40 protein-coding genes and 1 tRNA gene (2 of these 41 cut by a window edge) are annotated in these 57671 nt (G+C 68.5%); 10 read left to right on the plus strand and 31 right to left on the minus strand.

Annotated elements, in window-relative coordinates; genetic code table 11:
• The 12 genes from KA383_14890 to KA383_14945 form a co-directional block, all read right to left on the minus strand.
• Positions 1-991, minus strand: partial view of a glycosyltransferase family 4 protein gene (locus KA383_14890; GenBank protein ID MBP7747402.1) — the 5' portion only. The gene continues 239 nt to the left of window position 1, outside the view; only the first 991 of its 1230 coding nucleotides appear in the window; it begins with the start codon at positions 989-991; the stop codon falls past the left edge of the window.
• Positions 988-2172: a glycosyltransferase family 4 protein gene (locus KA383_14895; GenBank protein ID MBP7747403.1), complete on the minus strand. Its 1185-nt coding sequence runs from the start codon at positions 2170-2172 to the stop codon at positions 988-990. The genes KA383_14890 and KA383_14895 overlap by 4 nt, the downstream gene beginning before the upstream one ends.
• Positions 2173-2194: 22 nt before the next feature.
• On the minus strand, positions 2195-3109 hold the full coding sequence (locus KA383_14900; GenBank protein ID MBP7747404.1) for an NAD-dependent epimerase/dehydratase family protein: 915 nt from the start codon (positions 3107-3109) through the stop codon (positions 2195-2197).
• Positions 3109-3846 carry an NTP transferase domain-containing protein gene (locus tag KA383_14905; protein ID MBP7747405.1) on the minus strand — a complete coding sequence of 246 codons (738 nt, stop codon included), beginning with the start codon at positions 3844-3846 and terminating at the stop codon, positions 3109-3111. Before KA383_14905 ends, KA383_14900 begins: the two co-directional genes overlap by 1 nt.
• Before the next feature lie 18 nt (positions 3847-3864).
• Entirely contained in the window at positions 3865-4854 is a 990-nt protein-coding gene (locus tag KA383_14910; GenBank protein ID MBP7747406.1) for an SDR family NAD(P)-dependent oxidoreductase, read from the minus strand.
• Between the two features lie 31 nt (positions 4855-4885).
• Positions 4886-5827 (minus strand): glycosyltransferase, encoded by a 942-nt coding sequence (locus tag KA383_14915; protein MBP7747407.1) that lies wholly within the window; start codon positions 5825-5827, stop codon positions 4886-4888.
• A 3-nt stretch (positions 5828-5830) separates the two neighbouring features.
• Positions 5831-7009: a glycosyltransferase family 4 protein gene (locus KA383_14920; GenBank protein ID MBP7747408.1), complete on the minus strand. Its 1179-nt coding sequence runs from the start codon at positions 7007-7009 to the stop codon at positions 5831-5833.
• A 60-nt stretch (positions 7010-7069) separates the two neighbouring features.
• Complete coding sequence (locus KA383_14925; GenBank protein ID MBP7747409.1) at positions 7070-8626, minus strand: hypothetical protein; 1557 nt, start codon at positions 8624-8626, stop codon at positions 7070-7072.
• Between the two features lie 20 nt (positions 8627-8646).
• The gene (locus KA383_14930; protein MBP7747410.1) at positions 8647-10164 is read right to left on the minus strand and encodes a hypothetical protein; all 1518 of its coding nucleotides are present in this window, start codon (positions 10162-10164) and stop codon (positions 8647-8649) included.
• Positions 10155-11888 carry a hypothetical protein gene (locus tag KA383_14935; protein MBP7747411.1) on the minus strand — a complete coding sequence of 578 codons (1734 nt, stop codon included), beginning with the start codon at positions 11886-11888 and terminating at the stop codon, positions 10155-10157. The genes KA383_14930 and KA383_14935 overlap by 10 nt, the downstream gene beginning before the upstream one ends.
• Before the next feature lie 64 nt (positions 11889-11952).
• A complete protein-coding gene (locus KA383_14940) occupies positions 11953-12603 on the minus strand; it encodes a hypothetical protein (protein MBP7747412.1) in 651 nt (216 codons plus the stop codon).
• Entirely contained in the window at positions 12596-14005 is a 1410-nt protein-coding gene (locus KA383_14945) for a hypothetical protein (protein ID MBP7747413.1), read from the minus strand. Before KA383_14945 ends, KA383_14940 begins: the two co-directional genes overlap by 8 nt.
• Before the next feature lie 470 nt (positions 14006-14475).
• Here KA383_14945 and KA383_14950 point away from each other — a divergent pair, with 470 nt between their 5' ends.
• The 5 genes from KA383_14950 to KA383_14970 all read left to right on the plus strand — a co-directional run bounded on the left by KA383_14950 (position 14476) and on the right by KA383_14970 (position 21213).
• Positions 14476-16758, plus strand: a complete 2283-nt coding sequence (locus tag KA383_14950; protein MBP7747414.1) for a heparinase II/III family protein — start codon at positions 14476-14478, stop codon at positions 16756-16758.
• A 70-nt stretch (positions 16759-16828) separates the two neighbouring features.
• On the plus strand, positions 16829-17755 hold the full coding sequence (locus KA383_14955) for a decaprenyl-phosphate phosphoribosyltransferase (GenBank protein MBP7747415.1): 927 nt from the start codon (positions 16829-16831) through the stop codon (positions 17753-17755).
• 165 nt (positions 17756-17920) lie between these two features.
• Entirely contained in the window at positions 17921-18463 is a 543-nt protein-coding gene (locus KA383_14960) for a hypothetical protein (GenBank protein MBP7747416.1), read from the plus strand.
• Between the two features lie 954 nt (positions 18464-19417).
• Positions 19418-20695, plus strand: a complete 1278-nt coding sequence (locus tag KA383_14965) for a DUF362 domain-containing protein (GenBank protein MBP7747417.1) — start codon at positions 19418-19420, stop codon at positions 20693-20695.
• Positions 20692-21213, plus strand: a complete 522-nt coding sequence (locus KA383_14970) for a gamma carbonic anhydrase family protein (GenBank protein ID MBP7747418.1) — start codon at positions 20692-20694, stop codon at positions 21211-21213. Before KA383_14965 ends, KA383_14970 begins: the two co-directional genes overlap by 4 nt.
• On the opposite strand, the gene KA383_14975 is transcribed toward KA383_14970, so the two are convergent.
• From KA383_14975 to KA383_15000, 6 genes are all read right to left on the minus strand, one after another.
• Positions 21201-22730 (minus strand): HAMP domain-containing histidine kinase, encoded by a 1530-nt coding sequence (locus KA383_14975; GenBank protein ID MBP7747419.1) that lies wholly within the window; start codon positions 22728-22730, stop codon positions 21201-21203. The genes KA383_14970 and KA383_14975 overlap by 13 nt on opposite strands.
• Positions 22731-22742: 12 nt before the next feature.
• Positions 22743-25103 (minus strand): carbamoyltransferase HypF, encoded by a 2361-nt coding sequence (gene hypF / locus KA383_14980; protein MBP7747420.1) that lies wholly within the window; start codon positions 25101-25103, stop codon positions 22743-22745.
• Positions 25104-25169: 66 nt separating this feature from the next.
• On the minus strand, positions 25170-26030 hold the full coding sequence (locus tag KA383_14985) for an Mrp/NBP35 family ATP-binding protein (GenBank protein MBP7747421.1): 861 nt from the start codon (positions 26028-26030) through the stop codon (positions 25170-25172).
• Positions 26031-26135: 105 nt separating this feature from the next.
• Positions 26136-27356, minus strand: coding sequence for an alpha/beta fold hydrolase (locus KA383_14990; protein ID MBP7747422.1), 1221 nt, complete (start codon positions 27354-27356; stop codon positions 26136-26138).
• 76 nt (positions 27357-27432) lie between these two features.
• Positions 27433-27798, minus strand: coding sequence for a 50S ribosomal protein L20 (gene rplT / locus KA383_14995; GenBank protein MBP7747423.1), 366 nt, complete (start codon positions 27796-27798; stop codon positions 27433-27435).
• A gap of 28 nt (positions 27799-27826) precedes the next feature.
• Complete coding sequence (locus tag KA383_15000) at positions 27827-28030, minus strand: 50S ribosomal protein L35 (GenBank protein MBP7747424.1); 204 nt, start codon at positions 28028-28030, stop codon at positions 27827-27829.
• Positions 28031-28304: 274 nt separating this feature from the next.
• On the opposite strand from KA383_15000, the gene KA383_15005 reads away from it, so the two are divergent.
• The gene (locus KA383_15005) at positions 28305-29651 is read left to right on the plus strand and encodes a 6-phosphofructokinase (protein MBP7747425.1); all 1347 of its coding nucleotides are present in this window, start codon (positions 28305-28307) and stop codon (positions 29649-29651) included.
• A 122-nt stretch (positions 29652-29773) separates the two neighbouring features.
• Here KA383_15005 and KA383_15010 read toward each other — a convergent pair whose 3' ends face one another.
• From KA383_15010 to KA383_15040, 7 genes are all read right to left on the minus strand, one after another.
• Positions 29774-31378 (minus strand): hypothetical protein, encoded by a 1605-nt coding sequence (locus KA383_15010; protein ID MBP7747426.1) that lies wholly within the window; start codon positions 31376-31378, stop codon positions 29774-29776.
• Positions 31379-31806: 428 nt separating this feature from the next.
• Positions 31807-33774 (minus strand): hypothetical protein, encoded by a 1968-nt coding sequence (locus KA383_15015; protein MBP7747427.1) that lies wholly within the window; start codon positions 33772-33774, stop codon positions 31807-31809.
• A 384-nt stretch (positions 33775-34158) separates the two neighbouring features.
• Positions 34159-34815: a response regulator transcription factor gene (locus KA383_15020; protein MBP7747428.1), complete on the minus strand. Its 657-nt coding sequence runs from the start codon at positions 34813-34815 to the stop codon at positions 34159-34161.
• Positions 34812-37457, minus strand: coding sequence for a cache domain-containing protein (locus KA383_15025; protein MBP7747429.1), 2646 nt, complete (start codon positions 37455-37457; stop codon positions 34812-34814). Before KA383_15025 ends, KA383_15020 begins: the two co-directional genes overlap by 4 nt.
• Positions 37458-37826: 369 nt before the next feature.
• Positions 37827-37899, minus strand: a tRNA-Lys gene (locus KA383_15030).
• Between the two features lie 204 nt (positions 37900-38103).
• Positions 38104-38856 carry a hypothetical protein gene (locus tag KA383_15035; protein ID MBP7747430.1) on the minus strand — a complete coding sequence of 251 codons (753 nt, stop codon included), beginning with the start codon at positions 38854-38856 and terminating at the stop codon, positions 38104-38106.
• A 194-nt stretch (positions 38857-39050) separates the two neighbouring features.
• Positions 39051-40529, minus strand: a complete 1479-nt coding sequence (locus tag KA383_15040) for a hypothetical protein (protein ID MBP7747431.1) — start codon at positions 40527-40529, stop codon at positions 39051-39053.
• Positions 40530-41217: 688 nt separating this feature from the next.
• Here KA383_15040 and KA383_15045 point away from each other — a divergent pair.
• On the plus strand, positions 41218-41958 hold the full coding sequence (locus KA383_15045; protein MBP7747432.1) for a hypothetical protein: 741 nt from the start codon (positions 41218-41220) through the stop codon (positions 41956-41958).
• Between the two features lie 24 nt (positions 41959-41982).
• On the opposite strand, the gene KA383_15050 is transcribed toward KA383_15045, so the two are convergent.
• The 5 genes from KA383_15050 to KA383_15070 form a co-directional block, all read right to left on the minus strand.
• Complete coding sequence (locus KA383_15050) at positions 41983-43866, minus strand: hypothetical protein (protein MBP7747433.1); 1884 nt, start codon at positions 43864-43866, stop codon at positions 41983-41985.
• Between the two features lie 162 nt (positions 43867-44028).
• On the minus strand, positions 44029-45741 hold the full coding sequence (locus tag KA383_15055) for a hypothetical protein (GenBank protein ID MBP7747434.1): 1713 nt from the start codon (positions 45739-45741) through the stop codon (positions 44029-44031).
• Between the two features lie 373 nt (positions 45742-46114).
• Entirely contained in the window at positions 46115-46540 is a 426-nt protein-coding gene (locus tag KA383_15060; protein ID MBP7747435.1) for a hypothetical protein, read from the minus strand.
• 58 nt (positions 46541-46598) lie between these two features.
• Complete coding sequence (locus KA383_15065; protein ID MBP7747436.1) at positions 46599-47846, minus strand: TIGR03435 family protein; 1248 nt, start codon at positions 47844-47846, stop codon at positions 46599-46601.
• 2 nt (positions 47847-47848) lie between these two features.
• Complete coding sequence (locus KA383_15070; protein MBP7747437.1) at positions 47849-49378, minus strand: TolC family protein; 1530 nt, start codon at positions 49376-49378, stop codon at positions 47849-47851.
• A 198-nt stretch (positions 49379-49576) separates the two neighbouring features.
• On the opposite strand from KA383_15070, the gene KA383_15075 reads away from it, so the two are divergent.
• From KA383_15075 to KA383_15085, 3 genes are all read left to right on the plus strand, one after another.
• Positions 49577-51556 (plus strand): efflux RND transporter periplasmic adaptor subunit, encoded by a 1980-nt coding sequence (locus KA383_15075; GenBank protein ID MBP7747438.1) that lies wholly within the window; start codon positions 49577-49579, stop codon positions 51554-51556.
• Between the two features lie 42 nt (positions 51557-51598).
• Entirely contained in the window at positions 51599-55732 is a 4134-nt protein-coding gene (locus KA383_15080; protein ID MBP7747439.1) for an efflux RND transporter permease subunit, read from the plus strand.
• 94 nt (positions 55733-55826) lie between these two features.
• The gene (locus KA383_15085; GenBank protein MBP7747440.1) at positions 55827-56975 is read left to right on the plus strand and encodes an aminopeptidase P family protein; all 1149 of its coding nucleotides are present in this window, start codon (positions 55827-55829) and stop codon (positions 56973-56975) included.
• 45 nt (positions 56976-57020) lie between these two features.
• Here the strand turns inward: KA383_15085 and KA383_15090 are convergent, their stop codons facing one another.
• Positions 57021-57671, minus strand: the 3' portion of a protein-coding gene (locus KA383_15090) for an endonuclease/exonuclease/phosphatase family protein (protein ID MBP7747441.1). It continues 147 nt past the right edge of the window; 651 of the gene's 798 nt are visible here — the last part of the coding sequence; the start codon falls outside the window, past its right edge; the stop codon is at positions 57021-57023.

Here is a 57671-nt window from a genome sequence, read left to right on the forward strand (position 1 = left end):
CCACCAGCGCGTCGCGGCAACCGGTCGCATCCGTCGAGATCGCCGGCAGCCCCAGCGCCGCGGCCTCCAGCAGCACGCCCGGCAACCCCTCGCGATGACTCGGCAGCACTACCATGTCGAACGCGCCGTAGTACGGCACCGGGTCCGCCTGCCACGGGACGTGCCGCACCGCCGGACAGGTCGCCAGGAACTCGACGACTTCGGCCGGCGGCCGATCACGCTCCTCGTAGCCGCCCACCAGCAACAACATGAGCCCGGGGATGCGCGCCTGTAGCACGCGAAACGACGTTGCCAGTTCCACGATACCCTTGTCGCGGGTCATCCGCCCCAGGTAGCCCACCACGACCGCGTCCGCCGGGATGTCATGGCGTGCCCGAATCTCGCGGCCATGCCGCCGGTGCTCCGGCGTGAACCGCCGGCAGTTCACGCCGTTGCAGCTTCCGCGCCCGATGATGTGCATCCGCCCGCGTGCGCACACGCCGTCCCGCTCGGCCGCCGCGCACACCGATGGCGAAACCCCGATGGTGTGATGCGCCAGCCGGCACGGCAGCGCTGTCGAGAACCGCACGATGCGGGCTTCAAGCCCGCTGCGCCCCTCGTACGCCAGCCCGTGCACCAGATTGATCACGCACGGGACGCGCGCCAGCCGCCCGGCCAGCGTGCCGATGAGTGCGGCTTTCGGCGTGCCGACTTCAACCAGGTCAAACCGCGCGCGCCGCAAGAACCGGCACAAGCCCCACAGCGCTCGCAAATCCGCCCCCACCGTGATGGCACGGGTCAGGGGCAACGTGTGCAACTGCACGCCGCGCGCGCGGATCGCCGCATCCAGCTCGGACGGTGCGCACACAACCGTGATGTCAAACCCGTGCGACTGGAAATACTCGAGGCGTCCCGCATACAAAACCTGGATCGAGCTGCCGACCGTCGTCATCACGCACAGGCGCAGCGGCCTGTCCGTCAGGACCGGCGGGTTGGGTGCCTTCGCGGTCATCGCCGGTGTTTCCGCGCCTCCGCCAACAGGCCCAGCCGGTGGGCCACCATCTCGCGGACCACGTCGCGCGCGTCAAACAGCGCTTCGATCCGCCGTCGCCCGTTGCGGCCCATCGTCGCCCGCAGATCCGGATCGGTGATCAGCCGCTCCAGCGGTTCCAGCAGCGCCGTCGTGCTACGCGGCGCAACCAGAAACGCCGTTTCGCCATGCACGGCGGCGTCGCGACAGCCCATGATGTCGGTGCACACAACGGGGAGGCACATCGCCTGCGCTTCGAGCACCGCCTGGGGCAGGCCCTCGCGATAGCTGGGCAGGCAGAAGATGTCGATCGTCGCGAAGCACGGAAGCAGCACGTCCTGCCAACCGAGATTGCGGATCTGCGGGTGGCTGCTCAGCGTCGCCAGCGTTTCCGGCTGCGGCCGGTCTTTCTCTTCGTCGCGCGGCCCGACGACCAGCAGGATGAGGCCCGGGTGGCGCCGGGCCAGCAACACGAAGGCGCCCACCAGCTCATTCACACCCTTGTCGCCAGTCAGCCGCCCGAACAGGCCGATCACGACGGACTCGGCGGGGATGTTCAGTTGCTGCCGCAATGCGGGGCGACAATGTGCCCAGCGGGCCGCGTCAAACTCGCTCAGGTCCACGCCGCACGGGCTGCCATGGCGGATCACCGCCGACTTGGCGCGCGGCACGATCCCGCTTCGCACCACGACTTCCAGGTTTTCCAACGAGTTCATGACTACGTGCGTGTTGAGGAAACAGAGCAATTTCTCGAACCAGATCCAGATCTTGCGCCGCCAGCCCTGCTGCCCCTCGTAATACAGGCCCCACATGAGGTAGATGCGCACCGGCACGCGTGCCGCGCGCGCCGCCAGCGTCCCCAGTAGCGCCGCCTTGGGCGTGCTGTACTGTACCAGGTCAAACCGCTCGCGCCGCAACACACAGAACAGCCGCCACACGGCCCGCAAATCCCGCAGCGGATTGGTCGTGCGCGTGAAGTCCATCGGATGAAACCGAACCCCGGGCGGCAGCGGGGCAACGTCCCCGGCCCGCCCGGCGCACATCACGGTCACGTCGATCCCCGCCTCCGCCAGTGCCGCGAGCGGCTGGCGATAGAACGCGCGAATCGTCAGCGGCACCGTGGCCAGAATCGCCATGCGCGGTCGGTCAGACGTGTCACCCATATTCGCTTCCGTGCCTCAGGTCTCAGGCCAGCATCGCCCGCACGCTCTCTTCCAGACCGCAACGCGGCTCCCAGCCGCAGTGACGGCGCAACTTCTCGAAGCTGCCATACACCGCCGCCACGTCTGCGGCCCCACGCAGCCGACCGGGATCTATCTCGACCTGCACGTCGGCACCGGAGACGCGGATCATCGTTTGCAGCAGTTCCGCCATCCGGGTCGGTCGGCCGGAGCACAAATTGAACACCTCCCCCGGCGCCGGCCGCCGGCACAAGGCCCACACCCCCGCCGCCGCGTCGTGGACATCGAGGAAATCCCGCTGGCTTTCCAGGTTACCCACCTGGATCACACGTCGTCCCTCCGCCAGCGCCTGGCGCAGCTGCTCTGCAAACGCCCCCGGCGCCAAGCGTGTCGTGACGCCCGGGCCCAGCAACTGAAACGGCCGGACGACCACCACCGCCAGGCTGTGCATCCGGTGGTACAGGAGCGCGATCTGGGTGGCGGCCAGCTTGCTCTGCCCGTACGGCGTGACCGGCACGCACGCACACGTCTCCGTGACCGGCAGGCACTCGGGCGGCACGCGACCGTATTCGGCGGCCGAGCCCGTCGCGACGACCGTGGCTCGCGGAACGTGCCGGCGGACTGCCTCCAGCAACGCCACGATCGACAGCACGTTCACACGATAAATGTCCAGCGGCTGGCCCGTGCCAAACGTGCCCGCCAGATGGATCACGCAGTCCGGCGAGACTTCGTGCACCAGACGCGCCACGGCCTCCGCATCCGTCAGATCGACGACGTGAAACTCGCGGCAAGGCGCTGCCGCCCCCGCCATGGCGTCCGTGCCGGCGAGGTGCAGCCCGGGGTTCGTGGTTTGGAGATAGCTGCACAGGTGCCGCCCCAGGAAGCCCGCCGCCCCGGTCACCAGCACGCGCCCAGGCATCAGGCCGGCTCCCGCAGGTACTTCGCCTTCGACCGCTCGAATTCCTCGATCGCCTGCTCGTAGTCATCGGGCCGCCCGATGTCGAGCCATTCGCACTCGCTGCGGAACGTGCTGACCCGCTTACCGGCCGCCTTGATGTTCATCATGAGCGTCGGAATATCGAGGTACCCGCCGCGCGGGATGAACGCCAGCGCTCCCCGGCTGAGCACATTCACACCCATGCTCACCGCGTAGTGCAGCCGCGGTTTCTCCGTGTATGTGATCAGGTCACCCCGTGCATCCATGTTGAGCACGCCGAAGTCGATCCGCACCTCGCGGTCGAACACGCCGATCGTGGCGCATGCCCCGGACCGCACGTGACTTTGCACCATCTCGGCGTAGTCGATGGTGGTCAGCAGGTCACCGTTCATCAGCAGCAGCGGGTCGGTCGGGTCCGCGACCAGGCTGATCGAGCCGGCGGTGCCGAGCGGCTTGTCTTCCATGCAGTACGTGATGTCGAGCCCCCACTTCGCGCCGTCGCCGCAGAATGTCTGGATCAGCTCGGCCAGGTGATTCACCGAGATCGTGATCTTGCGAAACCCGCACGAGCGGAGCTGCCGCAATACCACCTCGATGATCGGCATCTCGCCAATCGGCATCAGCGGCTTGGGAAAACAGGTCGTGTACGGCTTCAGCCGCGTGCCCTTACCGCCCGCCAGGATCACCGCGCGGACGTCCTTAATCTCCACACCAGCCATCGTGCTTGCACCTCGCAGCTATACGGCGTACACACCGGGGCGATACCGGTCCAGGTTCTGCCGCACCCACGCCACCGTCTCCGCCAGGCCCTGTTCGAGCGTGTAGCGCGGCGTCCAGCCGCACCATTCGCGGGCCCGCTGGTTGTTGCTGATCAGCCGCAGTACCTCGCTCTTCGCTGGCCGCACGCGGGCCGGGTCCTGCTCGATGGGCATCTCCGGCTTGCCGATCATCCGCAGGATCGTCCGCGCGATCGTCCCGATCGTCTCGCCGCTGCCGACACCCAGGTTCACGACCTCGCCGACCGCCTTGTCCGACAGGCCGACCGTGATGAAGCCCTCCGCCGTGTCCTTCACGAAGGTCATATCCCGGACGGGGTCGAGCGCACCCATGCGCAGGTGGTCACCGCTCAACGCCTGGCTGATCACGGTCGGGATGAACGCCCGCGCCGACTGCCGCGGCCCGAACGTGTTGAACGGCCGCACGGTCACCACCGGCAGATCGAAGCTGCGGAAGTACGACTCCGCCAGCTTGTCCGCCGCAATCTTGCTCGCCGAGTACGGCGATTGGCCCTGCAGCGGGTGGGCCTCGTCGATCGGCACGTACTGCGCGGTGCCGTAGGCCTCGCTCGTGGACGTGTGCACAACGCGCGGCGTGCGCTCGTCCCGGCACGCCTGCAGCACGTTCAGCGTGCCCTGCACGTTCACCGCGACGTAGTCCGCCGGCGCGACGTAGCTGTAGGGGATGCCGATCAACGCGGCCAGGTGAAATACCGCGTCGCAACCGCGCACCGCCGCGCGCACGGAGAACGGGTCGGAGATGTTGCCGAACACGATCTCCAGACTCTCCTGCGCCGCCCGCGGCAGGTCCGCCAGCATGCCAATGTCGCTGCGCCCGTTGTACTTCACGAACGCCCGGACGGCGGCCCCGCGGGCCAACAGCGCCTCGACCAGGTGCGAGCCGATGAAGCCACCGGCGCCGGTGACGAGGACCCGTTTTCCTTTCAGCATGACTGCTCCCTTCATGCGTATGGCCGCGCCGCTAGCCGGCCGGCGCGCCCGCCGGACGGACACCCAGCGCGACCGGCTGATTGCGGATTTGCTCCAGCGCGCGAACGTGGGCCGCGCGTTCCGCGGCGGTCAGCGGGTCAAAGCGATGCGCCAACAGGCGGCGCTGCAGGCCGGTGTAGAACATACCTACGGTGATTGCCGCCTTGGCATATTGCACGCCCGCGTACCAGAACGCCCGATCCAGCCGCCCGGCCCTGCGGCAGTGGTCAAAGAAATAACGCGCGCAGATGCGCCGCGTGGCCAGTTGCTTGCTGAGCCGAAACGAGGGCTCGAACCGGTAGTAGTACAGCGGCTCCGGCACGTTGGCGAATGTCGTCTCCAGGTGCGCACGCAGAAACAGGTTCGAGTCCACCGCCAGGTTGATCGACTCGTCATACCGGAAACGCTCCAGCCACGCCCGCCGCGCCAGGATGGAGCCATGCGAGATGCCGAACGTGCGAAACGGCGTGCGGCAGATTTCGGCGTGGGTCGGCGGGACGTGGCGCTGCCCCATCGGCGCGCCGTCGCGGCTGATATAGACCATGCCGGCGCCAACCACATCCACTTCCGGGTGCTGCGCCAGGAACGCCAGTTGCCGCTCGATCCGGGTCGGAGCGGACAGGTCGTCCGAGTCCATCCGCGCGATGAACCGGCCGCGGGCGAGGGCGGTCAGACGGTTCAGGCTGTACGACCGCCCGCGATTCGTGCCGTTCGAGTAGACGCGGATGCGCGGATCGACGACCGACCGGGCCAGCTCCAGGCTGCCATCCGTCGACCCGTCGTCCACCAAGACCAGCTCCCAATCGGTGAACGTCTGCGCCAGGATGGACTTGATCATGTCCAGCAGCGGCGGCCCCGTGTTGTAGAACGCGCTGGTGATGCTTACGCACGGCGCGCCGGCGGTCGCATCGAGCTCCGTGCGCGACTCGCTCACCACTCATGGCCTCCGGCGCGCGACGGCGCCAAACACGCGCGCCACGCGGCGCACGTATCGCTCGGGATCGAAGTTCTCACGCACATGCGCGTACGCACTCGCCACCATCTCCGCGGTCTGCGCGCGGTTCTCCCATATGCGGCGGAGGCGGTCCGCCAGCGCGACATCGTCGTCCACCGGAAAGAGTAGCCCGGTGCGACCATCCACGATACAGTCGCCGACGCCCCCGACAGGGGTCGCAATGACCGGTTTGCGCACGACCATCGCCTCCAGAATCGAACGCGGCAGCCCCTCCGTGTGCGACGGGAGTATCGCGACATCGCACGCCTGGAGCAGGGCTGGCATGTTCTCCACCCACCCGAGGAAGTACACGTTGTCCGCGACGCCCAGCTCCGCAGCCAGCTGCTGCAGCTCCCGGACAAAGCGGTCGTCGGCGCCGACCGCCGGTTTGCCGGGAATCCACAGCGCCGGATCGTAGCCCCCCGCCTTAAGGCGCGCCAGCGCCCGCACGGCCGTCAGGTGTCCTTTGGCCCGCTCCGGCCGGGCGGCGACCAGCAGGATCTTCGGTTGCCGGTCGCCGGCCGGCAACTCCAGCGATAGAGGTTCGTGGGCTCGGCGGCTGACCTTGTCGACGTCGATCGACGAGGAGCCGAGATGCAGCTTGTGGTCCGGCACGCCGACGCTGGCGAGCTGGGCGCGCGTGGCCGTCGACACCGCCACCACCGCCGCGGTCCGGCGCCGCATGAGCCACCGCAGCCAGCGACTGACCTGGTTGGGCGTACCCCAGCCGCGCACGAACAGCACGATCGGGTACCGGCGAAGGCCGGGGCTCGTGCCGACAACGGTCAGCGACTTCTCATTCATCACCCACAGCACGTCGGGGTCGATCCCCCGAATCGCCCGCACGGCGCGGGCCCGCAGGCGCAGCAGTTCGGGCAACTGCCGGGCGAAGGCCCACAACCGCCGCAACCCCGCCTGACCGATGTAGGTCCAGCGGGCGTCCGGCAGCAGTACGTGGTACGGCAGCCCGGCGGCGCGCACCGCGTCCTGGTAGGCGCTGCAACGCCCGTACACGTCGACCACGTGCACCGCGTGCTCGCGCGCCAGCTGCCCGGCCAGGTAGAGCATGCTCTGCGGCGCCCCGCCGAAGTTGTTCGTGAAGTCGAAGTAGACGATCCGCATCCGAGAGCTCACGTGCGGTGATCGACCCGCCACCGGCGGCGCAACGCCGGCTGCACGGGCCTAGGCCGAGCTCGGCACAACCCCCGGGACCGCCGGCCAGGGGGCCGCAGCGCGCTGCGGAATCTTCGTTGACACGAAGAACAGAATCGTCGCGGGCACGACCCAGTTAAACAGGGCCTGCTGGGCCAGGTTGTCCAGATCGTGCGTCAGCAACAGCAGCAGGGCCATGCTCACGAAGGGCGCCGTGAGCAGGCGCGCGTCGCCGACCGAGTAGCTCAGGATCCGCCGCCGCGCGCGTCCGGTGATGAATCCGAAGATCGCGAACGCCGGCACCACGCCCAGCGCGCCGAAGTTCAGCATCGCCTCGCCGGCCAGCCCGTAGACGCTGGTCATGCGCCGGCCGCCACCGAAGTATAGGATGCGGCCCAGCTCGGCGTAGCTGCCCGGCCCGGTGAACATCTCCGTGCCGGCGATGACCTTGCCCGACTCGGACTTCTCGGGCATCAGCGCGCGCGGAATCAGCGGCACGATCGCGGTCGGGTACGTCGCGCCATAGCGCAGCCTGTAGCTCCACGGCCCATCGTAGAGCACCTTGAGGGCGCCCGCCTGAATGTCCGCCCGGCTCAGGTCTCCCACCAGCATGCCGGTGAACGTCCGCCGGGTCTCCGATTCCAGGCTGACGCGCGCCGTCCTGCCCTCGGCCAGCTCTAGCACGCGACTGCCCACGTTCTTGTAGAACGAGTACACGTACATGAACGCCAGCAGCGGCACCATGCCGATCACCACCCAGGCGACCGGAATCCGGCGCCAGAAGAAATGCGCAATTCCCACGGTCCAGAACAGCAGCCACACCGTCGCCCCCCGACTCCCGGTCAAACCGGCCACGAATACTTGCGCGGCGATCGCCAGGATCATCAGCGTGTTGACCATGATCAGATTGCTCGACCGCTGCAGGCGCCGGTAACGCCAAGTCGTCAGCAGAATGACCACCAGGATGGGGATCGACCGCCCCAGCGCCATCAGCGGGCCCAGCCCGCGCGTGTCCGCTCCGACCCGTACGTCGCTGTACGTCCGCCGTGTCACGTAGCCTGCCAATCCCCCCATGCGGGACAGGACAATCGCGTGCGCCGCGATGGCCAGCACCAGGACCACCAGGATCACTACGCTGGCGGTGTCCGGGTTCAACGCCCAGCGGCGCTTCCCGCTCCGCGCCGGCCCGCGCGCCGCCCAGCGCTGTACCAGCTGGTAACCGATAAGCCCCGCCGCGTTGAGCCCGCCCATGGCCCCCAGCCAGAATTTCCAGTCCGACACGTAGACGTCGTTGACGCGCTCGGGATCGTAGTGCGCCACCAGCAGCGGCGCCACCAGGAAGAAATGCACGCCGATCAGCCCGATCAGCCCTTTCGGATCATACGTGTCCATCCGCGCGCGCAGCCAGCGCACCGCATCCACGGACACCAGCACCCCGCAGGCAAAGAGCGGCGCCAGGAACCAGTGCACGAGTTGCGTGTTCACCGTGCAGAAGCCCGCGATGATCAGCAGCGGGATGCAAAACGCCGCGCCATAGTCGAGTGCATCCGGTGGCTGGCATCGTCTCAACGCGGCGTTGCTTTCCATCGTGTCACCTACGCGGTCCATCACTCCCGGCGACCCGCTTCCGGGTCCGACCGGCGCTCGCCGCCCGGCAGCCGTGCCAGATACGCCGCCCGGACCGGTGCGAGCTTGCCTAGATAGTAACGATACCGTCCTGTGTTGCCGTCCCCCCAGACGTACTTGTTGTTGCGCGGCGGCTCGTGCACCGCCACCGAACTGTAGCTCAGGCCCCGCCCGTTCATCGCCACCAGCGCATCAACGCACTGCTCCCACGTGATGCCCTCGGGGGGCTTCCCGTTCCGGCCGTATAGCCAGTACGCCACCGTGTTGGAAATGTCGTATTTCCGCACCTGGTAGCGCACGTAGGGATCCTCGACCGACTTGAACGTCACGCCCTCGCCGAAGATCGTCGCGTCGCAGTACGTGTCCACGTTCGGCATCGTCGCGGTCGGCGTGCCGAGGTGCGTACCGTGAAACACGATCACGCGGTCGCGCCCCAGCAACTGCCGCAGCCGCCGGATCATCTCCCAGTTGGCGATCTTGTCGTCCAGTTTGCTGAGGTGGTAGTCGAAGCACATCCCGTCGATGTAGATCCCCGCGACTCCGTAACGCTCTACCAGCATCCGCACGAAGTCATAGTACCCCTCCACCTCGCCGAACTTGCGCACGTGCGCAAAGAGCGAAGTGTAGGGCGCGACCTTCATGCCCTGACTCTGTGCGGTCTGCACCAGCCGCCGAAACTCGGCCTCGTTGACGATCACGTGCGGCGGCTCGGGCCGACCACCCTCATACAGCCCCCAGTGCCAGACCAGCATGATGTTAAAGTGGCGGGCCAGGGCGCCGATTTCGCGCGCGGACGGCATCTCGCCGTACGGGTTGCCCGCGCCCTTGCCCATGCTGCCATACACGATCACCGACTCGGTGCGAAACGACCGCTCCCAGTCGAACGGCCGGCCGGGAAACGCCGCCAGCATCACCCGCTGCCCCGGCCGCAGCGTGTAGTCGGCCACCCAGTCACTCCGCTGCAGCACGATCTTGTTGACCGTGTACCCGGCCTCGTGGCGCTGCGGGTAGATCGCCAGCCCGCCGCGCTCATCAATCAGGAGCAGCTCGCCGTCCTGGCGTCCCTCGTACTCGGGCTTGAACGCTCCCTGGCACGTGAGCCGCAATTCCGCGTGGGGCGCGAAAATGAGCGTCGAGTCACCATACACTCCAACGTTGGCCGCCGCAGACCAAAGCAGCACATGGTCCTCGGTCTGCTCGCGCGCCTCCAGCACAGGGGCGCCACCCAGCGTGAGCGTGGCCACGCAACGCCGCGGCTCCGACAGCCCCTGAAACACCCGGAGCACGCCGCCGGCATATTCGAACCGTGCGCCGGTCGTCTCGACGCGGACCGGCTCCGCGCTGGTCTGCACCGCGCCGATCCGCATCCCCAACACCGTGCCGTCGCCACGAAACCGCACGTTGGCCACGTCGTCGTCCGCGGCGTGCCCCGCCCGCGGCCCGGCGAGCAGCGCCAGACTGACGGACAGCACCATGCGCGTCCCGCGCGTCACCCGCATGCCGGCACCTCGCGGCGCTGTATCCGCCGCGACACACGCGCCACCGTATACAGCGCCCACAGCTTGTTCACGATGAACGCGGCGTTCCCGAGATTCTCCGCCACCAGCCGTCGCAGCGCGCCCAAGTCGCAGAGCCACTCCAGATCCGCCAGCCACGCACCCTCCCCCGCGTCACCCACCCAGGTCGCATCAGAAACGGCGCGCGCATCTCCCGCGCCCCACTGCCGTCGCCGCCGGCCGATACGCCACGCCAGGCCGGACGCGCGGTCCTGCAGGTACTTCTTCAGGAACCGCGCGGCGGGGTACCGGATCGTATGCGAGCGCTCGCCGTTGATCGGTATCCCTCGCAGGGCGCGGCGCCGACCGACGAACAAGTGCTCATGCAGCGCCGAGTAGTACAGCGCGCGGCCCGCCAGCCATTCAAATGGCACACGCGCGAAAAAGTCGATGAACTCGTTGTCGTTCAGCGGCAGGAAGCTCTCGACGAGCTGGCGCTGCGCCAGGTAATCGCGCAGCACGTAGCGCCGCTGCCGCTGCTCCAGGTCCACCTGCGGGACCATCCCCAGATCGTGCGACGCCTCAACCCCCGCGCACAGCGCCCGCAAGTGCTCAATGGCGCGCGCCGTGGCCTCCGCATGCTCCCCGCGCAGCAGCGGCCGCAGCGCCGCCGGGCGCCAGCGCACGTGAAACCGCTCCATCAGCCGCATCAGAACCGGCCGCCCGCTGCCACGCCGCACATACTCCGGAAACGTGATCTGCCCGCAGGCCACCGGGTCGCCAAAATGCCCGGACACCAGCGCCCCCACCCCGCCGATGCCATAGGTCGCCAGTCCGATTACGTGGTTCGCGATCGTGAATTTCGTCGTCGGCGCGAGCGCCCAGAAAATCGCCGGGTAGGGCGCCGGATTCCCCAATGCCCAGAACGGCAGCATCGTGTGGGGTGCACCCAGCGCCTGTGCCACGGCGAGCGACGACGCCACCTCGCCCGGCACCCAGGCGCTCGTGAAGAAATGCATACGCACCCCGGCTTCGTGCAACAGGCACGCGATCGTCCGGGAGTCAGACCCCCCGCTCAGGTTCACACCGACGGTCTGAACGCCCAAGCGCGACACCAGCGCGCCGTAGCGCCGCGACATCCTGCGGAAGACCTCCCCCAGTTCGGCGACCATGACGCCCGGTGGGCGCGCCTCCGGCCGGAGGTCGTGCCGCCAGTGACACTGGCGGCTCGCCAGCGCCGCCGCCCCGGTCCGCGGATCCAGACGGAACACCAGATGGGTGCCGCCTGGCACGTCCCGGATCTGCTCGACCAGCGTGTGCTCGCCCAGCACGTAGCAGTAGGTCAGCAGTTCGACGGCCGCGTCCGCCGACAACGTCGGCGCGGCCAGCGCGTCGCACAGGCTCCAGAAATCCTCCCCCAGCAGCAGGCCGTCGGCCTCCAACGCGTAGTACGGGGGCCGCGTCCCGAACCGATCTGTCACGACGTCCACGCGATCGCGCGCCCCGCTGACCAGCGCCGCCCAGAAGCTGCCGTTGAGCGCTGCCAGCGCCGCACGCGCGTCCGGCGCCGTCACCGCCGCGTGCACCGTCTCCGCCAGCTCGCGCCCCAGCTTCGGTTCGTCGCCCACGAAGCAGTACCCGGTGACCCACGCGCAGCCGCCGCCGCTCAGCGCGATCAGACCGGCGTCGCCTCCGGGGGCCACCAGCTTGCGCGAGTCGATCAGCATGTTCCGCGCTCTCTTGCTCCAGACCGGCCAGCCGCAAGTCGGCGATGCCGGCACCGGTATCCCGCTATCGCTGCGGCGTGCCGCGCTGGACTTCCGCCAGACGCTGCTCCAGCGCGTCGATCCGCTCAAACAGCTCGCGTCGCGAGAGAAAGACGCGCCGCGCATCGCGAACGGGGGTACCCTCCGCGTCTCGCTCGCCCGTGACTTCGGCCCGGAACGCCGCCACGATCGAGTTCGGTGGCACGGACTGCGTGACCACCGCATTCGCCCCGATGAAGGTGCCCGACCCTACCTCGATCGGACCCAGGACTACAGCTCCCGGTCCCAGCGAGACCCCATCCCCAATCCGCGGATTCGTCCGCCCATCCGGGCCGCGCTTGTCCAGGTTCCCTCCCAGCGTCACGTTCTGCCGGATTTCGCAGTTCGCGCCGATGATCACACCCGGCGGCACCACGATGCCACAGACGTGCGCCACGCGGAAGCCCGGGCCGATTTCCGCCAGCGAGCTGATCCAGCAATGCGACAGATGATGCATCAGTCGTTCCGCCAGGACGGCCGCCAGCCGGAAGCCGCGCGCGCGGCACCAGCGCGCCAGCCGGTAAAAGCACATGGCGCGAAAACCGGCATCGGACACCGCGCGGCAGAGCATGCGCCCCGCTGTCGCGCGTCCGCGCGCCCGGCTCGCCAGGTAGTCCTGTTTGAGCACGTCAAACATCAGGCCGACTCTCCGGATCCAGCACCTCCAGCCGCGTGGTCGCCACCGGCTGCGCGCGCGGCGGACATCGCCGGTCGGTCACAAGAATCGCCAGTGCGCAGCCGATCAGCCCGACACTGTTGCAGATCACCATCGCCCACGCCGCTCCGTGCAGCCCCATCCGCGGCACCAGCACGAAGCTCGCCACGCCGCAGGCCATGGCCGCCAGCCCGTATACGGGCAGTTGTACCCCAAACCGCCGCGTCGCGACCAGCCCCACGTTCAGCGTCGAAAACGAGAACAGCAGAGTCCCGGCCAGTGCCAGCTCAATGAGCAGCACATGGTGCTCACCGTACGCCGGCGTATACAGGAGCGACAGTATCTGCCGGCCCGCCACAGCGCTCAATGCCACGCCGCCCAGACCAAACGCCACCGACACACCCACCGCCTTGAGCAGCAGCCACCAGAACGCCCGCCGGTTCTCCGCGAAATAGCGGGCCAACCGCGGGCTGATCGTCTGTCCGATGGCACCCTCGAGCACGACGCCGACAGAAACTAGCGCCGAGATCGCGGTATAGTACCCCACCGCGTCTGTCCCGCAGTACTTGTCCAGCGTCAGACGCGGGATGCTTATGAACAACATCCCCACGCCCGATACGAGCCCCAACGGCGCTGACAGCCACGCTAGCGTCCCCAACCGGCGCCACTCCCAGCATGGCGCCAGGCCTGTGTGCCCCGCGTTCCGCGGGCTCGCCGCTAACAAACCGCGCGCGATCGGGAGATCGTAAAACGCGATGACTATCAACCGGCTGAGCACGAGCCCGATCACGCCCGCCGCCAGGCTGCGCGTCACCCAGAAGAAGCCCGCGAAAAGGACCAGGGCGGACAGGCCCATCCAAGTCCGCGAGACGGCGGCGCGGTCCATGCGCTCCGCCTTCTGCATCACGGCCATCAGGATTTCGCGTACCTCGATGATCCCGTACCCAATCCCCATTAGCGCCGTCACAACCGCCGTGTCGACCGGATAGCAGGCCAACCCGATCCCCGCGATGGTCACCGCTGCCACCAGCGAGGTGATTATCTTCAGCGCGAAGTAATGCCCGAAATCGTATTCCCGGTGCGCGTCGGTCACCTGCACCTGCTGCAGTTTCAGGCTCAGCAGCATACTGACCGGCAAGCCCACGGCCTGCGCGACGCCAAATACGCCCACCGTCGCTACCGTCGCCAGCTTCGCCAGCACGACCATCAGCAGGTACATGCTGGCGGCGGAGACAATGTTGCCACCCAGCGCCCAGACCACGTTGACGCGTAAAGACCGCTCCCGCCCCCCACGCGCATACCCCACCACCGCCGCGGGAATCGCGCCCGTCGGCGACTCGCCCCCACGTTCGCCCACCAGCTCTGCCGGCCCGGCTTCGGGCACAGTTGTCTCCCATCTCTCCGGCACAGCCGGGATGTCTACGTCCGACGCTCACCGCCGAGCTCAGCGGCAGAGCGTGCCGGGCCTGCGTCGGTCTACAGCAAAACACCCCGCAGACCTTCCGAAAGCGGCCTCAGCTTGAAATCATTGTCGTATACCGCGTTGCGCCGCGCGACAGCCCTGCGCGGCACACGGGCGACTATTATATCGGTCATTGCGCAACCGAACCATGAGGAGCGCGCAGCCTGCGGTATCCGTCCAACCCTGGTACGCGAAGCGCGCACGGCGAGTTCTCTGCCAAGCCCTTGCCGTCAGTATTTCAGCCAAACTGGGTCCGTGATCGCTCCCAGCCGCGCGCGGCCCTTGGCGCCCGCGCCTCCAGCCGCGACGCTAGCAGTGTGCATCCTGGCACGCTCGACAATCCGCCTCCCCCGCGGCCTCGCCGCGCGGCCTTTCCCGCCCTGGCTGGCTTCGTGCTGGCTCTGCCCGCCATCCCGCTCTGCCGCGCCGGCGAACACCCCGCGTTGCTCCTGAGCGTACCTGACGTGCCGCGCTTGAAGCATGTCTGCGGTCTGCCGGCGCCGGCGAGCGCCGACCCGCGCTGGGGGCGCTCGGGCGTTCGCGCCGCTGACTTCCAGGCGCTGCGGGCCGGGCTGGTCGCGCGCGGTGGCGACGATGTTCTGCCCGGCGAGTTGCTCGCCGCCGCGTTTCTCCACGTCGTGGCCGACGACGACCCGACCGATCGCGTGCGCCTGCGACTGATCGAGTCCGCCCTCCGCGAACCGGCTGGCGCTGCGACCGATCCGCTGGAGCTTGCGATCGCGTTGGACTGGTGCTGGGACGCACTGTCGCCCACGGTACGGCACGAGTTCCTGATCGAGCTACGCCGTCGGGCCGCGCCCCTGGCGCCGAGCGACAGTCCGCTGGAAACCCGCCGCTTTCGCGAAAAGCTCGCGGCCGTGGCCGTGGCCGCCGCCATCGACCCTGCAGACGAGCCCAGCCAGAGCTGGGTCGAGCTGCGGACGCGGCTGCTTGACGCGGCCCGCGACTATTTCGCGGTAACGTTTCCGCAATATGTGGCGTGGCGTGGGCGCAGCCCGACCGGCTCCGCCCGCGCCGCCGACGAGGAAGCGGATACCGCCCTGGCCATCGAAATCGCCAGCCGACTCCTGCAGCGCGACGCGTGGCCGGACTACCGCGCCAGCGTCGGTCGCTGGCTTGAGCATTACCTCTTCGAGCAGCTCGATCACCCCGCTTTGCGGCACGGCTTTCTGCACGATGACGGCGACGCCGCGCCGGTTACGCCGGCGCCCGCCTGGCGCGATCTGCTGCCCGTGACTGCGCACCTCATCGCCGCCCGGACCCGCGACCCCGCGGCGGCTCTGCTCGCAGACCGCATCGAGTCCGCCCTGGCGGAGCCCGACCCCTCAGGTCTGACCACGCTGTGGCGCTGGGTCGCCATCGCGTTCGACACGACCGGCATCCCGCGCTGCGATCCGCGCCAGCTCCCCACGGCCCGCAACCTCGACGGCGCCGTCCTCTTTCGCGGCCCCGCGGGCTCCGATGCCACCGTCGTCTGGATCGACGCCGGGCAACCCTTCCTGCGCCGCCGCCAGCACTTTGACGCCGGCCATTTCCTCCTCTGTCGTTCCGGCGAGCTGGTCGTCAGCGGTGCCAACGACGTGCTGTTGGAGGCAATTGCCAGCAAGGGCGGGGCGCAATACCTCGGCCAGCAGAACACGCCGTTCGACTTCGAGCAGTACTGCACCGCGACGATCAGTCACAACGCGCTGGTGCTCTGGGACCCCGCCCGCGTGGTGAACTGGTACGGCCAGCGCTACCTGCCCAGCGGCGGACAGCGCTGCATCGAACACACGTGCACCGATTTCGCCCTGCCGCTCGAAAGCCAGGGACGCCTGACTGGCCGGCAGCTCGCGTACGGCTGGCACGACACCGCGGCATACCTGGCGCTCGATCTGGCCCCGGCGTATGACCGCCGCGCAGTCAGCGCGTATACCCGCACGTTCTGCTTCGTCTGGGGCCGCGTCCTGGTGGTGGTGGACCGCGTCACCACACCCAAGGGCCGCACGCCGCCCACGTGGATCCTCAATTTGCCGGCACGGCCCACGGTTGATGGCACCGACCTGCCTGCGAGTACGCGTGTCGCCGGCAGCACCAACGACGCCGGCGTGTGGCGCTGCGACACCGCCGCGTGGCTGCGCTGGACCGATCGCGACGGCAGCCTCTGGTTCACGGCGCCGCTGCCGACGACGAAGGCGCAGCGGATCGTCGGCGGGCCCGCCCGGCGCCTGCGCATCGCGGAGGGTCGCCACGTCGATCGCACCTACATCGGCGGTGACGCGGACGGCTTCGAGCGCCTCATCATTCCTGCTGAGCGGCGCGGCGCCGAGAACGCCTGGTATCGCCTCGGCCGCCCCACCCTCCTCGGCGCGCAATTCGGGCAACAGCCGCTCTGGGGGCGGATCGAGCTCGAGCCGCTCGAACGTGGCGCGACAACAATCTTCGTGGCGGTGCTGATCCCCGACCGCGCCGACGCCACCGTAACACCCGCCGTCAGCGTCGAAACGGGGGAGAACCCACTGGTGCTGCATCTGAGCGCCGGCCGCGACCAAGCCACGCTCCGCCTGCCCAGTGACGCCGGCGCCGGCGGTCGCCTGGAGATCGGCGGGCCCCTGCCCAGCGCGTGGGATCTGCCGACCGACGTGCAGCCCGACATGCCGCTCGCCGCGGATTGACCCGCCGCGGCCCGGTCCGCACAATGCCGCGCACGCGGGCGGATCGGCGCGGCCCGGGCAAGAGGAGTCCATGCCGTACCTGGAACTGATGCGACCGGGGCAGTGGACCAAGAACCTGTTCGTGTTTGCAGGTCTGGTCTTCGGGCTCAAGCTGGATGATCGCGCCAGCCTGGTGCTCGCGCTGCTCGGCTTCGCGTGTTTCTGCCTCGTCAGCAGCGCCGTGTACGTCTTCAACGACATCCACGACCGCCACGAGGACCGCATCCATCCCACGAAACGCCTGCGGCCCATCGCGTCCGGCCGCGTCGGCGTCTCGGCCGCCGCCATCTGGGGCGCGCTGCTGCTCGTGGGCGGCCTGCTCGGCGGATGGGCGCTCAACCGCGCGTTCTTCGTGGTCGTCGCGCTCTACGTGGTCTTGCAGACCGCCTATACATTCTGGTTCAAGCACGCGACCTTGCTGGACGTTATCACCATCGGACTGGGCTTCGTGCTGCGGGCCGTGGCCGGCGCCCTCGTGGTCGGTGTCACGATCTCCCACTGGCTGGTCCTGTGCACGTTCACCCTCTGCCTCGTCCTCGGGTTCGGCAAACGCCGCTGCGAGCTGAACGCGCTCGGCAACGCGGGGACGCAGCACGACGCGGCCCGGCATCGCCGCACGCTCGCCGAGTACACGCCCGAGCTGCTCAATCACATGACGACGCTGGCGGCCGGCATCGCGGTCGTCAGCTTCATGCTGTACGCCAACGACAAGCGGACCCTCGACGTGTTCGGCACGAACTACCTGCTGTACACGTTGCCGATCGTCGTCTACGCGATCTTCCGGTTCGCGCTGCTCGTCGAGCACGGCCGCGTCGACGGGCCAACCGAAGTCTTGCTCCGCGACCGCCCGTTCCAGGCCGCCATCCTCCTGTGGGGCGTGGCGGTGCTGCTGATCATCTACCGTGGCGAAAGCGTGCAGACTTGGCTTGGCAGCATCCTGCACGACGGCGCGACGTAGCGTCTGCCCACCCGCACTGACCGTCCGATAATGACGGTGCTTCGGCCCTGAACTGCTTGGGCTGCGAACCCGCGCCGACCTTGAATACCCCGCCCCCATCGCTCGTCCATCACTGCGAAGAACTGAGCACCGAGTCCTCCAGCGAGGAGATGAGCCATGAAACGCATGCTGACCAACGCCGCCCTGTTCAACACCCTGACCGGAATACTGTTTCTCACCGCGGCCCCCGCCGCTCTCGCCAGCGAAGCTGAAACGTCCGCCAGCGCGACCGCCGGCCGGCGTCACTCCGGCACCGCCACCGGCACCGCCCGCTACGAAGGCGACGCCGGCTTCGCCCGCACCGACACGCGCACCGGCGCCGTCAACGCCGCCCGCTCGGTCGCGATCGGTGTCGACGAGGACGGTCTGACGCTGTCGCTGAGCCTCGCCGTCGCCCCGAATCGCGGGCCGGCGTATGCGACGACCTTTAACTTCAGCATCGGCGCGGACGGCGAAGCCTCTACCAGCATCGGCACCGCCCTCGCGACCGGCGGCCTCGCTCGCACGGTCGGCGCCGGCGGTCGCGCGACTGCCACGCCGTTTGGGGTCAACGCGACCTCGACCGCGTACGGCAGCACGCAGCACGGCGGGATGGTGCGCGCCGAGACCCGCAGCGACCACTACGACCGCCGCGACCTGCCGGTGCGACGCGTGATCTACCGGCGGTAGTGCCAGCGCACCAACCTGGGGGACCGATCTCCGGTCGGTCAGCGACAGGCCAGAGGCCTATCCCCCAGGTAGCCCGCCACACGGAAAAGCGCCCGCGAAGTGCCCGAGGTCGCGGGCGTCTCAAGACCCCACCGGTGTGGGTGCACCGGTGGGGCACTTTTTTGTGTGGCGGGGAGTGCCAAGCTTCAGCTCTGCCGTCCCTGGGGAGTGCGAAGCTCCAGCTTCGCCGTCCCTGGGGAGTGCGAAGCTCCAGCTTTGCCTCCTCTGGGGAGTGCGAAGCTCCAGCTTTGCCACCTCTGGCATCAACATCCTGCCGGTCAAGTCCTCCGTGTGGTATCGGTGTCGCGCAGGTGTCGTAGCGTCGGCCCCCTGTAGCCGACCTGGAGCGACCGCCCCCCGAGTCGCCGTCCGGGACGGGCGTAGCTCCCGGTTCGTCTTGGTTGGGGGAGAGGCCTCCGGCCTGTCGACCGACGGACCGCAGGTCGGTCCCCCAAGCCAGCCAGAGTCGGCAATCGTCCGCATAGAACCACACTTTCGAGCCGCGCGGGCTCGGAAAGAGGAGGGAGCGAGTGTGCGTCGCATACCGGCGGTTGAAACCGCTGGCCAGGTTCGCGCGCCCTGCCGGGCGAGAAGTAGTCGCGCTAGGCTGCGAGCCGTGAGCCGTCAGCCATGAGCCAGAGGTAAACCGACCCGACGCCGCCGCGTGCTGCGCGGGCCCGGCGCTGCCGCTGCGGATCCTGGGCCGCGGGCCGCCCGTTCCCACATTCCCACATGCCGACGTTCCCACGTGCCAAGCCACGCCGCGCGGGACCCGCGCTTGCGCGTCGGGCTCGGATTGCGTGCCTGAGTGCCTATGCTGTCCCCGCCCTCGATCCCTCGTTCCCTTGTTCCCTCGTTCCCCTCCCGTGCTAGAATCCCACACTCACCGGCTGTTTCCGGTGCAGGAGCGTAACCGTGCCCAAAGCGAAAGTCGCCATCCTCAAGACCTCCCCGCGGACCGTGCTCCGCGACTACCACGAGCTGCTTAATCTCGCCGGCTACCAGGACGTGGTCGCCAAGGACGCCGACACGGCGCTGAAGATCAACATCTCCTGGCACTTCTTCTTCCCCGGCAGCTCGACCGTGCCGTGGCAGCTCGAGGGGGTCATCCGGGCCATGCAGGCCGACGGCTATGACTCCAACCTGATCCACGCCTGCCATAACCGCACCGTCGTCATCGACGCCCACCTCGGCGAACGCGAAAACAAGCAACTGAACGTCATCGAGGCCCACGGCCTGCGCAACGTCCACCTCTACGAGGGCGAGGACTGGATCAACATCCGCGACGCCGTTGGCGACCTCACCAAGCAGTTCCTCTGCCTCAACGAGGTCTACCCCGGCGGGTTCATGATCCCCCGCCGCTTCATCGGCGAGAACATCATCCACCTGCCGACGATCAAGACGCACGTCTTCACGACCACGACCGGCGCGATGAAAAACGCGTTTGGCGGGCTGCTGAATGAGCGCCGGCACTGGACACACCCAGTCATCCACGAGACGCTCGTCGACCTGCTGATGATCCAGAAAAAAATCCACCGCGGCGTGTTCGCGGTCATGGACGGCACGTTCGCCGGCGACGGACCCGGCCCGCGCTGCATGCTCCCGCACGTGAAGAACGTGATCCTCGCGAGCGCGGACCAGACGGCGATCGACGCCACCGCGGCGAAACTGATGGGCATGGACCCGCTGTCGATCAAGTTCATCCGACTCGCGCATGAGCGCGGCCTCGGCTGCGGCGATCCACGCGACATCGAGCTGGTCGGCGACGCGTCCGCGGCGAACGAGAATTGGCACTTCGCCGGCCCGTTCCAGAAGATGACGTTCGCCAGCCGCATGCAGCATTTGATTTACTGGGGCCCGCTGAAGAAGCCGGTCGAGTGGTCACTGAAAACGGTTCTCGCGCCGTGGGCGTACATCGCGAGCGTGATCTACCACGACAGTTTCTGGTACCCGATGCGCGCGAAGCGGATGATGCAGGAGGTGCTGGCGAGCGACTGGGGCCGGCTGTTCCAGAACTGGGAGCACGTCCAGCCGGACGCCGACGGCTACCCGGACATCGGCACGCAGCCGGCGGACCTGAGCCGCGCGGGCTGGGCTGCATTTGCCGAGTCGCTGAAGATCCTCGGCACGTGCATCAAAGAAGCCCCGGAATTCGCCGCCCGCAAGCGCAAGGTCGTCGCCCAGCACGTATGAGCCAGAACCCCATCCGCCCCACCATCGGCCGCAACGTCTACATCGCCCCCACGGCCTACGTCGGCGGCGACGTCGCGATCGGCGACGACTCGACCGTCATGCACCACGTCACGATTCGCGGCGACGTCTCCGCGATCACGATCGGCCAGCGCGTCAATGTCCAGGACGGCACGATCATTCACACGAAGTCCGGCGTGCCGCTTGACATCGCTGATGACGTCTCCATCGGTCACCGCGCGGTCGTGCACTGCCGGCGAATTGGACGCGGGACGTTGATCGGCATCGGCGCGATCCTGCTCGACGACGCCGAGATCGGCAAAGGTTGTATCGTCGCCGCCGGTGCGCTCGTCCCGCCGGGCATGATTATCCCCGACGGGAAGCTCGTCGTCGGTCTGCCCGCGCGGATCACGCGCGACGTCACGCCGGAAGATCGCGAGTATTTGGGCCGCGTCGGCGCCAGCTACATCGTGCTCGGCCGCCAGCATGCCGCCGGCAGGTACCCGAATCACGGCGGTTGAGGGTTGTCCGGCGCCGCCGGCAGCGAAACAGTCAACGTCGCCCCCTGCCCCGGCCGTGACTCGACATGGATGTACCCGCCCGCCTGCTCCACGACCGCCCGGACGATCGTGAGCCCCAGCCCGCTGCCGGGAATCCCGGCGGCCAACGCTTCGTCGCCCCGGCGAAACGCATCGAACAGCGATCCGCTGCCCGTTGCGGCCATGCCGCGCGCATCGACATCTTCGCCGAAGCCAATCCCGGTGTCCGCCACAGCGACGTGAATGAAGTCCTCGACGCGCGGGCTGGCGACGCGCCCGGCTCCAAGCGCCCGCGCGTCGCACGGGGGGCCGGCGGCGCCACGGAGAACGCGCACTTCCACGTGCCCGCCCGCCGGCGTGTACTTGAGCGCATTCTCGATCAGGTGGCCGAGGCAGTCGCACAGGTCCGGCGGCTGGACTTGCGCCGTCAGTCCGCCCTCCGTGCTCCCGACACATTTCAGCGTCACGCCTTTCGCGCTGGCGATCGGCGCATGCTTGGCGCACAGCTCGCGGACGATGCGCGACACGTCGGCGCGGGCGTCGCGCTGCCGGCGTGGGTCCGCGTCCTGTACGCGCGTCAGTGTCAGCAACGCAGCGACCTGGTTGACGCCCGCGCGACACTGCTCGGCGATCCGGTCGCAGGTGCCGCGGACGCTCGGGGGATCGCGGACCGTGCCGTCGCACACCAGCTTCGCCAGCGTCCGCACCGTCTCCAGCGGCTGTCGGAGTTGACGCGCCGCGGTCTGCATGAAGTGCGATCTGCGCTCCTGCAGCAATTGAATCGCCTGCCGCGCCTGCTCCAGGGCGACGTTCGTCCGGATCAGGACGTCTTCGCGGCGATTCAGCACGCGGCCGATGCGATCCGTGAAATACAGCGTCCCCAGGACCGCCAGCGCGTTCACGGTGATAACGAGCGCGACGTAGGTCGGCACCGTGAACAAGCCGGTGCGCGGCAGTTGCGCCATGAACGGGTAGTACGTCAGCCAGCCGCCCGCCTGCGCAACCGCCATCGCCGAGTATAGCAGCACCGCCCACAGCCCCTGCAGCGCGGCCTGCCAGGTACGCAGCAGCAGGCCACTGATCGCCATGTGAAACAGGTAGAAGAGCGCCATCGGGTTTTCGACGCCGCCCGTCAGCGCCAGGATCCAGGTCAGCAGCAGCAGGTCAATCGCGATCTGGGCACCAACGAACAACTGCCCATGGCGGATCGCTACCCGCTGGTCCGCGCCCGGGTCCTCGAGTCGCGGCCGCAGCAAGCGCGCGACCAGCACCCAGACCACGTTGATCGCCGCGACCGCGAGCACCACGGCCAACAAAGCCGCGGGGCGCCGGGCCGTCGGCACAATGAAGCGTTCGGCCGCGAGTGCGGTCAGCGCGCCGGCCGCGAACAGCCAGCGCAGCCGGATGAACCAGTGCACCTGCAGCAGCGCGAGCAGCGCATACGGCTTGCCGGGCGTGGCGCGGTGCGTCGGCGGTGGATTCGGAACGTGGGCAGACATGCGCTGCGTACGTTACCGGGGGGCACGTGACCCGGCCAGTTGCCAGGCCGCCGCGACAGCCTGGCCCAGCGCCACGCCGCCGTCGCCGCACGGCACCTGTCGATGATAGAGCACGCGACGCCCTTGGGCCTCGAGCAACTCGGTCAGCCGCGCGAGCAGCCGGCGATTCGCGAAACACCCGCCAGAGAGTGCGACCGTGTTGACCCCGGCCAGCCGGCAACCATGGCCCGCCGCCGCGGCAAGCATTTGCGCGACGGTTTCATGGAAGCGGGCTGCGAGGGCCGGCGCCGCTTCGCCGCGGAGGCGGGCCACCGCCAGCTCCCAGATCGCCGACGTCAGTGAGAACGAGACCCGTCCGTCTTCCACGGCCACGTCAAACGCCAGCGGTTCGCTCGCGCCGGCCCACTCCTCGGCCGCTGCCTCGAGCCGCATCGCCGCTTCCGCCTCGTGCCGGTTCCGCACGCACAAACCCAGCAGGCAACTGGCGGCGTCGAACACGCGTCCGAGACTGGAGGTCCGCGGCGCGTTGATGGCACCGGCGGCCTGCCGCTCGAAGACATCGAGTTGCTCCGGTGCGGGACACGCAGAATTCGTACAGTCGTGCAGCAGCGTGCGCCAATCGTCCGGTTCCGACGCGCGCAGGAGTGCCACCGCCGGTCGCCAGGTCTCGAGCGCCGCCCGATCGCCACCGACCAGCGGGAAGTACGCGAGGTGGCCGAGGCGCGCGAACCCGCCGGCGTCGCACCGCAGCAACTCACAACCCCACACGGCCCCATCCGTGCCCCAACCCGTGCCGTCGCACGCCAGGCCGATCACCGGCCCGCGCTCCGCCCACTCCGCCATGACGCTGACGATATGCGCGTGGTGGTGCTGGATCGCGATGACCGGCAAGCCGTGTCGCTGAGCGTATTCTGTCGAAAGGTAGCGCGGGTGCCGGTCGCAGGCGATAACCTCCGGCGTGAACCCGCAAAGCTGCTTCAGCCGGTCGATGGCGCGCATGAAATGACGATAGGTCGCCGGGTGCGTCAGGTCGCCGAGGTGTTCGCTCAGCACAGCTTCGTCGCCTGCGAGCAGGCACACGGTCGATTTCAGCTCGCCGCCGACGGCGAGGATGCGCTGCGGCGTCTTGCCACCGCCCGCGCTGGTCAAACCGGCCAGTCGGAGGGGGCGCGGCGCGTAACCGCGCGCCCGGCGCAGCGGCACGACTTCATCGCGGAAGGTGAGCACCACCGAGTCATCGATCGGCCGGAAGATCTCGCGATCGTGGACGAGCAACGCGTCCGCCACGTCGCCGAGGTCTGACAATGCGTCATCATCGCGGTATGTCAGCGGCTGGCCCGCGATGTTCGCCGAGGTCATCACCAGCGGGCCCAGTCCTTCGGCGAACAGCAGATGATGCACGGGCGTGTAGGCCAGCATGACGCCGAAATCGCGGCAACCCGGCGCCACCGACGGCGCCAGGCCGTGCCCTGGCGCCTGCGGGGCGAGCACGATCGGCGCGGCGGGCGACGTGAGCGCATCCACGTCCGCGCCGCTCAGGCGACACAACCGGCCGGCTGCCGCGACGTCCGCCACCATCACAGCTAGCGGTTTCCCATCGCGCAGCTTGCGGGTCCGGAGGCGTCGGACCACTTCTTCGAGATCCGCGCGGCAGGCGAGGTGATAGCCGCCGAGGCCCTTCACGGCAACGACACCGCCGTCCCGCAGGAGGCGCGCGGCGGAGCGGATCGGATCGGGGGCATCCGTAATGGCGCCGCCGATCAGCCGCACCTGCGGGCCGCAGTCCGGACAGGCGTTCGGCTGCGCGTGGAATCGCCGGTTGGCCGGGTCCGCGTACTCGGCTGCGCACGGCGGGCACATGGTGAAGGCCCGCATCGTGGTCTGCGGCCGGTCGTAGGGCACATCGCGAATAATCGAGTAGCGCGGCCCGCAGTCCGTGCAGTTGATGAACGGGTAGCGGTAACGCCGGTCCGCGGGATCCAGCAACTCACGCCGGCAGGCGGCGCACGTGGCGGCGTCCGGCGTCACCTCGGGGCGCTGGCGTGAGTCGGCCTGCGAAGTGCGGATGCGAAAGCTCGTTTCGCCAGCAGCAGGCACTTCCAAGCGCATCAGGTTCGTGATGCGTGCCAGCGGCGGGAGTTGGTCGACGAGGTCGCGCTCGAAGGCGTCGAGCGCCGCGGCCGCGCCTTCCGCCTCCACCACGGCGCCGTTGCTGTCGTTGGCGACGTACCCGCACAGGCCGCGCGCCAGCGCCAGGCGATAGACATACGGTCGGAACCCGACGCCCTGTACTTGTCCGCGAATTTCCAGGCGTCGCCGCGTTGGCTGCGCAGGTTCAAGCACACTCGCCTCCGAGTCGGGCACCCGCGCCATTCACGCCCAGGCACCCGCCATGACCGTAACGCATCGCGCGCCGGCAGCCAAGCACCGCGGGCACGGCTAGGTGATGCGAATCTGCGGCAGTGGCGTGCGCTTCTGCGCCTGCTCGGCAACCACGGCCTGGAGGCGCTCGACGAACTGGTTCAGCGCTTCCGCGATGTGCGGCTCGACGTCCGTGAAATTCGCGAACGGCCGGCCCGCGTCGCCGTGGACGCGCAGCGCGATGTTGAGCGGGATCGCCCCCAGGAACGGCACGTTCAACTCCGCCGCGGCTTTCTGCGCCCCGCCATGCGCGAAGATCTCGTCGCGCTGGCCGCAGTGCGGGCAGATGTAGTAGCTCATGTTCTCGACGATGCCGAGCGGCTCGACGCCGAGCTTCTGGTACATGCGCAAGGCCCGCACGGCATCGAGCAGCGCCAGGTCCTGCGGCGTACACACCACGACCGCCCCGGTGAGCGGAATGCTCTGCGCCAGCGTGAGCGGAATGTCGCCGGTGCCGGGCGGCAGATCGACGAACAGGTAATCGAGCCCGCCCCAGTCCGTGCGGTCGAGGAACTCCTTCAGGTACTTCTGCGCCATCGGCCCGCGCCAGATCACGGCCTGCTCCGGCCCGATGAGATGCCCCATGCTGACGAGCTTGAGGCCGTCGACCTCCGCCGGCTTGACCTGGCCCTGCTCAGTCAGGCCCAGTTCCTGGCCGTCGGTGCCCGTGAGCTTGGGCAGCGAGGGGCCATACACGTCCGCGTCCAGCAGGCCGGCCCTGAACCCGCGACGCAGCAGACCCACCGCGGCGAGCAAGGCGATCGTGCTCTTGCCGACGCCACCCTTGCCCGCGCCGACGGCAATCACGTGCTTCACGCCCGGCAGTGGTTGCGCCGCGTCGGCGACGCCACCCGGCGCGGAATGATCAGCAGAACTCATGCGTGGCAGCTCCGATCTAGCGCCCGCCGCGCTCCTGCGCCATGGTTCAAACGGCGCGGCGCTCGAATCTAAGGATAGGCTTCGAAATCGGGCGCGACCACTGCATCAGTTGCCGACCGGCCGATGCGCATCCAGCCAGGCCCGGATTTCGGGATACACGCGCTCGCTCGCCACCGGCGCCGCCTCCAGCTCGCCGTGGGCGATCTCCTCGTAGAACAGATACTGCTTATCCGTGGCCGAAATCCGCTCGAAGAACTCGCGACGGACGACGTCGGCATTGGCGATCCGGTCGCGGCCACCCTGCACCACCAGCGTCGGCAGGGTCACGCACTCGTAATGATCCGAATACACGTGGTCCGGCGGGCCGAAGCCGCTGACGAACGCCCGGCGGCGGACGCACTTGGCCATCTGCCGCAGCACGCCCGCCTTCATGTGGTCCAGCACGTAGCGCCGGCCGGCGAGCATGACCTCAGCGCGATGGTGCGTGGCACCCGTGAAGGTGCCCGCCATGCGCAGCATCGCCTGGACGACGGCCCGCTCGACCTGTTCAACCCCGTCGGCCAGCGGCGCCGGCAGGACCCGATACCACGGCGCGCCGTTCTGTTCGGCGAGGACCCAGTTCACCGGCACCTGCCCGGCGGACTCGAGCAGCGCGTGGAGCCAGCCCCAGCGTGAGAGCATCTCGAAGGGGTAATTCACATCGCCGTCGTTGCGCCAGAAATCGCGCAAGAGCGTGCGCCACTGGATGCGGCCCTCCTCGTCGTACAGCGTGTCCGGCCAGCGCAGCGCCGCCGGGAATTCCACGAACACCGCGCCGGCCAGGCCGCGCTGACGTGCCTCGGCGAGTTCGCGCTCCGCCGTGACGCACGCAGTCTCCGCACCGTTGCACAGGCGCGCCCCCTGCACGTAGCCGGCGAGCGTCATGGCCCCCATGCTGGCACCGACGATAAACGGCCGCCGCCCGGTGGCGGCGCGGACATGGTCCACGACCGGCGGGACATCGAGCGTGATGAAGTGATCGACGCACCAGTCGGCCTGGTCCGGGGCCGGCGTGCTAAGCATGCGGGGGGCGCCGTGGCCGCGGAGATTCACGAGCCAGATGTCATAGCCGGCCGCGTGCAACACCTGGGCCAGGCTGCGGTAGTGAAAGTCGCGCCCCCGGATTTCCGGCAAGTCCCACAGGTCGGCATTGACGGCCAGACCGTGGAGGAAAATGACCGGCTGCCCCCCCGGCTGTGGTCGCCGCTTGACCGCGATGCGCGCCCCGTCTTCCGTCGGGACGTATACGACCAGCGGATCGTCGTGCCGCGCCGCCACGTCGTCCATGCGTCTTCGTCTCAGGTCGCGTGCCCGCAGCCGTCGCACGCACGACCGTCGGGCGGCGCGGCCGGTTCAGGGGCAGCTACGCCGCCGCCGTGGCGTGTGCCCGAGCGAGTTCCACCAGTTTGTCGAAGGCGGCGGGGTCGGCGATCGCGACCTCGCTGAGCATCTTGCGGTTCAGAAAGACCCCGGCCTTTTTCAGTCCGGCGATGAATTTGCTGTATGAGAGCCCGCGCTGTTCGCACGCGGCGCTGACACGGATGATCCAGAGTCCGCGGAACTCCCGCTTGCGGACACGGCGGTCGCGGAAAGCGTAGACGCGGGCCTTGATGACGAACTGCTTGGCCGAGCGGAAGAGCTTGCTGCGTGAGCCCCAGAAGCCCTTGGCGGCGCGGAGGATTTTCTTGTGTCGTCGACGAGTCGCGTGACCGGGTCGAACGCGTGGCATGTGACCTACTCCTTCGGACTGGCCGGGCCTACCCGGCGCACAGAGCGCGCCGCACGTTATCGGCAATCGCTCCCGTCAACGTAGCCGGGCGCCGCAGCCGCTGGCGCCGCCGACCTGACTTCCCACTCATCAGATGGCCCGCAAATGACTTCTTGTAGCGCGGCTTCCCGTTGGCCGACAGCTTGAAGCGCTTGCTCAGCCCCTTGTGCGGCTTCTGCTTCACTTTCGCCATAGTCAGGTGTCCTTAGCTCAAGTCGAGCCACGTAGTATAGGGGCTCGCGTCCTCCCGGGCAATAGGCCGACGCCCCCCGGCTCGCCGGCACGCCCGTTCGGCGAGCGGCCCGCCGAGGCCGTTTGAACGGCAGGCCGTCTTGGCGTAAACTACTCGTTTCTGCGCCTGCCGCCCGGGCCAGGACCCGGCGGTGGCCGGCCGCATGCGGCCGCTTGGATTCAGTAATCGGGACCCGGACTGGGCGCAGCAGCCGGCTCGCAGGCGGTATAAGACTATGGCCACACGCAGATTGGGAATCGTCGTTGGCGGGGGCCCGGCCCCAGGCATCAACGCTGTCATCGGGGCCGCCACCATTCAGGCCATCAACTGCGGCTTCGAGGTGGTCGGCTTTTTCGACGGGTTCCGGCACCTGTGCTCCGACGAGTTCGACCCGCCTACCCACACGGTCCGGCTCGAAATCGCGCGCGTGGCCCGCATTCACTTTGAAGGCGGCTCGATCCTCCGGACGGCCCGCACCAACCTGCTCGACCCGGCCGCGTTGAAGTCCGGCAAGCGCGCCCAGCCCCACGCCGAGAAGGTGTCGCTCACCCTGGGCCGCCTGCGCGAGCTGGGTATCAATTACCTTCTCACGATCGGCGGCGATGACACGGCGCTCAGCGCGCGCTTCATCTCCGAGGCCGGCGGCGGCAGGCTGCGCGTGGTCCACGTGCCGAAGACGATCGACAACGACCTGCCGCTGCCGCAGAACCAGCCGACCTTCGGTTTCTCGACGGCGCGCATGATCGGGGCGCAGTTGCTCAAGAACCTCATGATGGACTCGCAGACCACCGGCCGCTGGTACCTGATCAGCGCGATGGGGCGCAGCGCGGGCTGGCTGGCCATGTCGATCGGGCAGGCCGCCGGTGCCACCGTGACGCTCATCCCCGAGGAGTTCGAAGAACGCAGCTCGGTGCAGTCCATCGTCGACGTGCTGGAGGGCGCGATCCTCAAGCGCTCCGTGTTCGGGCGCTGCGATGGCGTCGCCGTCATCGCTGAGGGGCTGGCCTATCGCCTGGGCGACCGCGCCGAGATCGAGCGTCTGCTCGGCCGCGAGGTCCCGCTAGACGCGGCGGGCCACATGCGCCTGTCGGAGGTCCCCCTGCTCGAACTGCTCAAGCGCGAGTTGCAGGGCCGCTTCAAAGCCCGCGGCGAAGCGCTCGCCCTCATCACGCACAACATCGGTTACGAGCTGCGCTCCGCCGATCCGACGCCGCACGACATGGCCTACTGCCGCGCGCTCGGCTACCACAGCATCCGCCTGTTCAGCGACCCGTCGGTCAACAGCACCGGCGTGATGGTGACGCTGGTCAACGGCAACCTGACCACGGTAGACTTCAACGACATCATCAACCCGGAGACCAACCGGACGCAGACACGCATGGTGAACATCAGCTCCGACGAATACACCGTCGGACGCGCCTACCAGATCCGGCTGGAGCGCAGCGACCTCGACAACCCGGTCATGCTGGCCAAGCTGGCCGCCGCAGCGCACATGGCCCCGGCCGACTTCCACGCCCGCTATCTTCGGGCCGCCACGCGGCTGTCCGACATGCAGCAGGAACATCTGCCCCCCAGTCCGTGACGGCCGCGACGCACCACGGGCAACTCTAGCCACCAATACAATGGGCGGCGCCGGCTGTAACACCGTGCACCGCCCTGAAGCCTGCGGTGGGGCGCAGGCGGGATGCGAATCGCCCGGCTGGCCTAAAAGTCGCCCAAGCCGGGCTCAGTCGTTGGAGCCGGCACGACCTCGGGCTGTTTTACTGCGGTCGCTGCGTCCTGCGGTTGCGACGGGGATGTGGCGCTGAGCCGATTCACAACCGTCTTCCGTGTGCGGGTCACCGCGCGGGCCTGGGCCGCGGCCTGGGCCTTTGCCCCGCCGATCACGCCGGCCAGCTCGTCCACCATGCCCTTGACCGTGGCTGCCTGCGCCGAAAGCTCCTGGGCCGCCGACGCGGACTCCTCGGCTCCCGCCGCGTTCTGCTGCGTCACCTTGTTCATCTGTGAGACCGCCATGTTGACCTGGTCGACACCCTGCGCCTGCTCCTGCGACGCCCGCGTGATCCCGTTCACCAGGTCCGCCACCTTCGCAACGTCGGCGACGATCGCGCCCAGCGACTTCGCCACCGCGCTGGCCACCGTCGTGCCCTCCCGGGCCCGACCCACCGAGTCTTCAATCAACCCGGTGACCTCCCGCGACGCCTGCGCCGCACGCTGCGCCAGGTTACGCACCTCGTCCGCCACCACCGCGAAGCCCTTGCCATGCTCGCCGGCCCGCGCCGCCTCCACCGCCGCGTTCAACGCCAGCAGGTTCGTCTGGAACGCAATCTCCTCGATCACCTTGATGATCTTGCTGATCTTGCCCGACGACTCGTTGATCCCCGCCATCGCGCTGTTCAGCTGCGTCATCGTCTGGTCGCCGTCCTGCGCCGCCGTCTTCGCCTGGTCGCTCAGCTCGTTGGCCTGCCGCGCGTTCTCGGCGTTCGTCCGCGTCATCGCCGCCATCTCTTCCAGCGCGCTGGACGTCTCCTCCAGTGACGAGGCCTGCTCGCTGGCACCCTCGGCCAGCTGCTGCGAGGCGGCCGCCACCTGCGCCGCCGCGTCGTTCACCTGGTCCGAACCCTCGTTCAGCCCGGCAATGATGCGGTTGATCGGACGGACGATGGCACGCGCCAGCGCGGCAAACGTCAGAATCAGGCCGAGGCCGATCGCACCGCCGATGCCAATCATCCACGCCGTGCGCGCCTGGATGACAGCCCGCGCTTCCTGCTCGTCGTTCTGGTTGCGCTGCGTCGCCAGGGCCACGACCTGATCGACTCCGGCGCGATGCTGCCGGTACTGCTCCTTCAGGGCCCCGCTCAACAGCGCCGCGGCCGCGTCGCGCTCGCCGCGCTGGATCGCCGGCAGGAACTGACTGTTCAGGATCCTGTAGAATTCGAGTGCCGGGGTGTACGAATCGACCAGCAGGCGCGTCTTGAGCTCGCCCGCCGCTAGGTCTCCCTGCCAGAACTCGTGCCGGGCCTGGTAGTCCGACTCCAGCGTCTTGACGCGCTCCGCCAGCTGCGCCTGCTCCCGGGCGTCCGGCTCGGCCCACATCTGGAACGCTACCAGGTAGGTTTCCAGGATGTACTCCGGCGGCGGAAGCACGTCGGCGATAACGTCCTTGCCCTGCACGATGCTGCGGTAGTACGGACCGTTAACCTGCACGACCTGCAACGTGTTCAGCGCGAGCAGGCCAAACGCACAGAAGCCGAGCACCACCACGGCCGCCACGAAGTACAGCTTGCCACGTAGTCCCAAGTTCTTCATTGGAAGTCACCCTCGTCCGAGTCCGCGACGGTTCCGCCACCACCGCGGACGTGCGGTGGCCACAGCACCCGCTATGCATCGGCGTTTCGGGCCGACGGCTTAACGGACGGTCCGAGAGTGCAACCGTGCCGCCGGGCGGGACGAGCCGCGGAATCTGCGCCCTGTCGACTTCCGCCGCCCTGCCGGGCGCGACGAATCATGGCCCAGGCAACCCCCCGTCCGAGAAAAGGCCCGCTCGGCCCGGCCGGCTGCCCGGCGTAGCACGGCAGCAGGCGGGCCGGCCCGCGCCACAAGTAAAGCGGGCGGCGCCGGCTTTCGCGCCGTGCGCCGCCCGGCAACAAGGAACGGGGCTCGGTTTCGAATTTGCTGTCAGGCGCCTGTCCAACCGGTCCGGCGCGCACGGGCGGCGAACCGGTCCCCTGCGCCGCTTAGAAGTCGCTCAGACCCGGCTCGCCGACTGGGGCAGGCACAGCCTCAGGCTGGCTCGGTGAATTCGCCGGGGCCGGTTCAGACTTTTGCGGTTTCTTGAAGTCGAAGTGGTGGCGCATCCCGGCGCGTTTCTGATTGCGGGCCGCCGAGGCTGCGGCCGACCGAGCCTGCGCCGCGGCCTGGGCCTTCGCCCCGCCGATCACGCCGGCCAGCTCGTCCACCATGCCCTTGACCGTCGTGGCCTGCGCCGAAAGCTCTTCGGCCGCCGACGCAGATTCCTCGGCTCCCGCCGCGTTCTGCTGCGTCACCTTGTCCATCTGGGATACCGCGATGTTGACCTGGTCGACACCCTGCGCCTGCTCCTGCGACGCCCGCGTGATCCCGTTCACCAAATCCGCCACCTTCGTGACGTCGGCGACGATCGCGCCCAGCGACTTCGCCACCTCGCTGGCCACCGTCGTGCCCTCCCGGGCCCGACCCACCGAGTCTTCAATCAACCCGGTGACCTCCCGCGACGCCTGCGCCGCACGCTGCGCCAGGTTACGCACCTCGTCCGCCACCACCGCGAAGCCCTTGCCATGCTCGCCGGCCCGCGCCGCCTCCACCGCCGCGTTCAACGCCAGCAGGTTCGTCTGGAACGCAATCTCCTCGATCACCTTGATGATCTTGCTGATCTTGCCCGACGACTCGTTGATCCCCGCCATCGCGCTGTTCAGCTGCGTCATCGTCTGGTCGCCGTCCTGCGCCGCCGTCTTCGCCTGGTCGCTCAGCTCGTTGGCCTGCCGCGCGTTCTCGGCGTTCGTCCGCGTCATCGCCGCCATCTCTTCCAGCGCGCTGGACGTCTCCTCCAGTGACGAGGCCTGCTCGCTGGCACCCTCGGCCAGCTGCTGCGAGGCGGCCGCCACCTGCGCCGCCGCGTCGTTCACCTGGTCCGAACCCTCGTTCAGCCCGGCAATGATGCGGTTGATCGGACGGACGATGCTGCGTGTGATCAGCATGGCCAGCACCACGCCGAGGATGATCGCACCGACCGCCATGCCCAGCGTCAGGCTGTTGGTCCGGGCCGTGATGGCCGCCATGTCGTTCTTGAGGGCGGTGCTGAGCTGGTTCACGGTGTCGACGATGCCGGTGGCCGTGGCGGCCATCTCGGCACTCGCGCCCTGGTCCGCAACAATGCCATCATGGTATTTCTGACCGGCGGCCTCGTAGTCGCGGAGGCAACCCTGCAGGTTCGCCGCGAGCGACTCCAGGCCCTGCTCGCCGGAAACCGACTGCGTCCAAGTCGCCAGCCCGGTCTTCACCTGCTTCAACTGCTCCTGGAACGCCACCCATTGCGGTTCCTGGTTGGTGGCCAGCAGGTACACGGCGGACACGCGCAACAGGAGGAAAGCTTCAACGAAATCGGCGTTCAGGCTGTTGCGAATCTCATTCCAGCGCGTGATGTCTTCCAACTTCTGGCTCTGCACCGCTGCCGCGACGGCCGGGTTGATGGTATCCGCCAGGGCCTTCTCGATTTCGGCGGTCACGTTGCGACCCACCTTGCCCCACTCGGCGAAGGCCTCGTCCCGCGCGGTGCGCGCGGCCGACACCTTTTCGAATGCCGCCAGGTAGCCCGAGGCCTTCTCCAGCGCCGTGCCGACCAGGTTACGCTCCGCGGCGCTGAGGCCCGCGGCCCCCTGCAACGCGCGCAGTTCGTCGGTCAACTGCGCATAGGAGTCGCGCCAGAGGTCGGCGGCGGTCTTGGTTTCGCCGTCCGCCTTGGCAAACCCTTTCAGGGCAAAATCGCGCCGCTGCGTGGCACACTTGTTCAGCGTGTCCAGGCACGCCGCCCCGCGGGCATCCAGCGCGGCCGTGGCCGCCACGCTGCGCAGCCCCGACCAGGCCACGCCGCCGAGCACACCGGCGATGACGATCAACACGCCAAAACCCAGGGCCATCTTCTTCGACAAACTCATGTTCTTGAACATCACGGTATCCTCATGAGGCACAGGCGCAGCCAAACCACATCGCCCGACCGGCACACGCACCGCGCGATGCGCGCTCCGCGTCGAGCGCGTCCGACACTGCTGGTCCAAAGCGGCCGACACTGCGCCGCCCGCCATTACCGGCCCCGCACGCCGACCATCGCCGCAGCCACGGTCGGCGCAGGGGGCAGGCAGGCAGCGTCAACCCATTCGCCATGAGGGATATCGGGTACGGGTTGGCGGACCGTCATGGAGCGTATGCTCCATTGCGCCGCCGGATTGGACACGTTATCTGGCGTGCATCGCGTCAAGCGCACAGCGTTACGGTCGTTGAACGCCGGCAGCCCGCCGACGGCTGCGGCGCGCAACGATCAGCCGCGCCCCCGCTCAGGCTTCGACCAGCCCTTCGCGGATCGCGAAACGCGTCAGCGCCACGCGGTCGTGGATGTCCAGCTTGGCCATCATGTTCGCGCAGTGTCGATTGACCGTGCGCTCGCTGAGGTGGGTGACTTCCGCAATCTCTTTCTTCGACAGGCCGCGCGCCAGGTGACGCAGAACTTCCGTCTCGCGCTCCGTCAGCATCGTGGCCCGCGTCCGCGCTTGCTCGGCCAGTTGGACCCCGTCCGGCGCGAACACCAGGCGTGCCCGGACCACCGGCGAGAAGTACGCGCCGCTGGTCGCGACCGTCCTGATCGCGCCGAGCAATGTGGCCGCCGGTTCGGACTTGGCGACATACCCCGCCGCCCCGACGGCCAGCGCCTGCTCGATGTAGCGGTCCTGCGTGTGTCCGCTGACGAAGAGAATCCGCGCGTCCGGGCAGCGCGCGCGGAGCACGCGGGCCGCCTCGAAGGCCTGGCGGCCCGGCATGTCTACGTCCATCAGCACGACGCGCGGCTGCTTTTCGGTTGCCAGCGTCACAGCTTCGTCCGCGTGCGCCGCGCAGCCGACGATTTCCAGGTCCGGCGCCGTGCGGAGCCAAAGCGCTAGTGTTTCGCGCACCAGCGCCTGGTCGTCTACCACCAGCACGGTCGTGCGCACGCTCACGGCAGCGCTTCCTCGCGGTTCGCGGCGTCGAGCAGCGCCGTCGCCAGCCGCCCGAGTTCCGCCATCTGAAAGGGCTTGCGCAGCAGAATCGTGTCCCCGTGCAGCTCATCCTCGAGGCCTGTGTGCACCGTTCCAGTGACCACGATCGCAGGCGTCTGGTTGCCGGCCCGGCGCAGCTCGGCGAGACACTCCAGTCCGCTGCGCTTGGGGATGTCCACGTCCACGATCAGCAGCCGCACCGCCGCCCCGTACCGTCCCACCGCCTCCAGCAGCGCGGGGCCGTCACCAACCGAGCGCACCGTGTAGCCCTGGCTCCGCAGCTCCGCCACCAGAATCTCGCGGGCCAGTTGGTTGTCTTCCGCCAGCAGCACCAGCTCGCCCCGGCCGCGCGGCGGCGCGGCGGCCGCCGGTCGCGCGGCCGACGCCGCTGCGCTGGCGATGCGCGGCAGCCACACCCGGAAGGTCGTCCCCGCCCCGACGGCCGAGTCGACCGCGATCGCGCCACCATGATCCTGAACAATCCCGTGCACGATCGCGAGCCCCAGCCCGGTGCCCTGCCCGCGCTCCTTGGTCGTGAAGAACGGCTCGAAGATTCGTGACTGGATCTCAGCCGGGATGCCCGTGCCGGTGTCGCTCACGGCCAATTGGACAAACCCGTGCGCCGGGCTCATCGCCCGCAGGTCCGGCGCCACCTGCGCGGGCTCCGCCGACCCGAGCGCGATGCGCAGCGTGCCGCCCTCCGGCATCGCATCCCGCGCGTTGATCGCCAGGTTCAGGAGCACTTGCTGAATCTGCGTCGCATCGGCATTGACCCACACCGGGGCCTTGCGGTTTGTCTCGACCACCAGCTCGATCGCAGTCGGCAGCACGCGCCGCAGCAGACGCGCGGCGCCCTCCACCAAAACCCCGAGTTCCACGGGGCGTTTCTCCGTCGGCAGCTTGTGGCTGAACGTCAGCAGCGAGCGCGTCACGCCGGCGGCCTGGTCGACCGCGCGCTCCATGGCGTCCAGCGCCGGCGACGGGTCACCCCCCTCCGGCAGCGTACGTTTGAGCTGATCGATGCTGCCCAGAATCACGGTCAGCAGGTTGTTGAAGTCGTGCGCCACGCCGCCGGCGAGCTGGCCGATGGCCTCCATCTTCTGGGCCTGGTGCAGTTGCTCGCGCAGGGCAGCGTGCTCCTCCTCCGCCCGCTTGCGTTCCGTCACGTCGCGGGCCACCGAGATCAACTCGCGAATCACGCCGCAGGCCGGATCGCGGATGGCCCGCGCCACGGTCTCCAGCCAGACATACGCGCCGTCCTTGCGCCGACAGCGATAGGTGGTCACGCCGATCCCCTCCGGTCCCATGATCTGCTCGAGCGCGCGCCGCAGCGCGGGAAGGTCGTCCGGGTGCGCCACATCAAACGGCGTGCGACCGATCAGTTCGTCCGGCTCGCATCCCAGCAGCGCGCGGCACGCGGGCGAGACGTACAGCGCACTGCCGTCCGGCGCGTGCCGCGCAATCATGTCGGTGGCGTTCTCCGCCAGCAGCCGGTAGCCGGCCTCGCTTTCGCGCAGCGCCGCCTGGGCGCGTTCGCGCTCGGTAACGTCGTCCGTCACGATGACTACTTCGTGCGCGGGCAGGCGGTAGACGTAGCTCTCGGTGGACAGCGTGACCCGGCCGGCCGACCGCCGGGTGTGTGCGTGAAATTCAGGCAACCCCGTGCGCCAGACCCGCTGGAGCACCTCAAGCAGGCCACCGTCCCGGAACGCCGCGAAGACATCCAGAAAGCTCCGGTTGAGCGCGGTCGCGCGGTTGACGCCGGTCAGCTGCTCGGCGGCGTGGTTCAAATCCTTGAGGATGAAATCCGCGCCCTCGTCGGTCGCCACACCGACCACGACGCCGCTGCTCATGTTGTTGAACAGCTCGCGAAAACGTATCTCGCTGGCGCGCAGTTCTTCCGCAGCCCCGTGCCGGCGACGCTCGAACTGGTAGCTCTGCCAGATGACGAACGCGGAGAGCAGGGTCACTGCGCCGAGAATCAGCGCGGCCGCCAGGCCCAGCTTGCGCGACAGGGCCCCGATCTCCGCGGCCACGTCGTCCATGTACATGCCCGTGCCGACGATCCAGCCCCACGGCTCAAACCCCTCCACGTACGAGAGCTTGGGCGCCACCTTCCCGGGCGCGTCCTTCCACTGCCAGAGGTAGCGGACGTACCCGCTGCCGTCGCGGCGGACGATCTGGGCGAATTCATAGAACAGACGCGTGCCGCCCGGGTCGGCGTAATTGGTGAGATCCTGACCATCCAGCTCCGGCAGGTACGGATGCATGATCATGTAAGGGCGCAGGTCGGAAATCCAGAAGTAGTCCTTGCGGTCAGGGCCATAGCGGAGCCCGCGGACATGCGCGATCGCCGCCGCCTGGGCCTCGTCCAGCGTGAGCTCGCCCAGCGTGACGCGCTCGTGAAACCGGGACAGCGCGGCGTGGACCGTCTGGGTCAGGGCCCGGATCATCTCCTTCTTGCGGGCCAGCAGACCCTGCTCGAACGCCGGCAGGATGATCACGTAGATCGCGACGGAATAGAGCGCCAAGCAGAGCGCGGATGGCAGCACCACCCGCACAGCGAGCACCGTCCACAGGCGCCGAGCAGTGCGCTCGTACACTTCCGAACTCCCGACGGCCACCGCGGCGGGTCGCCGACCCGCCCGCCAACCGGGAGCATGCCAGGCTCCCGGCTGCTCAGCAGCACCGGCCAGACGTGTTCCGGACTGCGAACCTGCCCAGCTCTGCCGGCCACTTCCGCGCCAGGCGGTTGCGCGCGGCTCGCCTCCGGAGGCGCATAATATCCAGATCCGCTAGGGCCGGCCAAGCTGCACAGGCCTGCGCTCCGACCGCGGTTTCGCCACCCATTGGATCGGTCGAGTGGGCAGCCCGATCGGAGCGCGACACGCAGCCTGGGATTCCCCCTCCCACGAGCGCGCGGCGCGCCCGCAACTGCTTACCAGGAAAGATGTTAATCCGATCAGTGGCGATGAGGGTGCTGGGACTCGAACCCAGGACCCACGGCTTAAAAGGCCGTTGCTCTACCGACTGAGCTACACCCTCGCCTCGGGCATACACCTCGTAAGTCACTGCGTACGAGGGGATTATACAGGTTCATCCAAGCGGACAACGACGGACTCGTGCCGTCCACCTTCACATCCGCGCGGCGGCCAGCCGACCGCCAGCAAACCCGGATTGTACCACGGATTTTGCCGCGCGGACGAGTGCATGCGCACGGATTCAGCCGCCCGGACATTTTGCCAGCCTCTATTGCCCGGGTGGACGCACGCTGCTCCTGGCCGCCACGGCGGCGAGGGCATCCCGCACGTTGGCCTGCAGTGTCGCCACTGCCTCATGCCGCGCCTCGCGCGCGGTACGGTCACTGGCAATGTCGACGGCACCGGGCAGCACGTGCTCCTTGCGCTTGGCCTCCCCCTCGGCCGTCGCCAGGATGACACCCGAGCGTGTGTCAACCAACACCGCCTGGCAGGCCGCGTAGTGACCGACCGTGTGGCCGGGCACGCAAAAGAGGCCGACAATCGTCCAGTAGGCCATCGCGAGGTCGTTGTACCCACTCTGCGCGTCGTCGTCTTGCATGTAAACGAGCAGCACCGGTGCGTGCAGCAGCGCCGCCGCGTCGCGCAGCGATTTGAGCGTCGGCCGGCCCGGAGCAAGCAGCGTGCCGATGAACTGCACCTGGTCCACGATCGCCGGCGTCGCCTGGGTGCCGTCCGCGACCAGCCGGCGCCAGCCGGCGGCCTCGTCACCGCCCGGCACCTCGAGCGCCGGCGCGTACTCGTTGGACCGCGCAAAGCGCGCATAACCCGGCGGCGCCACGAGCCTGGCAATCGCCACCGCGGTCGGGAACGTCGGACGTGCCTCGGCCTGCAGGTACGTCTCGATGGCCTGATCCGTCAGCCCCTGCAGCTCGGGTGAGAGCGCGCTGAGCCGCACGCCCGGTTTCACGACGGCGTGATACGGCTGGGCACAGCCGCCGAGCGTACCCAATAGTGCGGCCAAGAGAGTTATGCAGAGCGATATCCATTTCGACATGACCGCACCTCAGTTCTTGAAACTCGAAATGCCGCCGCGGCCGACGCCGCCCGTTGTTCAGACCGCCGACGCGGAGGCCACGTTAGGCGCGGGCAGACTGCTACGCGAGATTCGCAGTAGCAACTGTGCCGCGGCGCCTCTTTGCCGCCGGCCGAGTCGGGTTAATTCGACGCCGGCGATGCCTGAACGTCGCGTCCCGGCGTGAAAGCCGGCGGTTCCGGCTCGATAATGAGTTGCATCCCCGGCGCTAGCGGCCGCGTCTGAGATGCTGGGAGCACGATGCCGCCGGCCTCGCCACCGCCGGTCGCCAGCAGCAGTGCAACGCCCACGGTTCGGCCCGCCGCACGCACGGTCAGCGGCGTCCCCGGCGGCGGCGCGGCGCTCGTCAAGCGGGCCGTGAACAAGGAATCGCCCCTGACCTGCTGGACAGACCCGACGACGACCGGCGGCGATGGCGGCCGCCCCACCCGCAACTCGTCGCCGACGCGGAGCTCGAACGCCGGCGTGACCTCGGACTCTGGCGGGCTGACCGCCGCGTAGCTGCGCTGCACCATCCGCACCACGGCCCGCCCGATTTCCGCTCCGTGGCGATACACCGCCAGGACATCGCCGGCCGCGAGTTGATCCGCTTCGCCGGCCGTGATGAGCGCGCCGGCGGGTGCCAGGTCGAAGACCCGCGCGACGAAGCGCCGCGCGTCGATATCCGCCTGTGTGCGAATCACGACGTCATCGCCCACGGACAGCCGCGCCGGCGCGATCCCCAGCGTGGGTGCGCTCGACGGCATGGGCGGCGTCGCCGGTGTAGTCGCCCGCGAGCTCGCACCCGCAACAGCGCCCGACTGCTCCGTGACCTCCACCGCCGTGGGCAGCAGACGGGCATACCAGAAGCGCTCGTCGCGCTGCTCCACCAGTCCATGACCGACGTACCGGCCGCCGCGATAGAACTCCACGTGCGGCTCAGGCGGGCAAGCGGCGCCGACCGGTGCCGCGATCCACACCCGCGTCCCGCTGCCCCGCTCCTCCAAAAACGCCACCGCGGAGGTGGCTTGGCCGCTGCGGCGCTGCCCAGGGCCCGGCCACAAGGCCACCACGCGGTCCGGCGCCAGCGCCGTGTCGCGCGCCAACTGCGTCACGCCGCAAAAGCACACGTCCGCCGCAACGTGGCGCACGTCAAAACTCGCGGCCGGCTGGCCGCCCACGCGCAGCCACCAGTGATCGCCGACCCGTACGCCCTGGTTCGACCCCGCACGCACCCACACGGACGCGCCGCCCGGTCCGACCGCGTCGATTTCCGCCTGCAACACGGCGGATGCGGGCCAGTGCTCGACCAGCGTGGCCAGCAGGTCGGGCGGAAGTATCCAGCCGCGCCAGCCGCGCAGGTCTCCCGGCAGCACCACCCCGGCTGGGACCGCGAAGGTCGGCCCATCCTGCGCAGCCTCGATCGAGCTCGCCACGGCCCGGGGGTGGATGTGCTCGGCAAGCACCAGCTCCGCTCCGGCCGGGAGGGTTGCATCCGCGGGCGGCCTCACGCGCACCTGTCCGGGCTGTCCGCCGGGGGTCAGCGCGACCTCGTAAGGCCGGTCCCCACCCAACACCGACGCCCCGATGAGCGGCAGTAGCAGTGCTGGAGCAATTCTCATGGAATTCGTTGCACGGGCCACCCGCGGGCCAATCTGATCGACCGTTGAACGGGCGGTATCTTATTGAAGCACAGAGTGGTCGTCGACCAGCCAGCGGCCAGCGCCGGCGCCGGCTACAAAACACCCGAGGCGGCCGACTCATCGTCGGCCGCCTCGGATGCCAGAGGAGGAGGAGAAGCGTCACTTTTGGAATGTCTTCACTCTTATTTACGCCTGAACCGGCGAAAGGTTCACGCCACACGCGCGAATTTCGCGGCGCGATAATGTCGAGCGTGCGGCGCGACGCTCAGCAGGCTGCGCAGAAGGCGCTTCCGGGAGCGGTCACAGACTGAGGTTCCCCAGGGGCGCGTCGCGGAGCCGCCGTCGCCGCGCACAAAAGGGGGTGGACATGGTCCGGTCGCCTGCGGTATAGTGCAACCGTGCGAGGCGGGACGACCGGCGCAGGGCGCGCTGGATTGCCCACGATCGCAAGTGCGGGCTCAGTGAGAGTTTGTGCCCCGGAGTCCGGGTGGGTGCAACGTCAGCCGGTCTGGCACTGCGCGGGTTAGCGCGCACGGGCTGGCACGGGTGACAGACCGCCAGAAGAGCCACCGGCCGCATCGGCATTGGGGCCGGGTCCGGACGATCGGGTCGTGAAGGCGCGGCAAAAGGGGCACCGGGGACTGGTTGCCCGCGGCTGGGAGGACGTATGACTCTGGGAATTTACAACCTGCATAACCACACGCCGTTTTCTGACGGAGCTTACACGGTCGACGAGCTCTGCCAGGCGCACCTGGACTGCAAGGCGCTGAAGGGGCACGACGTGCTGGGCATCGGCATCGCCGATCATCTGTTCTGCACGCCGTCGTCGCGCGAGGTCCACAACGAGAAGGAATTCGACCGCCTGTTCGCCAAGGAGACGCGCAACTACATCGCGATGGTCAGGGAGGCCCGGCAGCGCTGGGCCGGCCGGATGCAGATCTACTGCGGCGCCGAGATCAACTGGCCGCTGAACAAGGGGCTGGTCGACAGCGTCCGGGCCATGCTCACCGGCATCGACTACGTGCTGGTGGAGTACGTGGACTGGGCCGGGCTGACGCAGCTCGCCAACCAGGCGCGCCGCTGGCCATGCCCGGTGATCCTGGCGCACACCGACATCGCGGCGCAGTTCCCGAACACGTCGATGGACCAGGTCGTCCGCACCCTGGCGAACGCCCGTATCATCTACGAGCTGAATTCCAAGCTGCTGCCCCTCGCCAACCACGAACGCTGGTTCCGGGTGCTGCCGAATCACCGCGTCCAGGTGGCAATCGGCACCGACACCCACGACGACCTGACGTGCCTGAACGACTTGCCCGAGATGTTCAAGTTCGTGCTGAAGTTCGGGCTGGGCGAGAAGATCTTCGTCCCCACGATCCGCAGCGAGGAGCCGGTCGCGGTCGGCCAGTAGCCCCGCGCCCGCCGCGCCAGCAGATCACTCCCGGCCGTAATGCGCCCGCTTCCAGGCCCGTCGCGCCGCCTTGGCCTGCTGCTTGCGCGCACTGGCGGCGGCCAGCGCGGGCCACTCGGCCCGCCAAGCATCCGCCGCAGTGCCATAGCCCCCGTAGTACGTCTTCAGGAAACGTACGCAGTCGGTCCGCGTCACGCCCGGCAGACCGCCCAGGCTGACGTACAGCCGCGCGAGCGCCCGTTGCCGGCGGGGGCGAACACGCCAAAGCGCACGCCGGACGCCATCCAGATCGATCCACAAGAGCTTGGGCGCGTCGTGTGGCACGACCAGGATGTTGCTCGCCTTGCAGTCGCGGTGCTCGAAGCCGCGCTCGTGGAAGACCCGCACGTGCCACGCGAGCAGCTCGGCGAGCGTATTCTTGAGTTGCCGCCATTCCGCCGGCGTGCGGCGCCCGTACTCCGCGCGCAGGTGCGATTCCAGATCGACGGCACCCGGGAGCGCCTCGGTGATCAGCAGGCTGTCACGCACCAGTGGCCCCCACCGGCGTTCCAGCATGGCCAACGGCCGGGCCGTTGCGATATCGCGGTGCAAGAGCGCGTGGCCGATCGCCCAGCCGCGCCGCCCGCGCGACGGCGGCCAGAGCTGCGCGAACCAGCGCCACGCATTGCGGGCCCGCGGGCGCTTGATGATCACGGCCAGCGCCTCGCCCTCGTGCGGCAGCACGGCGCGGCACACCTGCGCGGAATGCGAGTTCTTGCACGCTGTGCTGTTGGCCGCGGAGAACCATCGCAGCGGCTGCTGCAGGCACTGACTCCACCAGCGCGGCGCGAACACCAGTTGCGACGCACGCGATTCGTCGCTCGCGTGCTTGCAGGCCGTCACGGCCACGCCACGCCAGCCGCCCGGCAGTCGCAGTCGCGTGAAGTAGCGCCCCGTCCGCGCGCTGCGCCGGTCACGCTGCGCGCCCAGCCGCCAGGCATGCCGGCGGGCCGCCGCATCCAACGCCGCCACCAGGCCGGCAAAACCCAGCCCCAGCGCGCGCCCGTGCTCGAACGCCGTTTCATATTCATTCCGCCAGCGCAGGTAGGCGCGCAGGAAGCGCAGCCGGTCCGCCACCGAGCTATTCCGCCGAAACCACTGGTTGAGCTGCGCGAGGTTGCGGACGACCGCGCCGTCGCTGAGCGGCACGTCCCGCCGCGCACTCTGCAGGTCCACGAAGACCGTGCGGTAGGTACGCGGCCCCACCGGCTGCACGAGGATGTTGGCCGCGTGCATGTCCAGGTGCTCGAACCCGGCCTGGTGCGCGCGGGCGATCATCTCGGCCAGCAGCTCGCAGAGCTGCGCCACGTCGCGCCGCCGCCGCCGGACGTCATCGTCCGACTGGAGCTGGAGCCAGAAGTCGTTGAGTGGCTGTGCCGGCTCGATCCCGGCACTGACCAGCACGGCGCACGCCCGACCGTCGCGCGCCAGCCGCTCGGCGTATGCGACCGGGCGAACCGCCGCCAGGCCGGCCCGCCGCGCAAACACGCCGCCTTCCCACTCCGCGCGGCACGCCGGCTCGCGCAGCAGGCTCCGCACCCGCTGTTGCCACGAATCGTTGAAGTAGTATTTCACATAGTACGGCGTGGCCTGCAGGACCGCGCGCCAGACTTCGCGCCGCGCGTTCTGCTTGACCCGTTGCCAGCCCTGCGCCAGGGGCTGGGCCCACGCGCCCGCCGGCACAGCCGTGAGCAGTTCCTGCACCCCGGGACTGTACGTCCAGGCGATGCCGTGGAAGTCCCCCGTGCGGCTCTCGGCGCTGGCCGCGGGTGCAAAGGCCTCCGGGGCAGCGCTCCCGGACACAGCGCCGGCGTCAGCCGTGGCGACCGCCGGTGACCAGGTTGACGGAGTGAGATTGATCGTGCCCATGCCTGCGACAGCACCGCCGGCCCCCGCCGTGCGTCTCCATTACGCCACCCAGTGCCAGGATTCTACGAGACCTCCAAATGTCTTCTCAAGTGAAGAGCATACGCGGCAGCGCCCGGGCTGAAAACCCCCTGCCCCGCCGTCCGCCCGGCCATCCGGGCTCCACTAGCGCCGGCGCCGGTATTCCTTGCCCGGCACGAGTTCGTACTCCAGCTCCGCGTGCGCGTCGTCGTACGCCTCGATCAGCCCCAGCGGCCAGTAGTCCTCCTGCACGAGCACCCGGCGAAACGCACCATCCGGAGGCAACGACCGCAGCAGCACGCTGCACGTGCCCGGCCCGAGCGTCACCGAGGTCTCCACGAGCGCAACCGGGACCTGGTTCCGCGCCACCCAGCCGTTGATGATCGACTCCACCGGCGGCGGCACGAACGCGTCGCCGGGCGTGAACGACCAGCGGTGCCGCGCCCCGTCACTGGTCAGAATCTGGCGCGTCACCGCCCCGGTCGGCTGCCCCCGTTGCTCGACCACCTGCACCGGCTCCTGCGCGATGAAAAAGTCGCCTTGCCAGCGATAGGCCCCCGCCCGGCCGTCGACGGTCCACGTCACGCGCTCCTCGCGCAACTGACCCATGCGGCGCCACAGGCCGCCTTCGTAGCCGCGCTCCGGGCGGCCCTGCGCCGCCGCGCGCTGCACGATAACGACCTCGTTGGAATTCAGTCTTTGATACACCGCCTCGCGGGCCTCGCGTCCCCACCGCGCCGTCGGGCCCGCCTGGCGCAGGTCTGCCGCCAACTGCGCCCCCGCCGCGCGGGCCACCTCCAGCTCCACCGGCCCATCGTCGACGATCTGCAGCGCCGCCGCCATCCGCCCCGCCACCCGGTCGGCCTCGGCCGCATTGGCGGCGTCGGTGAACACCAGCAACACGACCACCCGTGCCGGCGAGATTCGTACAACCCGCGCGGACGGCACCAGGATGTCGCTCTCGCCGAGGTCCGGGTGCCGCAGCGCCACAACCTGGCCGCCGGCGGCATGGGCTTCCTCGTGCAGCAGGCTCGCCGCGTCCCAGCGCAACCAGAACCGCGCCGCAAGGTCGCCCAGGAGATCCCCCGGCGTGCGGTCCGGCACCAGCCACGTGCGCAAAACCGCGATCGACCAGGCCGGCCCCTGCTCCGCCGCGGCGGAGATGAACACTCCGCGCACCTCGGGAAAGTCCGTGCCCACCACCTGCCAGCCGCGCTCGAGCGGCAGCTTCAGACCGGCGTCGGCCAGAAACTCCTCCGCCGGCCGGTTGAGCGTCGGATCGTCGATGCGCAGCGTCTGGCAGACATCGTCGAGCATCTCGACGTCGGCCGGCCGCAGGTCGACCAGCGGCTCGTATTGCACCTTGATCACGTGGCCGCGTGGCAGGCAGGTGAAGCGTGTGATCATCTCGCCGCGCAGCCGCGTGCGGCCCATGAGCATCGGCACGATCTGGTGCACCTGCACCGCGGGGTACGGACCCAGTCGCACGCGCTCCGCCTGGGCCACGGTGCCCCGGCTGCCCAGCACGTCGGCCGCCAGCAGTTGCACCACGGTCTGGAAGGTCGGGAGGCGCGTGTACTCGAACTGAATGCGGCGCTCGAACGCGCGCTGGTCACGCCGGCCGCGCCGGGCGCTGGGCAGGATGAACGCCCGCGGGTCGCGCGGATCACGCACCCAGCCGCGGGGCGGCTGGACGCGCAGCGGCGTATCACCGACGGCCTGCTCGGGCCCCAGCGCGTGCCGCGTGTGCACCTGCCACCACGCCAGACCGAGTGCACCCGCCAGCAGGCCGGCCGTGACGATCGGCAGGAGCCGTGGCCGACCCGCCTTCGCGCCGCTGTAAACCTCGAACTGCATCGGCGGGCATCATACGCGGGCGGCGACGGGGAGCAAACGGCGCGGCAGCAAGGCTGAAGGCAGAAGTGTGAGGTCAGAAGTGAGCGGGGCGAGGCCGCAAGAGAGGGCGCGGCTCCTGCCGAGCGACGGCGTGAAGCGCGAAGTCACAACTATGAAGCCAGAATTCGGAAGTCGGCGGTCCGGCGCAAGCGACGTTCGCGCCATGTTGGCACCGGCTGAAGCGCCGCAGCGCGCAGAACCCGAAGCGGCAGCGCCAGGCCAGCGCAGCGCGTGGAACCCCTGGAGCGCCTTGTGGATCGTGATCAGCGGAGCACGAAGCGACAAGGTGGAGCCGGACAAATAATGGCAACTGATGTCAACATGCGCCCACGGGCTATCGCTGTCCTCGAATCGGATAGCGCGCAAGTAGCCGCTCAAGTTCGGAGCAAAGCGCGGGCAAATACGACTGGTCGATCTCAAATCGAAAGCGGTGCTTCTGCATCATGTGGTTAGGGGTAAGATCAACTACAAGTTCGCCGTTCCCCTGCGTAAGTGACAATGACACGCTGAGGTTGGGTTCTGTGCACTCAAGTGTGGCGATTCCGTTGAGTGACGAGTGGGCCGCGCGCAGTTCGTGCAACCATTGCTCCAACTCCCCCAGATGGAGAATCGGACCTGTGGTCTCGACGACCGCCCCGTGGGCTTCACACAGTGCGCGAACCAAGAGCCAGTTACCGTCCCAGTAGTCGTCCGACGAGTCAAACTCGCGGCTAAGTACCCACACGCTCAACCCGATGATCTTGAAATCCGGTGCGCTCATGTCGGATGCCCAAGGCGCGAGCGTGGGTTCCCCGGAACCGCCTTGCGCCAACGAGACTTTACCGCCCCGGCGCCTGTTCCACCACGAGTGTCTCCACCGGGCGTTCGACCGGCGTCACTTCCAAACCCAACTGCTCGCGGACCGCGGCGAGCAGGCCGTCCGGCTTGCTCTCGTCCCAACGCAGGCTGACATCGTACCGGCCGTTCAGTTGTGTTTCGTTGAAGACTGGGCGCTGCAGAAGCTCCGCGAGCGAAGCCGCCAAGTTGCCTGGTGAGACGTTCACAAACTCCATGCTGCCCGCCCCCGATTGTGTGGCCTGGCCGCCGTCCGGGGCCGCCGCCGGCGTCAGCTTAGCAGTCGCACCCTTCGGCACTGTCAAAGCGTACGCCGCTACCGTTCGCGGCTCGCGTCGGGTGCGCAGACCAAAGGTCGCCTCGAGCGCTTGCTGCAACATCGGCCGGAGTGCGGCGTCTTGCGCGCGCGGCACGCGCACCTCGACGTCGTAGTACTCTTCCGGCACCGCGAACGCGATGTCGATCTGGTGACGCGGCCAGCCGTAGGCCGTCGAAAGCACCTGCGGCAGGTCGGCGCCTTTCATCGTCAACATCCCGGCACTGCTGCTCGTCATCCCCTCGGCCGCGCCACGGCGAATCGTGATTTCAAACAGCGGATGTGCCCCGCTTTCCTCCTCCGCACCCCTGGCGGACACCGTGTCCGACTCGTTCCCCGACTCGGGGACGCTCGGCAGCGGCTTGCCCGCGATCAGGTCATCCAGCAACCCCGCCGTCAGGCCCATTGGGTGCGTGAACCCGGCCAGCTTACCCTGCGCATCCACCAGCACCGTCAGCGGAATCCCCTCGATGCCGTACGCCGCGTGCATCGACTTGTCCGTATCCAGCCCGACCCACGCGCGGATCGCCTTGCGCTCCAAAAACGGCGCCACCTTGCTCTCCGGCTCGGCGGTGACCGCAATGAATTGCACCGGCTTGCCGGCGTATTTCTCCGCCAACTCGTTCAGGTGTGGAATTGCCGCCACACACGGCCCGCACCACGTCGCCCAAAACTCCAGCACGACCGCTTTGCCGCGCAGGGCCTCCCAGCTCGCCGTGGCGCCCTGCGGCGCCTGAAGCAGTGTCTCCAACCCCAGCGGCGGCGCCGGTGACCCGATCTGGAGGCCGCCGGCCGAAGCCCGCACGCGCGCCGCGCCCGCGGGCGACTTTTCCTTCTCCGGCGTGCGCTCACAGCCGCAGACGAACAGGAACAGCGACGCCGCCAGAAACCGGCACATGCGACGTGACTTACACACTCTCATGACTCCCGTGTTTCCACGCTGGGCGACGTCGTGGGCTGTGAGGCCGGCGCCTCCACCGCCGGCTCCGGCAGCCGGCCCGCCAGTTGCCGTTCGAGATTCGCCGCACTGATCGCCAGGTCGCGCACCGCGGCGGCATAGCCCAGTTGCGTGCGGATCAGTTCTTCCTGTGCCAGCAAGACCGTCAGGATCGACTCGCGGCCGGACTGGTACTCAGTCTCGGCGAGCCGCAGGTTTGTCGTGCGGAGCGGCAGGAGCTCGTCGCGGTATGTCCGCGCCCGGTCTTCCGCCAGCCGGCGGAGTGTCACCGCCGTGCGGACGCCTTCCATGACCCGCTGCTCCAGCTCCTCGTAGCGTTGCTGCAATTCGCGCGCACGGTACTGGGCCTTGGCCACCTGTGCCTGGTTCTGGTCAAAGATCGGCAGCGGTACTTCGAACGACGGCCCCAGCAGGAATTTGATTTCCTGGCTGCGGGCGTAGCGGCGTTGGCTCGGGCTCTCGAACTCGGGCACGGTTGGCGCGCCGTTGAGGATCGACGCTTTGATGGTGTCGGCGATGATCTTGCGTTCGGGCAGCGCCCGGCCGGCGGTGCGCTCACCCGCCACGCCGATCGCCAGACTCGGCAGGAACTTCAGCAATTGCTGCTGGTAGTCCGCAAAGGCCGACTCGCGTTCCCAGTGGGCGGCGGCGATATCGAGCCGCTGCTCCAGCGCTGCATCGATGAACGGCGTTTCATCCGTCGCGAGCGGCGTCCACGGCGCTGCGAGCATCAGCGGTGTCGGGCTCCACTCCTGCGGGGCGAGCGCCTGGCCCATGAGCCGCAGCAGGGTCGATTGCGTGGTGTGGTAATCGCTGCGGAGCTGCAGCACCTCCAATTCCGTTTCGAGATAGCGGCTGTGCAGCAGGTTCACGTCGAGTTGCGTGTTCTGCCCGGCCTGCAGGAGCACCTGCGCGATTTCGAGTGCCTCGCGGATTAGTTGCTGATTTTGCCGCTGGAGGTCAAGCGCGAGCGCCAGGTACTGGAGGCTGTAGTAGGCGTTGCGCACGTCGTTGACGAGCGCGATCGTCGTGTCGGTGATGGAGAGGATGCGCTGCCGGAGCATGGCCTGGGCGGCGCGCTTCTTGCTCGGGATCAGCCACAGGTCGGCGAAATCCTTGGCCACGCCGAAGTCGAACATGCTGCGCCCGCCGCCGGAGGGAAAGCGGAGCATGATCGAGAGCACGGGGTTGGTCAGCAGGCCGGCCTGGACGAGATCGGCCTTCGCCTGGCCGATGACGTTCAGGTCGGCGCGCAGGGCGCGGTTGTTGACGAGCGCCAGCTCGAGCGCGGTGTCGAGAGACACCACGTGCGAGTCGTCCAACTGCAGCGCGCGCACCGGGCCCTCGTCCTCCGGCCACGTCGGCTGCAGGCCGGTGGCGCGCTTCACGCCGCCTGCAGCCTGCCGCAGCTCGGCTTCGTGCTCGATGCGCGCACAGGAGGTCGAAAACAGAACCAGGATCGGGATGCACCAGCCAATGTGTCTCGACATGCATTCAGGCCCCGGGCTCGCACCCGTTTTCGCCGATCGCACCGTGCGGGCAATTCTACCCGCCCGCCGGGCCGCCCACTACGTGCCACACCTTTCGCCAGCCCGCCGCGGCGAATAGGCTACCCGGGCGCCGAATTCGCCCCCGGGCGTCGGCTGCCGTCCTATCATAGGTAGTCGGGCCACCGTGGAGATCGAACCATGCCAGACGATGCGGGACCGCCGAAGGCTGCCGCGCAGCCATCGCGGCTGCGACGGGCCTGGTGGCTGCTGGAACTCGTGCAGGTCCGCCTGCGCTTCATCTTCCTGATGGCAATCGTCGGGCTGGTCGTGGGCTATTGGGAGAACATTACGAACCACGTGGACCGCTGGCTGCGCCCCGCGCAGGCCCCGGACCTGGTTGCTGCCGCGGAGGTCGAGTACTTCTGCCCCATGCACCCCGCCGTCATCCGGGCCGAGCCGGGGAGCTGCCCGATCTGCGGGATGCCGCTCTCGAAGCGCCCGAAGGGCGAGCACGTGCCGCTGCCGGAGGGCGTGCTGGCCCGCACGCAGCTTACGCCGCTGAAGGTCCGCATGGGTCGGATCGCCAGCACGCCGGTCGAGTACCGGCTGCTGAGCCGCGAGATTCGCACGGTCGGCGTCGTCGATTATGACGAGACGCGCCGGGCCTTCATCGCGGCGCGGATCAAGGGGCGCATCGACAAGCTGCTGGTGAACTACGTCGGGCAGTACGTCAATGCCGGCGACCCGCTCGTGTGGCTGTACAGCCCGGAACTGCTGACGGCTCAACAGGAGCTGCTCTTGGCGCAACGCCGGCTCGCAACGACCAGCGGACCGAGCGAATTCGCCGAGGCGACGGGTCAATCGCTGCTCGAGGCCGCGCGGCAGAAGCTGCTCCTGTGGGGCATCACGGCGGAACAGATCGACGCACTCCTCAAGCGCGGCGAACCTGAGACGCACCTGACGATTTACTCGCCGATCGCGGGCTTCGTAACCGCGAAGAACGTGCTTGAAGGGCACTACGTCAATGAGGGCGACGACCTCTATACGATCGCCGACTTGAGCAGCGTGTGGATGCAGGTCAAGGTCTTCGAGGACGAGAGCGCCGGCGTGGCCGTCGGCACGGCCGTCGAAGTGCGCTGCACGGCGTATCCCCAGGAGCTTTTCGCCGGCCGAATCACGTTCATCGCGTACGAGGTTGATCCAGCGACGCGCACGGTCGCCGCCCGTGTCGAAATCGCCAACCCCGACTTTAAGCTCAAGCCCGGCATGTACGCTGAGGCGTACATCCGCGTGCCGGTCGGAACAGTCACCGCGCTGCCGCCACCGACCGACAGCGCACCGGCGAGCGGCGCGGTCACTACCGACACCAGTCCGGAAGGTGCAGCGCTCCGCGCCTATCTCGCTTTGACCACGGGCTACGTCCACGACCGCATTGAGCAGGAATCACTTGGTGAGCTGCAAAAGCAGGCCCTGGCGCTGGCCAAGGGGCCTCCCGGTCCAGCGGCCACGGTTGCCGCCGCCCTCGCCGAGGCCGTCGCCAAATTGCCGGGCAAGGACATCGCTGCGCAGCGCGACCTGCTCCGCGACGTCAGCAAGGAGCTGATCCGCCTGTTGCGCATCAGCCCGCCCGCCGAGCCCCTGTACATCGCCTACTGCCCGATGGTGAAAGCGGATTGGGTGCAGGAGGGCCGGACGGTCAACAACCCGTACATGGGACAGGAAATGCCGCGCTGTGGAATGGTCACCGATACGCTCAAGCCGCGGCCCGGCATTGACCAGGAACGCTTCGCGACCGGGTATTTCTGCCCGATCACGCCGGACCGGCTGTATGACGAGCCGGCCCTGTGCCCGGTGGACAAGTTTCCGTTCAAGTTCGTGCAGCTCGAGAAGGTGCTCGCGGTGCCCCAGGCCGCGGTGATCAACACGGGCACGCGTCACATCGTCTACCGCGAGACGGAGCCGGGCGTGTTCGACATGCTCCAGGTCGAGCTGGGCCCGCGGGCCGGCGAGTTCTACCCGGTCGTGTCCGGCCTGAAGGCGGGCGAGCGGATCGCGACCGATGGCGCGTTCCTGGTGGACGCCGAGAACCGCCTGAATCCCGCGGCGGCGGCGCAGTATTTCGGCGCGAGCGGCAGGCCGCCGACGGAACCCAAGGGCAGCGGCGGCCACCAGCACTAGTACCGGCGGTCGCGGCCGGACTGGCCGCGCGCGGAGTGGTTCATGATCCCCAGCGTGATCGAGTATTGCATTCGCAATCGCTTCATCGTCATTCTGCTGACGGTGGTGGTCGCGCTATGGGGCGTGTACTGCGTGCTGAAGACGCCGATCGACGCCATCCCCGACCTGTCCGAGAACCAGGTGATCGTCTTCACCGACTGGATGGGCCGCTCGCCGCAGGAGATCGACGACCAGATCACCTACCCTCTATCGGTGAACCTGCAGGGGCTGGCCGGGGTGAAGGCTGTGCGCTCATCGAGCGAATTCAACTTCTCGATGATCAACATCATCTTCGACGACGCCACCGACTTCTACTTCGCGCGGACGCGCGTGCTGGAACGGCTCAACATCGCGACCACGTTTCTGCCGCCGGGCGTGGTGCCCTACCTCGCGCCCGACGCCACCGCGCTCGGGCAGATCTTCTGGTACACGGTGGAGGGCGACGGCTACAGTCTCGACGAGCTGCGTGCCATCCAGGACTGGTATGTGCGCTACCAGCTCTACGTGCCCGGCGTCGCCGAGGTCGCCAGCGTCGGCGGCTTCGTCCGCGAGTACCAGGTCGATGTCGATCCGGACCGGCTGCGGGCCTATGACGTCACGCTGGGCGCCGTCTACAACGCCATCGCCGGCAGCAACATCGCCGTCGGCGGCAAGGTGTATTTCGAGGCGAACGCCGAATTCCTGATTCGTGGCGTCGGCTGGCTGCGTGGCGTGCAGGACCTCGAGAACGTGGTGGTGACCGAGCGCGACGGTGTGCCCATCTACGTCCGCAACCTCGCGGCCGTGCAGCTCGGCCCGCAGTATCGCCGGAGCATGCTCGAAAAGAACGGCGCCGAGGCAACCGGCGGCGTCGTGATGATGCGGTACGGCGAGAATCCGCTGGCGGTCACGCGCGCGATCAAGGCGCGCATCGAGCAATTGCAGGCGGGCTTGCCCGCGGGCGTGCGCATCGTGCCCTTCTATGACCGCACGCGGCTGATCGAGGGGGCGATTCACACGCTCGTCGGCACGCTGCGCGAGGAACTGATCATCGCGAGCCTCGCCATCCTGCTGATTCTCACGCATCTGCGCAGCGCCGTGGTCGTCTGCGTGACGCTGCCGCTGGCGGTGCTGATCTCTTTCATCCTGATGTACTACCTCGGCATCCCCAGCAACATCATGTCGCTGTCGGGCATCGCGATCTCGATCGGCATTCTGGTCGACGCCGCGGTCGTCATGGTCGAAAACGCTACGCACGAGCTGACGCAGCAGTTCGGGTCGCAAAAGGTGCGCGGCGACACGACCGAGATCGTGGTCCGCGCCTGCCGGCTGGTCGGCAAGCCGATCTTCTTCGCCGTCATCATCATGCTGATTTCGTTCCTGCCGGTCTTCGCGCTGGGCGGCCAGGAAGGCAAGATGTTCCATCCGCTCGCGTTCACCAAGAGCTTCGCGATGATCGGCGTGGCGCTGTTGGCCGTGACGTGCGTGCCGGCCATGATCCCGATCTTCATCCGCGGGCATTTGCGCCGCGAGGAAGACAACTGGATCGTCCGCAGCTTCATCCAGATCTACAAGCCGGTTCTGACGTGGCTGATGCAGATTCCGGCCGCCGGGCTGTGGTTCATCGGGTTCTTGTTCATCATCGGCGCCGGCCTGGTCGGCAGCCGTGTGCTCTTTCTCGCCGTGTTGGCCGTCGCGCTGCTCTTCGGCTGCGCGTTCTTCCGCCGGCTGCTCAGCAAGGGCATCGCCCTGGCCCTGCTGCTCGTGACCGCCCTGTGGGCCGCGCACTTTCCGAAGCTCGGCCGCGAGTTCATGCCGCCCCTGGATGAAGGCAGCATTCTCGACATGCCGGTCACCGTGCCGCGCGTCTCCATCGCCCAGGCCGCCGACGACATCCGCGTACGGGATGCGGTCATGCGCGGCTTCCCCGAGGTCGACCAGGTCGTCGGCAAGGTTGGTCGTGCAGACACGCCCACCGACCCATCCGGCATTGACATGGTCGAGACCGTCGTCACGCTGCGGCCGAGGGAACGGTGGCCGAAGCGCAAAGTGCAATTCAACGACGCGCTGGCCGAAGCCCGCCAAGCCGTCGCGGCCCTGCAGCAGAACGGCCATCTGCCCGGCGACCTGAAACCGGACGACGCCGACGCGCTGGCCAACGCCGCCACGATGGACGGACTGGCCGCGCTGGACCGGGTGCTGCGCACACTTGCCCATGATCGGCAGCGTCAGTTCGAGCCGGTACTGGCGCAGAAGCTCGCCATGGCGACCGCCACCGAGCTGCTCGATGTGTTCCGCCGCAAGGGCGCGCTGCGTCGCGCGGCGACGGATGCCGAGCTAAACCCTCTGGTGGCGCGGCTGGCGGACACGCACGGCCGGCTGCTCGTCGAGGTGCCACGGCGGGAAGAACTGACCAAGCTGATCGAAGCAGCCACGGACGGCCTGGACGCCCTCGGCGTCGTGCAGCGCACGCCGGAACTGCTGCTCCTGCCGGCCTCGCCCTGGAGGGCCATTGAGGACGCGCTGCTCACCGCGCTGGAACGCCCGGCGGCAACGCTGTCGAGCAAGCTCTTCGCGAGCTTCGAGAAGCGCCTGGAGGCCGAATGGGTGCAGCGCGTGAAGACGCTCAACTGGGAGCTGGAGGATCGCGCGGCCGGGACGCTGCTGTGGGAATTGCACGTCGCCTTGCGCACGCAGGCCGAGGCCGGTGGTTTTCTCACACACGAGCTCAGCGACGAGCAGCTTCGCACGCTGTGCGCGTCGCGCGAGCCGGACCTGCGCAAGCGCCTGTTCCTCTGGCACAAGCTCAAGACCGACCTCGTGCAGGAGTTGGACAGCGAGCTGCAGATGCCCGGCTGGGGCAACATCTGGACGCAGCCGATCATCAACCGCGTGGACATGCTCGCCACCGGCGTGCGTACCATGATTGGCGTCAAAGTCTACGGCCCGCGCCAGGAAGACGTCACGCGCACCATCACGGAGAACGGCGTCTCCCGGGTCGTGGTCGCTGAGCCCGGCATCCAGAGTGTCGCCAACGAGATCGCCGGCGTGCTGCGCGGCATCCGCGGCGCCGTCGACATCTTTCCGGACCAGATCGTTGGCCGCAGCTACCTTCAGATCGACATCGACCGCGAGCGGGCCGCCCGCTACGGCGTGAACGTCGCCGACATTCAGGATGCGATCGAGGTCGCGATGGGCGGCAAGATGATCACGCTCACGGTCGAGGGCCGGGCCCGCTTCCCGGTCCGCGTCCGCTACGCGCGCGACTTCTGGCAGACCCAGCAGGCGCTGCGCCGCATTCTGGTCACGGGGCGCGGCGGCGCGGCACCTGCGGCCACCGGCGAGATGGGCGCGACCCCGATGCCGGGCGGCACAGAGTCGGTGCAGATTCCGATCACCGAGGTCGCGGACATCCAGGTTGTCGAGGGGCCGAGCGTCATCAAGAGCGAGAACGGCATGCTGCGCTCGTACGTGCAGCTCAACGTCCGCGACCGCGACATCGTGGGGTTCGTCGAGGAGGCCCAACAGGCAATCGCGTCGCAGGTCAAGCTGCCGCCGGGCTTCTTCCTCGAATGGAGCGGCCAGTTCGAGCATCAGGTCCGCGCGCGGAAGACGCTGCAGATCGTCTTTCCGCTGGTCGTGCTGCTGATCTTCGTGATCCTGTACATGACGTTCAACGACGTGCGCGACGCCCTGCTGATCATCCTGGCGGTGCCGGGCGCATTGGCCGGCGGCGTGATCTTCCAGAGCCTTTTCGGCTTCAACTTCAGCGTCGCGGTCTGGGTCGGGTACATCGCCTGCTTCGGCATGGCCACCCAGACCGGGGTCGTGATGCTCGTATACCTGCATGAGGCCATCCGCGCGCGGGGGGGACTCCTGAAGATCGGCTCGCTGGCGGAGTTGAAGGACGCCGTCATCACGGGCGCCGTGCACCGCCTGCGACCCAAGCTGATGACCGAAGGCACAACGATCATCGCCCTCATGCCCATGCTCTGGGCCACCGGCGTCGGCGCGGAGGTGATGAAGCCAATGGCCGCGCCGGTCCTCGGCGGCCTGCTCGTCGCGGATGAGGTCATCGACTTGCTGCTGCCGGTCATCTTCAACTGGTACCAGGCCCGCCGCTGGCGCCGCCTGCACGCGACCACGACACCGGGTTGAACCTCGCCCTGGCCGAATCGGTCGGGTAACATCCCCACACAACGCCGAGCACTTGGAGGTTGACATGAACGCGATCGCCGCCGCTCAGACTTTCATGCGTCAGCAGCACATCGACGCGTGGCTGGTCTACGACTTCCGGGGCAACAATCCGGTCCTCGCCCAACTGGTCCCCGGCAAGCGCTGGACCACCCGCCGGGCACTACTGCTTGTCCCGGCTGACGGCGAGCCGACGCTGCTCGCCCACGGCATTGACCGCGCGCAATTCGAGTCGGCCACGGTTAAGAAAGAGGTCTACCTGTCGTGGCGCGACCTGATTGCGTGGCTGGCCAACCACCTCGAAGGCCGCGCGCGCGTCGCCATGGAATACGCCCCCGGCGGCACGCTGCCCGTCGCGTCGATTGTCGACGCCGGCACGGTTGAGCTCATCCGCGCTCTCGGCGTCGAGGTCGTTTCGTCCGCGAACCTAGTGCAGACCAGCGTCGCCGTGTGGTCGCCCGAGGTCTGCGCCGCGCATGAGGCCGCCTGCGCGGCCGTCGGGCGGGCCAAGGATGGCGCATTCGACCTCATCCGCCAGCGCGTCGCCGCCAACCAGCCGATCAACGAATACGAAGTGCAGCAGGCCATCATGCAGGCCTTCGCGGCGGCAAAGCTCGAAACGACCGAGCCACCCATCGTCGCGGTCAACGCCCATAGCGGCGATCCGCATTTCGAGCCGTCGGCGAAGTCACCCGCCCCGATTCGCCGCGGCGACTGGGTGTTGATCGACTTGTGGGCCCACCAGCCCGGCGAGGAAAACGTCTATTCCGACATTACCTGGGTGGGCTTCGTCGGCCGCGACGTGCCGGCGAAGCACCGCGCGGTGTTCAACACGGTGAAGGCGGCGCGCGATGCATCGCTCGCGTGTGCCGTCAATGCCTGGAAAGCGAAGCAGCCCGTGCAGGGCTGGCAGCTCGACCGCGCGGCCAGCGACACGATCAAGAACGCCGGCTACGAGCAGTACATCCGCCACCGCACCGGGCACAGCCTCAGCCCGGGCCCGCTCGTGCACGGCCTGGGCATGAATCTCGACGACCTGGAGACGCACGACACGCGCGCGATGCTGCCCGGCCTGGGCTTCACGATCGAACCCGGCATCTACCTGCCCGAGTTCGGCGTGCGGCTGGAAATCGACGTCTTTGTCGATCCGCAACGCGGCCCGCGCCCAACGTCCGGGCTCCAGGACGACATCATCCTGCTGGCGTAGCTCAGTGAGAATTCCTTCCATTTCGCAAGCAGTTGGGGAGTGCGTCTACGGCCCGCCGAGTGTCAGCGTCGCCAGCACCGGCCGATGATCAGACGCCACCGCTTCGGGCAGCACCTGGCATGCGACACAGCCCAGGCCCGCGCGCGGCAGCACCAGCACATAGTCGATCCGCTCGCTCGGCTTGCCCGCGGGGTACGTCAGGTCGGTGTGGCCGACGGCCGCACACGCGTCCCGCAGAAATGCCGTCGCGTCGCTGAGGACCGCGCTGTCCGGCCGGGCGTTGAAATCGCCAGCGACAATCACCGTCCGATCCGCGTTGCGCTCGACCAGTTCGCGGAGCGTGGCGAGCGACGCCCGCCGCTCGCGGTCGTTGGCGCAGTGGTCGAGATGTGTCGCGACGAAGACCACCGGCCGGCCGCCGATCCGCACGTGGACCTCCAAGGCCCCGCGCTGCTCGCTGTCATCAAACCTGGGCAACGCGTGATTCTCATAGCGCTCGATCGGGAAGCGACTCAGGACGGCATTGCCGTACTCGCCGCCTTGCAGCGCAATGTTCTTCGCAAAAGCGACGTGCATGCCGGTGAGCTCGGCCAACCGCTGCGGCTGATCCTCGCCGCCCGAACGCCGTACGCCGCGATCAACCTCCTGTAGCGCGACGAGATCGGCGCGGGCGGCGCGGATGACCGCGGCGATCCG

Source organism: Phycisphaerae bacterium (genome assembly GCA_017999985.1).
Lineage (GTDB): Bacteria > Planctomycetota > Phycisphaerae > UBA1845 > Fen-1342 > JAGNKU01.

What these genes read in the sequence shown, in the direction of transcription:
- KA383_14895 (MBP7747403.1), bottom strand. Translation starts at nt 2,172, where the DNA reads ATGGGTGACACGTCTGACCGACCGCGCATGGCGATTCTGGCCACGGTG.
- KA383_14900 (MBP7747404.1), bottom strand. Translation starts at nt 3,109, where the DNA reads ATGCCTGGGCGCGTGCTGGTGACCGGGGCGGCGGGCTTCCTGGGGCGG.
- KA383_14905 (MBP7747405.1), bottom strand. Translation starts at nt 3,846, where the DNA reads ATGGCTGGTGTGGAGATTAAGGACGTCCGCGCGGTGATCCTGGCGGGC.
- KA383_14910 (MBP7747406.1), bottom strand. Translation starts at nt 4,854, where the DNA reads ATGCTGAAAGGAAAACGGGTCCTCGTCACCGGCGCCGGTGGCTTCATC.
- KA383_14920 (MBP7747408.1), bottom strand. Translation starts at nt 7,009, where the DNA reads ATGCGGATCGTCTACTTCGACTTCACGAACAACTTCGGCGGGGCGCCG.
- KA383_14925 (MBP7747409.1), bottom strand. Translation starts at nt 8,626, where the DNA reads ATGGAAAGCAACGCCGCGTTGAGACGATGCCAGCCACCGGATGCACTC.
- KA383_14930 (MBP7747410.1), bottom strand. Translation starts at nt 10,164, where the DNA reads ATGCGGGTGACGCGCGGGACGCGCATGGTGCTGTCCGTCAGTCTGGCG.
- KA383_14935 (MBP7747411.1), bottom strand. Translation starts at nt 11,888, where the DNA reads ATGCTGATCGACTCGCGCAAGCTGGTGGCCCCCGGAGGCGACGCCGGT.
- KA383_14940 (MBP7747412.1), bottom strand. Translation starts at nt 12,603, where the DNA reads ATGTTTGACGTGCTCAAACAGGACTACCTGGCGAGCCGGGCGCGCGGA.
- KA383_14955 (MBP7747415.1), top strand. Translation starts at nt 16,829, where the DNA reads ATGCCGTACCTGGAACTGATGCGACCGGGGCAGTGGACCAAGAACCTG.
- KA383_14960 (MBP7747416.1), top strand. Translation starts at nt 17,921, where the DNA reads ATGCTGACCAACGCCGCCCTGTTCAACACCCTGACCGGAATACTGTTT.
- KA383_14970 (MBP7747418.1), top strand. Translation starts at nt 20,692, where the DNA reads ATGAGCCAGAACCCCATCCGCCCCACCATCGGCCGCAACGTCTACATC.
- KA383_14975 (MBP7747419.1), bottom strand. Translation starts at nt 22,730, where the DNA reads ATGTCTGCCCACGTTCCGAATCCACCGCCGACGCACCGCGCCACGCCC.
- hypF (MBP7747420.1), bottom strand. Translation starts at nt 25,103, where the DNA reads ATGGCGCGGGTGCCCGACTCGGAGGCGAGTGTGCTTGAACCTGCGCAG.
- KA383_14985 (MBP7747421.1), bottom strand. Translation starts at nt 26,030, where the DNA reads ATGAGTTCTGCTGATCATTCCGCGCCGGGTGGCGTCGCCGACGCGGCG.
- KA383_14990 (MBP7747422.1), bottom strand. Translation starts at nt 27,356, where the DNA reads ATGGACGACGTGGCGGCGCGGCACGACGATCCGCTGGTCGTATACGTC.
- rplT (MBP7747423.1), bottom strand. Translation starts at nt 27,798, where the DNA reads ATGCCACGCGTTCGACCCGGTCACGCGACTCGTCGACGACACAAGAAA.
- KA383_15000 (MBP7747424.1), bottom strand. Translation starts at nt 28,030, where the DNA reads ATGGCGAAAGTGAAGCAGAAGCCGCACAAGGGGCTGAGCAAGCGCTTC.
- KA383_15005 (MBP7747425.1), top strand. Translation starts at nt 28,305, where the DNA reads ATGGCCACACGCAGATTGGGAATCGTCGTTGGCGGGGGCCCGGCCCCA.
- KA383_15010 (MBP7747426.1), bottom strand. Translation starts at nt 31,378, where the DNA reads ATGAAGAACTTGGGACTACGTGGCAAGCTGTACTTCGTGGCGGCCGTG.
- KA383_15015 (MBP7747427.1), bottom strand. Translation starts at nt 33,774, where the DNA reads ATGTTCAAGAACATGAGTTTGTCGAAGAAGATGGCCCTGGGTTTTGGC.
- KA383_15040 (MBP7747431.1), bottom strand. Translation starts at nt 40,529, where the DNA reads ATGAGAATTGCTCCAGCACTGCTACTGCCGCTCATCGGGGCGTCGGTG.
- KA383_15045 (MBP7747432.1), top strand. Translation starts at nt 41,218, where the DNA reads ATGACTCTGGGAATTTACAACCTGCATAACCACACGCCGTTTTCTGAC.
- KA383_15050 (MBP7747433.1), bottom strand. Translation starts at nt 43,866, where the DNA reads ATGGGCACGATCAATCTCACTCCGTCAACCTGGTCACCGGCGGTCGCC.
- KA383_15055 (MBP7747434.1), bottom strand. Translation starts at nt 45,741, where the DNA reads ATGCAGTTCGAGGTTTACAGCGGCGCGAAGGCGGGTCGGCCACGGCTC.
- KA383_15060 (MBP7747435.1), bottom strand. Translation starts at nt 46,540, where the DNA reads ATGAGCGCACCGGATTTCAAGATCATCGGGTTGAGCGTGTGGGTACTT.
- KA383_15070 (MBP7747437.1), bottom strand. Translation starts at nt 49,378, where the DNA reads ATGTCGAGACACATTGGCTGGTGCATCCCGATCCTGGTTCTGTTTTCG.
- KA383_15075 (MBP7747438.1), top strand. Translation starts at nt 49,577, where the DNA reads ATGCCAGACGATGCGGGACCGCCGAAGGCTGCCGCGCAGCCATCGCGG.
- KA383_15080 (MBP7747439.1), top strand. Translation starts at nt 51,599, where the DNA reads ATGATCCCCAGCGTGATCGAGTATTGCATTCGCAATCGCTTCATCGTC.
- KA383_15085 (MBP7747440.1), top strand. Translation starts at nt 55,827, where the DNA reads ATGCGTCAGCAGCACATCGACGCGTGGCTGGTCTACGACTTCCGGGGC.